Source organism: Chitinophaga sp. 22620 (assembly GCF_052044405.1).
Taxonomy (GTDB): domain Bacteria; phylum Bacteroidota; class Bacteroidia; order Chitinophagales; family Chitinophagaceae; genus Chitinophaga.
In genome coordinates, this window is record NZ_JBQEMV010000001.1 from 1 (window position 1) to 57,671 (window position 57,671).

36 protein-coding genes (1 of these 36 running past the window's edge) are annotated in these 57,671 nt (G+C 52.9%); 18 read left to right on the plus strand and 18 right to left on the minus strand.

What is annotated here, in order from left to right; genetic code table 11:
- The 9 genes from ACTJIK_RS00005 to ACTJIK_RS00045 form a co-directional block, all read right to left on the minus strand.
- Nucleotides 1–1,772, minus strand: a 1,772-nt coding sequence (locus tag ACTJIK_RS00005; RefSeq protein ID WP_440644178.1) for an OmpA family protein, incomplete at its 3' end; no start/stop codon positions are given.
- 19 nt (nt 1,773–1,791) lie between these two features.
- Nucleotides 1,792–2,793 carry a PorP/SprF family type IX secretion system membrane protein gene (locus ACTJIK_RS00010; protein ID WP_440644179.1) on the minus strand — a complete coding sequence of 334 codons (1,002 nt, stop codon included), beginning with the start codon at nt 2,791–2,793 and terminating at the stop codon, nt 1,792–1,794.
- A gap of 41 nt (nt 2,794–2,834) precedes the next feature.
- Nucleotides 2,835–15,461 carry a Calx-beta domain-containing protein gene (locus ACTJIK_RS00015; RefSeq protein ID WP_440644180.1) on the minus strand — a complete coding sequence of 4,209 codons (12,627 nt, stop codon included), beginning with the start codon at nt 15,459–15,461 and terminating at the stop codon, nt 2,835–2,837.
- A 440-nt stretch (nt 15,462–15,901) separates the two neighbouring features.
- A complete protein-coding gene (locus ACTJIK_RS00020; RefSeq protein WP_440644181.1) occupies nt 15,902–17,704 on the minus strand; it encodes a DUF5107 domain-containing protein in 1,803 nt (600 codons plus the stop codon).
- 73 nt (nt 17,705–17,777) lie between these two features.
- Nucleotides 17,778–19,589: a glycoside hydrolase domain-containing protein gene (locus ACTJIK_RS00025; RefSeq protein ID WP_440644182.1), complete on the minus strand. Its 1,812-nt coding sequence runs from the start codon at nt 19,587–19,589 to the stop codon at nt 17,778–17,780.
- A 24-nt stretch (nt 19,590–19,613) separates the two neighbouring features.
- Entirely contained in the window at nt 19,614–21,353 is a 1,740-nt protein-coding gene (locus ACTJIK_RS00030) for a family 43 glycosylhydrolase (RefSeq protein ID WP_440644183.1), read from the minus strand.
- Between the two features lie 186 nt (nt 21,354–21,539).
- On the minus strand, nt 21,540–22,298 hold the full coding sequence (locus tag ACTJIK_RS00035) for a phytanoyl-CoA dioxygenase family protein (protein WP_440644184.1): 759 nt from the start codon (nt 22,296–22,298) through the stop codon (nt 21,540–21,542).
- A 91-nt stretch (nt 22,299–22,389) separates the two neighbouring features.
- Entirely contained in the window at nt 22,390–23,226 is an 837-nt protein-coding gene (locus tag ACTJIK_RS00040; RefSeq protein ID WP_440644185.1) for a helix-turn-helix domain-containing protein, read from the minus strand.
- Nucleotides 23,227–23,228: 2 nt separating this feature from the next.
- Complete coding sequence (locus ACTJIK_RS00045; protein ID WP_440644186.1) at nt 23,229–25,289, minus strand: MGH1-like glycoside hydrolase domain-containing protein; 2,061 nt, start codon at nt 25,287–25,289, stop codon at nt 23,229–23,231.
- A 247-nt stretch (nt 25,290–25,536) separates the two neighbouring features.
- Between ACTJIK_RS00045 and ACTJIK_RS00050 the strand changes: the two genes are divergently transcribed.
- A complete protein-coding gene (locus ACTJIK_RS00050) occupies nt 25,537–26,625 on the plus strand; it encodes a glycoside hydrolase family 26 protein (protein ID WP_440644187.1) in 1,089 nt (362 codons plus the stop codon).
- A 51-nt stretch (nt 26,626–26,676) separates the two neighbouring features.
- Here ACTJIK_RS00050 and ACTJIK_RS00055 read toward each other — a convergent pair whose 3' ends face one another.
- Nucleotides 26,677–27,504 carry a sugar phosphate isomerase/epimerase family protein gene (locus ACTJIK_RS00055; RefSeq protein WP_440644189.1) on the minus strand — a complete coding sequence of 276 codons (828 nt, stop codon included), beginning with the start codon at nt 27,502–27,504 and terminating at the stop codon, nt 26,677–26,679.
- A gap of 508 nt (nt 27,505–28,012) precedes the next feature.
- Here ACTJIK_RS00055 and ACTJIK_RS00060 point away from each other — a divergent pair.
- The 10 genes from ACTJIK_RS00060 to ACTJIK_RS00105 all read left to right on the plus strand — a co-directional run bounded on the left by ACTJIK_RS00060 (nt 28,013) and on the right by ACTJIK_RS00105 (nt 42,716).
- Entirely contained in the window at nt 28,013–31,300 is a 3,288-nt protein-coding gene (locus ACTJIK_RS00060; protein WP_440644190.1) for a SusC/RagA family TonB-linked outer membrane protein, read from the plus strand.
- Between the two features lie 12 nt (nt 31,301–31,312).
- Nucleotides 31,313–33,106, plus strand: a complete 1,794-nt coding sequence (locus ACTJIK_RS00065; protein WP_440644191.1) for a RagB/SusD family nutrient uptake outer membrane protein — start codon at nt 31,313–31,315, stop codon at nt 33,104–33,106.
- Between the two features lie 26 nt (nt 33,107–33,132).
- The gene (locus ACTJIK_RS00070) at nt 33,133–34,593 is read left to right on the plus strand and encodes a glycoside hydrolase family 28 protein (protein WP_440644192.1); all 1,461 of its coding nucleotides are present in this window, start codon (nt 33,133–33,135) and stop codon (nt 34,591–34,593) included.
- 232 nt (nt 34,594–34,825) lie between these two features.
- Complete coding sequence (locus ACTJIK_RS00075; protein ID WP_440644194.1) at nt 34,826–36,850, plus strand: tetratricopeptide repeat-containing sensor histidine kinase; 2,025 nt, start codon at nt 34,826–34,828, stop codon at nt 36,848–36,850.
- Nucleotides 36,851–37,056: 206 nt separating this feature from the next.
- A complete protein-coding gene (locus tag ACTJIK_RS00080) occupies nt 37,057–37,455 on the plus strand; it encodes a hypothetical protein (RefSeq protein ID WP_440644195.1) in 399 nt (132 codons plus the stop codon).
- A gap of 2 nt (nt 37,456–37,457) precedes the next feature.
- Nucleotides 37,458–38,609, plus strand: coding sequence for a hypothetical protein (locus tag ACTJIK_RS00085; protein WP_440644196.1), 1,152 nt, complete (start codon nt 37,458–37,460; stop codon nt 38,607–38,609).
- A 401-nt stretch (nt 38,610–39,010) separates the two neighbouring features.
- Nucleotides 39,011–40,381, plus strand: coding sequence for a trigger factor (locus ACTJIK_RS00090; protein ID WP_440644197.1), 1,371 nt, complete (start codon nt 39,011–39,013; stop codon nt 40,379–40,381).
- Nucleotides 40,371–41,090, plus strand: coding sequence for an ATP-dependent Clp endopeptidase proteolytic subunit ClpP (gene clpP / locus ACTJIK_RS00095; protein ID WP_440644198.1), 720 nt, complete (start codon nt 40,371–40,373; stop codon nt 41,088–41,090). Before ACTJIK_RS00090 ends, clpP begins: the two co-directional genes overlap by 11 nt.
- A 176-nt stretch (nt 41,091–41,266) precedes the next feature.
- On the plus strand, nt 41,267–42,508 hold the full coding sequence (clpX, locus tag ACTJIK_RS00100) for an ATP-dependent Clp protease ATP-binding subunit ClpX (RefSeq protein WP_440644200.1): 1,242 nt from the start codon (nt 41,267–41,269) through the stop codon (nt 42,506–42,508).
- Nucleotides 42,509–42,518: 10 nt separating this feature from the next.
- Nucleotides 42,519–42,716 (plus strand): hypothetical protein, encoded by a 198-nt coding sequence (locus ACTJIK_RS00105; RefSeq protein WP_440644201.1) that lies wholly within the window; start codon nt 42,519–42,521, stop codon nt 42,714–42,716.
- 102 nt (nt 42,717–42,818) lie between these two features.
- Here ACTJIK_RS00105 and ACTJIK_RS00110 read toward each other — a convergent pair whose 3' ends face one another.
- Together ACTJIK_RS00110 and ACTJIK_RS00115 are read right to left on the minus strand one after the other, a co-directional pair.
- Nucleotides 42,819–43,394, minus strand: a complete 576-nt coding sequence (locus tag ACTJIK_RS00110; protein WP_440644202.1) for a cupin domain-containing protein — start codon at nt 43,392–43,394, stop codon at nt 42,819–42,821.
- 27 nt (nt 43,395–43,421) lie between these two features.
- Nucleotides 43,422–44,297, minus strand: coding sequence for a c-type cytochrome (locus tag ACTJIK_RS00115; RefSeq protein ID WP_440644204.1), 876 nt, complete (start codon nt 44,295–44,297; stop codon nt 43,422–43,424).
- A 98-nt stretch (nt 44,298–44,395) separates the two neighbouring features.
- Between ACTJIK_RS00115 and ACTJIK_RS00120 the strand changes: the two genes are divergently transcribed.
- Nucleotides 44,396–44,896 carry a helix-turn-helix domain-containing protein gene (locus ACTJIK_RS00120; protein ID WP_440644205.1) on the plus strand — a complete coding sequence of 167 codons (501 nt, stop codon included), beginning with the start codon at nt 44,396–44,398 and terminating at the stop codon, nt 44,894–44,896.
- A gap of 232 nt (nt 44,897–45,128) precedes the next feature.
- Here ACTJIK_RS00120 and ACTJIK_RS00125 read toward each other — a convergent pair whose 3' ends face one another.
- The 6 genes from ACTJIK_RS00125 to ACTJIK_RS00150 all read right to left on the minus strand — a co-directional run bounded on the left by ACTJIK_RS00125 (nt 45,129) and on the right by ACTJIK_RS00150 (nt 51,717).
- Nucleotides 45,129–46,757 carry an NADP-dependent glyceraldehyde-3-phosphate dehydrogenase gene (locus ACTJIK_RS00125; protein ID WP_440644206.1) on the minus strand — a complete coding sequence of 543 codons (1,629 nt, stop codon included), beginning with the start codon at nt 46,755–46,757 and terminating at the stop codon, nt 45,129–45,131.
- 269 nt (nt 46,758–47,026) lie between these two features.
- Nucleotides 47,027–48,169, minus strand: a complete 1,143-nt coding sequence (locus tag ACTJIK_RS00130) for an acyl-CoA dehydrogenase family protein (RefSeq protein ID WP_440644207.1) — start codon at nt 48,167–48,169, stop codon at nt 47,027–47,029.
- Nucleotides 48,170–48,185: 16 nt separating this feature from the next.
- Nucleotides 48,186–48,866, minus strand: a complete 681-nt coding sequence (locus ACTJIK_RS00135; protein WP_440644208.1) for a ComEA family DNA-binding protein — start codon at nt 48,864–48,866, stop codon at nt 48,186–48,188.
- A gap of 194 nt (nt 48,867–49,060) precedes the next feature.
- Nucleotides 49,061–49,822 (minus strand): MBL fold metallo-hydrolase, encoded by a 762-nt coding sequence (locus tag ACTJIK_RS00140; RefSeq protein WP_440644209.1) that lies wholly within the window; start codon nt 49,820–49,822, stop codon nt 49,061–49,063.
- Between the two features lie 6 nt (nt 49,823–49,828).
- Nucleotides 49,829–50,146, minus strand: a complete 318-nt coding sequence (locus tag ACTJIK_RS00145) for a hypothetical protein (RefSeq protein ID WP_440644210.1) — start codon at nt 50,144–50,146, stop codon at nt 49,829–49,831.
- A gap of 17 nt (nt 50,147–50,163) precedes the next feature.
- Nucleotides 50,164–51,717 carry a response regulator gene (locus ACTJIK_RS00150; protein ID WP_440644211.1) on the minus strand — a complete coding sequence of 518 codons (1,554 nt, stop codon included), beginning with the start codon at nt 51,715–51,717 and terminating at the stop codon, nt 50,164–50,166.
- 250 nt (nt 51,718–51,967) lie between these two features.
- Here ACTJIK_RS00150 and ACTJIK_RS00155 point away from each other — a divergent pair, with 250 nt between their 5' ends.
- From ACTJIK_RS00155 to ACTJIK_RS00180, 6 genes are all read left to right on the plus strand, one after another.
- The gene (locus ACTJIK_RS00155; protein ID WP_440644213.1) at nt 51,968–53,194 is read left to right on the plus strand and encodes an HD domain-containing protein; all 1,227 of its coding nucleotides are present in this window, start codon (nt 51,968–51,970) and stop codon (nt 53,192–53,194) included.
- A gap of 91 nt (nt 53,195–53,285) precedes the next feature.
- The gene (gene lpxD / locus ACTJIK_RS00160) at nt 53,286–54,341 is read left to right on the plus strand and encodes a UDP-3-O-(3-hydroxymyristoyl)glucosamine N-acyltransferase (protein ID WP_440644214.1); all 1,056 of its coding nucleotides are present in this window, start codon (nt 53,286–53,288) and stop codon (nt 54,339–54,341) included.
- Nucleotides 54,342–54,409: 68 nt separating this feature from the next.
- Nucleotides 54,410–55,828, plus strand: coding sequence for a bifunctional UDP-3-O-[3-hydroxymyristoyl] N-acetylglucosamine deacetylase/3-hydroxyacyl-ACP dehydratase (locus ACTJIK_RS00165; protein WP_440644215.1), 1,419 nt, complete (start codon nt 54,410–54,412; stop codon nt 55,826–55,828).
- 4 nt (nt 55,829–55,832) lie between these two features.
- Nucleotides 55,833–56,633, plus strand: coding sequence for an acyl-ACP--UDP-N-acetylglucosamine O-acyltransferase (gene lpxA / locus ACTJIK_RS00170; protein ID WP_440644216.1), 801 nt, complete (start codon nt 55,833–55,835; stop codon nt 56,631–56,633).
- Nucleotides 56,617–57,234, plus strand: coding sequence for an ABC transporter ATP-binding protein (locus ACTJIK_RS00175; protein WP_440644217.1), 618 nt, complete (start codon nt 56,617–56,619; stop codon nt 57,232–57,234). The genes lpxA and ACTJIK_RS00175 overlap by 17 nt, the downstream gene beginning before the upstream one ends.
- A gap of 37 nt (nt 57,235–57,271) precedes the next feature.
- Nucleotides 57,272–57,671, plus strand: the 5' end (the start) of a protein-coding gene (locus ACTJIK_RS00180; RefSeq protein WP_440644218.1) for an MFS transporter. Its footprint extends 929 nt past the window's final position; the window shows 400 of its 1,329 coding nt (coding positions 1–400); its start codon is at nt 57,272–57,274; the stop codon falls past the right edge of the window.

A 57,671-nucleotide genomic window follows, 5' to 3' on the forward strand; every position in this document is an offset into this window, starting at 1 on the left:
GGCACGCCGTCCTTACACCTGTTCACCGGTTCCAGCTCGCCTTTGTTCGCGTAATAGAGGCGTTTCGGGTCGATGCCTTTATTCACGAGATAATCGATCACGGAGAAGCAACGCAGGGCAGACAGATCGGTGTTATACTGATCCGCGCCGCGGTTGTCCGCAAACGAAGCGATCACGATCTTCCAGTCCGGCCTGCGTTTCAGCACGTCGGCCACCCTGTCCAGCACCTGCCGCGATTCGGTGAGCAGGCGGGCGCTGTTGTAGTCGTAGAGGAACTTCAGCTGCTCCAGCGTACGCCGGTCTTCTTCCTCTTCAGCGGTCAGCTGCCTGCGCACAGGCGGCTGGCCGGTGGTGCCCGTAGTGCCGGTCGTACCGGTGGAAGGCGTCACAGGCGGTTGTTTGCTGTGATCGATCACGCCTGGAGGAGCAATATGGTTCACCCGGTTGGTGTAATCCAGGTCCGCGAAATAATAAATATCATCACGGCCCATGCCGCCTGGTTTATTGGAGGACATATACCCTTCATAGCCATTGTGTTTGAGCACCAGGCCGATATCGTCCGCACCGGAGTTGAAAGGCGCTTTCATATTTTCCGGCGTTTCCCAGCTGGTTTTCCCGCCTTTCACGCGATAGATGTCATAACCGCCCAGCCCGGCGTAGCCTTTGCTGGAAAAGTAAAGGATGCCGTCTTCGTTCACGGTGGGGAATGTTTCCGCCGCGATGGTATTGATCTTATCCCCGCAGTTCACCGGCGAGCCCCAGTTGCCGTCAGCCTGTTTTTCAGCGTACCACAGGTCCGTTTGCCCGAAACCGCCGGGGCGGTCCGACACGAAATACAGGATGCTGCCGTCCGTATTGAGCACCGCATGGCTGGAGGAATGGCCCGCCACGTTAATGCCCGGCAGCAGCACCATCTCGCCCCATTTGCCGCCGGTTTTAACGGACTGGTAGATCTGCAGCTGGCGCACCCCGTTCACCGGGCCTTTGCCGGTAAAGGGCACTTTCTTTCCCTGTATGTTGATGGTAGCATAGAGCGTATCTTCCGTGCGGTTCATGTTGACCGGGCCGATGTGGTAATCATATTTACCGAGCAGCTTCGGCACCAGCTCTTCCAGGTACATCGTGGCATTGCCTTGTGTGTATTGCTGGTATACGTAGGCTTTGTAAAAAGGCTGCTTCGTGCGCAGGTCCGTTTGCGGGTTGGATTCCGCATTGCCGTTGAGCACCAGTTCGCGGTAGCCGTTAGACATCAGCAGCAGTCCCTGTTTGATCACGCCGCTCACCAGGTCGGAGCCGGGTGTGTTCAGTTCTTTGAGCGGTTGGAGCTGCACCGGCGCGGGTTTCCACACGGCGGCGCTGTCGCAGCCGCGCAGCGCTATTTCTTTCAGCTTTATACTGTCTGCATTCGCAGTGGTGAACAGGGCGTATTGCTGCCGGGCGGAATCGTATTGTTCCAGCTGCCGCAGCGCTTCGCCGTAAGCGAAATAAGCCGCCGCAGGGTGATCCGGCCGTGCGATGATCTGCTGGTAAAAGCCCGCCGCTTCTTTAAAGTAGCCGATCTCCTGGTAGCTGCGCGCCATTTTCATGAGCAGGGCCACCGGCGTTCTGTCGCCTTTGCTGCGGGCCTGCCGTTTGTACAGCGCCCCTGCCACCGCATACTCTTCGCGTGCATAGGCTTCTTCAGCCAGTTGCAGCACGCTTTTCTGCTCCTGTGCATACAGGCTGCCGGCAAGCGTCATGGTCAGGATAAAGGTTAAACTGCGTCGTATCATACGTCCTTAAGTAATGGGTTTAAAAATACCGGGGATTCTGTACCGTGAATTTTTTGGAAGGGAATAAAAAGCCGAGGGAGATCTCATGCGATCCGCCCTGGTATCCCGCCATTTTATTCACGTTCAGATCGTAGGAATAACCGATGCGCAGCTGCTGGGTGGCATAGAATTCCACCATGGCGCTGGCCGCGTTCGTCTCCTGGAGGTCGCGCTGAAGGGCCGTCTTTTTCCAGATGCTCACATTGGTGCGGTAAGATCCGCCCACCCATATCCGGTCCCCGATCAGCAGGAAGGCGTTCAGGTCCAGGCTGGTAGGCCCTTTGAAGTCTTCCTTCACCAGGAACGACGGCTTCAGCTGGAGCTTTTCCCCCAGCGGGAACACCGTACCCGCCGTTACATACAGGTGCTGCGTTTTGCGGATGGTGGAATAATTGTTGCCTTTCCAGTTATAGCGCGAAGCGTCGGAGTAAAGGGAAAAAAGATCCATGACAGACACACCGGCGTAGAACTTAGACGTGTAATAATACACGCCGAAACGCGCATCAGGTACCCAGGTGCTGGTTTTGCCGGTGGGAATGGCCACGTCGTCGTTGTCCACGTACTGCAGCGCCGCCCCGTCTATGGAATACTGGCTCACACCGCCGCCGATGCCGATGCACAGGCGTTTAGTGTTTTCCTCGTCCAGCGGGATGCGGTAGGAATAGGAACCGTAGAAAGACAATGCTTCCTGCGGCCCCAGCTGATCGAACAATACCTGTCCGCCCAGGCCCACCCTGCCTTCGCTGGCGGGCGTCACCCCGTCCAGGGATACGCCGCCGGTTCGCGGCGCTCCCGGGAAACCTGCCCACTGGTGGCGGTAGGTCGCATTCAGGTAGAGGTCTTCCTTATATCCGGCGTAGGCCGGGTTGATACTGAGCCCGTTGAAAACATACTGGCTGAACTGTATGTTCTGCTGCGCCACTGCGCAGGCTCCCGGGATGAGCAGCAAGACCATGATCCCTGCTCTGAGTATTGTTTGCATCTTTTTCTCTTTTAAGATCAGCAGATAAAAATGGTTTTCGCTTACCGCAGTATGGTCACCCATCCTTTATACTTTTTAATGCCGTCCGGTTTTTTCACTTCCAGGATATAGTAATAAGTGCCTTCGTTCAGGTTGGAACCATTCCAGTCGTTGCGGTAGTCGTTTGAACGGTATACCTGCCCGCCCCAGCGGTTGAATACCTGGAGCACTGATCCCGGATATTTTTCCAACCCGCCGATAATGAACCTTTCGTTCCTGCCGTCACCGTTCGGTGTAAACACGTTGGCGAATCCAAGGTCCTGGCCTTCTATCTGTAATCTCATTACAGCTTTATTGTTGGACATGTCAGGGTCTGTTGTGCCGCTGCCCACTTCAGCACCGGCTACAAGCCCGCCGCCTTCCGTGATCCTGCACCGCACTTCCATTTGTATGGATGCGCCAGGCATTACATCGCCAATGGTCCAGATCACCACACGGTTGGCCGCAGCAACGTTCACCTGGCCTCTTTCTGCATTGGTAGCCGCAGGCAGGCCCAGCTGCACCGGTAATGTATCCGTTACCACTACGCCTTCGGCAGAACCGTTGCCCACGTTCCTGACAGTGATCCGGTAGGTGATCTCCTGGCCAAGGCGGTAAGGCCCCATCGCCGGCTGAACGATCTCTTTTGTAATCGTGAGGTCGCCCCGCTCAATGTCTTCGCTGGTGATGGTCACTGTTGCCTGTGCCGGAACACCTGCTGTGTAAGTATACGTTGCAGACTGCCCGCCGCTGATCTGTAACATCACTGTTTCAGGATCTTCCACATCATTGTCGTCCATCACCTGTACGGGAACGGTAACAACTCCTTGTCCTGCGGGTATCGTAACGGTACCTGTAAGCGCATTGTAATCCGAGCCTGAAGTTGCGGAACCGCTGATGGTATACTGCACGGTAATCGCTTCCGCCGTGCGCTTGCCGTTTGCAAGACTGATCCTGAACTCGCCATGGGTAGCGGGTTCAGCAGCTGCGGGAACAGAGGCTGTTACCTGCAGGCTGAGACCGGTGTTATCGTTATCGGCAATATTTACGGTTGCGCTGTTGGCAGTGCCTATATTGATCGTGACGCCCGGAGAAGAAGCGCCGCCAAGGCCCATGATCACTGTTTCAACCGGTTCTATCAGATCGTCGTCCTGCACCGTAACCGGAACGGTCACGCTGCTGCTGCCTGCGGGGATCACCACGGTGCCGGTGAGGGCGGTATAATCTGCACCATCGGTTGCTGTGCCGCTGATGGTATAGGTAACGGTAATGTTTGCGGGCGCTACCTTGCCACCTGCTATGCTGACGGTGAATGCGCCGTTCGTTGCGTTTTCTGCCGCAGCGGGCGTGCTTGCGCTTACGATTACCTCCACATTGTCGTCATCATCATCCGCAATAACCACCGTAGCGCTGGTTCCCGCTGAGAAGCTGAGGCCGGAAGTGGAGCTGCCGCCGGTGATAGCCAGTATGGCAGTTTCATCGCCTTCTATCAGCTGGTCGTCTGTTACATCCACGGGAACGCTCACACTGTTTTGGCCGGCGGGTATGATCACGGAGCCGCTCAGGGCACTGTAGTCCGTACCTGCTGTAACAGTGCCGCCGACGGTGTAGTTCACGGTAATATCTTCAAACGAAGTGATATTATTAGCCAGCCTGATGATGAAGTTGCCATCGGTTCCGGGTTCTGCCGCGTCTGTTCCTTTGACGGCATCCAGTACCAGGTTGGCCGGTACCGCATCATCATCCGCAATGTTCACGGTTGCGTTGCCGGTGCCGGTAAATACAAGGCTGCCGGATGTACCGCCATTGAGGGTGAGTATCACCGTTTCAACCGGTTCGATCACCTGGTCGTTTATGGCGGCAACAGGAACGGATACATTGGTTTGCCCCGCAAGGATCACCGCTGTGCCGGTAAGGGCCGTGTAATCAGCACCTGCGCCGGCGCTTCCGCTGATGGTATAGTTCACGGTCACATCAGCAGATGAGAGGATGCCGCCCGGCAGGCTGACGATAAAGCTGCCGTCCGCACCGCCTTCCGTTGCATCGCCGCCTTTGCTGACTGTCAGCGCCAGGTTGGCGGGTACTGTCCTTTCATTGTCTGCAATATTCACGGTTGCGCTGCCTGTACCGGTGAATGTAAAGTTCTGGCTGGTACCGCCGGCAAGTGTAGCAATTACTGTTTCTGTTGCTTCTATAATATTATCGTCTGCCACGATTACCGGTATACTTATGCTGCTCTGACCGGCAGGAATGGTTACCGTGCCGTTGAGAGCTGTATAATCGGCGCTGCTGGCGGCCGTGCCTGCTACTGTATAAGTCACCTCGATGTCTTCCGCTACGGTCACACCTGTAGGAAGACTGATGATAAAGCTGCCGTTGGTAGCGGGTTCCAGGCCGTCTCCAACTTTTGTAATGGTCAGCGCGAAGTTGGCCGGCATTGTACGCTCATCATCGTTGATGTTGACGATTGCATTACCGGAACCAGTGAAAATAACGCCGCCGGCGCTGCCGCCCGTAAGAGTGGCGATCACCGTTTCCGTTGTTTCTATCACCCGGTCGTCCATCACGGCAACCGGTATGCTTACACCAGGTTGTCCCGCAGGAATCACCGCGGTGCCGCTGAGTGCGGTGTAATCAGTACGGCTGGTAGCCGTGCCGGCTACGGTATAGGTCACCGTCACATCTTCCGAAGAAGTAATACCCTGAGGCAGGCTGATCACGAAGCTGCCGCCAGTGGCAGGCTCTGATGCATCAGTGCCTTTGCTGATGGTCAATGCCAGGTTTGCAGGTACAGCGACGTCGTCATCCGCGATGTTCACCGTTGCATTGCCGGTGCCGGTAAAGACGAGGCTGCCGGACGTACCGCCATTGAGAGTGAGTATTACCGTTTCAACCGGTTCGATCACCTGGTCGTTTATGGAAGTAATTGGAACAGAGACATTGGTTTGTCCCGCAAGGATCACCGCCGTACCGCCAAGGGCTGTGTAATCAGCACCTGCGCCGGCGCTTCCGCTGATGGTATAGTTCACTGTCACATCAGTTGATGAGATAATGCCGCCCGGCAGGCTGATGATAAAGCTGCCGTCCGCACCGCCTTCCGTTGCATCGCTGCCTTTGCTGACTGTCAGCGCGAGGTTGGCGGGTACTGTGCTTTCGTCGTCTGCAATATTCACGATAGCATTGCCGGTGCCGGTAAATGTAAAGCTGGTGCTGGTAGCGCCCGCAAGCTCTACAACTACTGTTTCCGTTGCTTCCAGTATGTTATCGTTGATGACCGTAACAGGAACGGCTACGCTATTCTGGTCCGCAGGGATGGTAACTGTTCCGGAAAGAGCGGCATAGTCGGCATCCGCAGTGGCTGCGCCGGATACGGTGTAGTTCACGGTGATGTCTTCCGCAACGGTCACGCCAGCCGGGAGGCTGATCGTAAAGCTTCCGTGCGTGCCCGGTTCTGCCGCGTCAGCCGTTTTCACGATGCTGATGGTCAGGTTCCCGGGGGTATTGTCATCGTCTGTGATATCCATCGCGGCGCTGCCGGTGCCGCTGAAGGTAAAGCTGGTGCTGCTGCCGCCGGTTACTTCGAGGATGACCGTTTCTGTGCTTTCAATTAACTGATCGTCTGTTATTATCAGGGGCAGGTCTACACTGTTATCACCTGCGGGGATCACTACCGTACCGGAAAGCAGGCTGTAATCCTGGCCGCCGATCGCGGTTCCGGAGATGGAATAGTTGACCGTGATATCCTCGGTTGCCGTCAGGCCTTCCGGCAGTGCGATATTGAATGCGCCATTTGTAGCAGGTTCTGCCGCATCTGAAGTTTTCGTTACGGTCAATACCCGGTTTGCCGGTGCATTATCGTCGTCCGTAATATGCACCAATGTGCTGCCTGTACCGGTGAAAGTAAAGCTGGTGCTGGTGCCGCCGGCAAGTGCCGGGACGACGTATTCCGCACCTTCTATCAAGTCGTCATTTATAACAGCTACGGGTATGGTCACACTACCCCGCCCTGCCGGGATCACTGCCGTACCTGTGAATGCCACGTAATCTGCACCCGCTGTGGCCGGGCCGGCCACGGTGAAGTTCACGGTGATGTCTTCGGATACCCTGATACCTGTGGGCAGGCTGATGGTAAAGCTGCCATCGGTACCAGGTTCTGAGGCATCGCCGCTATTACCGATCGTCAGCGCCAGATTGGCGGGCACAGTGCTTTCATCGTCCCCGATGTTGACTATCGCATTGCCAGTACCAGTAAAGGTAAAGCTGGCGCTGTTGCCACCTGCGAGCGTCATGATCACGGTCTCTGCCGGTTCGATCACCGGATCGTCCGCTATAGTAACGGAAACGGATACGCTGTTTTGTCCGGCCGGGATCATCACAGCCCCGGTGATGGCGGTGTAGTCATCACCAGGAGTGGCGGTGCCGCTGATCGTATAATTGACCGTTACATCTTCTGTAGATGATACGCCTGCGGGCAGACTGATGATAAAGTTGCCGTTGGTACCCGGTTCCGCACCATCTGCTCCTTTGCTGATAGTGAGGGCCAGGCTGCCTGTGCTTTCGTCGTCAGCGATATTTACCGTCGCATTGCCTGTGCCGGTGAAGGCAAAGCTTGTGCTGCTGCCCCCGGTGAGTGTAGCAATTACGGTTTCGGCCTGTTCAATGAGCTGGTCGTCTGTGATCGTTACCGGTATGCTCACGCCGGGCTGGCCTGCGGGGATCACCGCTGTGCCGGAAAGGGCTGTGTAGTCCGCACCCGCTGTAGCTGAGCCGGATACGGAATAGCTCACCGTCACGTCTTCAGATATGGTAATGCCGGCAGGCAGGCTGATGCTGAAGCCGCCGTTGGTGAGCGGTTCAGCGCCATCGGATGTTTTGCTGATGCTCAGCGCCAGGTTCACCGGTACGCTGCTTTCATCGTCTGCGATATCCACGGTTGCGTTGCCCGCGCCGGTGAAAGTAAAGCTGGTGCTGGTGCCGCCGGCAAGTGTGACGATCACCGTTTCGACCGGTTCCACTACCTGGTCGTCCGCCACGGCCACGGGAATATTCACGCTGCCCTGGCCCGCGGGGATCACCACAGCGCCGGTAAGGGCCGTGTAATCCGCGCCAGGCGAGGCAGTGCCGGCAACAGTATAGTTCACGGTCACGTCTTCAGCCACCGTGATGCCTGCGGGCAGGGAAACGCGGAACATGCCGCCGGTACCTGGCTCGGTTGCGTCGCTGATTTTGGTGACCGCCAGGCTAAGGTTAGCCGGCGTATTATCGTTATCGACGATATTGGAGGTAGCCTCGTCAGCTACAGGATCGACCGTCCAGGTGAAACCGTTGGAAGTGGCGCCGGTAATGGTCAGCACTACTGTTTCAGTGTTTTCGATCACCTGGTCGTCCACTGCCGGTGTGCTCACCACAACGCCGGGCTGCCCTGCGGGGATCACGGCGGTGCCGCTTAAAGCAGTGTAATCCGTTCCACTCAGCGCGGTGCCGCTCACGGTGTATGCAACGGTGATGTCTTCTGGGCTGAGAATCCCGGACGGCAGGCTGATGGTGAAGCTGGAGACATTCGCTGTTCCTTCGGCGGCATCAGTTCCCGGGGCAATGCTGATCACTGTATTAGCTGCGGTATTCTCATCATCGGCAATATTTACAATGGCATTACCGCTGCCGCTTGCAGGCGTAAAGTTCACGCTACCTGCTGTGCCGCCGTTGACCGTCAGGGTAACGGTCTCAACATTCTCTACCAGCTGATCGTCATTTACAACCACCGGTACAGTGATGCTGTTCTGCCCCGCGGGGATCGTCAGCGTGGAAGGCAGGGCGCCGTAATCGTTGCCGCTGCCGGCAACCGCGGTACCGCCTACCGTGAAGTCCAGGGTAATGTCAGTGGCTGATGTTACACCGGCTGGCAGGCTGATCGTAAATTCCCCGTTTGTGTTGGGTTCAGCCGCATTTCCACTGTTAGTAACATACAGGAGCATTTTGGCAGGGTCAAGATCATCGTCTGTGATATCCATTGCTACTGCATTGGCGGAGGGGTTGGGTGTATAGCTGAAACTGTTGTCATCCGTACCGGATACCATGGTCAGCACCAGTGTTTCGGTGCCTTCGATGATCTGGTCGTCCTGCACAATTACCGGGAGCGTTATGCTGTTCTGGTAAGCAGGCAATGTGATGGTGGAAATAGTATAATCCGCATTCTGGGCTGCGGCGCCGCTCATCGTGTACTGGAGGGTGATATCAGTGGATGAGCTGTACCCTGCCGGCAGGCTTACGGTGTAAACGCCGTTGGTAGACGGCTCTGCGGCATCCGTGGTTTTCGTTACGGACAATATGCGGTTGGCTGATGGAGCTGCGTCATTGTCCGCAATGTTTACCGTTATATTGCTATAAGCCGGATCGGGCGGGAATATGTAGGCGTTGCCTCCCCCGTCTGTCGCGCTGCCGGAAAGAAGGGTTATGGTCATTGTTTCAAGAGGTTCAATGATCTGGTCGTCCAGCACATTGAGGTTGACCGTAATGGCGGTGGTATTGGGCGGGATCACGATATTGCCCAGGGCCTGGTAGTCGAGGCCGGAGACGGCAGTGCCTGATATCTGGTATCCAACTGTTACCGGCCATGCGGAGACCGTACTTAAGCCAGCCAGTTTCACGGTGAAAGTGCCGTGAGCAGCAGGCTCTGAAGCATTGGTGCCGGTGAGCACCTGCAATTGTGAGCTGCTGGCAGCATTCGCGTCTACAATGTTTATCGTACCGCCCTTATTGGCAGGGTCGATAATGAAAGGGAAACTGGCAGAAGCTGCACCGTCAAGCGTCAGCACCACACTCTCAGGTCCTTCAATACTACCGTCGTTCCCCGCGTCAATATCGATGATCACTTCATTGGCGCCCGCGGGGATCACGATATTCCCGCCGCTCAGTCCCAGTATGGTATAGTCTATGTTCCTCCCCGCCGAGCCGCCGACAGTAAAGTTCACTACCACGTCTTCCGAGCTGGTAACGCCAGGCTGAAGAGAAACGCGGAATTGCCCGTTCGTGCCGCCTTCTATCGCGTCGGATACTTTTGTGAGCAATACAATGTTGCTGTTGGCCGCCAGATCATTATCGCTGATATCGGCTGTTGCGCTGCCGCTCGTGGAGCTGATGGTGTAAGTAAGATTAGCGGCCGTTGCGGTAGTTAAGGTAACTGTAACCGCTTCAGTGCTTTCTATTATTGTGTTGTCAATAACGTTAACTGGCAGGTCTGTGCCGTCTGTTCCAGCGGCTATAATGATCGAGCCGGACAGGGCGGTGTAGTCCGTACCTGGGGTAGCCGTACCGGTTACATTATAGGTTACCGTAATATTCTCGGAAGCGATCACACCTGCCGGCAGGCCAACGCGGAAGGTCCCGGATGTGCCGGGCTCCGCGGCATCCGCCGTTTTGGAGATGCTTACCTCACGGTTGGCGGTGGTGTTATCATTGTCTGTAATATTCACCGTTCCACTGCCGGCGGTAGTGCTGGCTGCGAACGAGAATGAGGTGGAAATGCCGCTGTTTACCGTCAGGATCACGGTTTCATCCGCTTCCACCAGGCCATCGTCCGTAACGGTGACGGGTACAACCACGGTGCTCTGGCCCGCGGGTATCACAACGCTGTTGGTAATGGTGGCATAATCGGTCCCGTTTATCGCGGTGCCGCTTATCGTATAATTTACAGTTACCGGCTCTGTAACCGTGATGGTTGCCGGAAGGCTGATCGTGAACGAACTGTGGGTAGCCGGCTCAGCGGCGTTGCCGTTGGCGGTAACGCTCAGTGTCCGGTTAGCGACTGTGTTGTCATTATCATTAAGAGGCATGGTTGCGCTGCCCTGCGTGGCGCTCGGTGCAAAATTGCCCAGCGTGGCTGTGGTGCCGCCCGTCAGCGTTACGATAATACTTTCAGTACCTTCTATGATCTTGTCGTCTATCGTGTTCACAAAGAAATCAACGTAATCCATGCCTGCCGGCATAACAACGCTGCTGCTTAGCGTATTGTAGTCAGTGCCGTTGAGCGCTGTACCGCTCAGCGTATAGCTAATGGTTATGTCTTCGGAGGTTTTTACGCCATTCGGCAGCCTGAACCGGATCAGGCCCGGGAAGGGGCCTTCGGTAACGGCACTTGAGGTTGATACTGTCAACTCCCTGTTCGCAGTACTGTTATCGTCGTCCGCAATATTTACCGTGGCATTGCCATTGGCCGTACTGAGGGTATAAGTATAGTTAGTGCCTGTTGCACCGCCGAGCGTTACCAGTACGGTTTCCGTATTTTCCATGAAGGCATCGCCAATAACGTTTACGGGCAATGAAACACCGTTTTGGCCTGCGGAAATGGCAGCGGTGCCGGTGAACGGCGCAGCGTCATAGTCCGCTGTGCCGGCTGAACCGCCAACGGTATAGGTTACGGTGATATTTTCTTCCGCCAGTACGCCCGTTGGCAGGCTGATGGTAAAGCCGCCGTTAATGTTGGGTTCCTGTGCATCCGCTGTTTTGGTAACGGACAGGATACGTTTGGCGGGTGTGAATCCATCCACTGTAACGGTTACAGTCCTCGCAGAATCGCAACCCTGCGGGCTGGTAACAGTGTAGGTGATATTAGCAGTGCCGGGCAATACGCCTGATACCACACCCGTGTTGCTCACGGTAGCGACAGCCGTGTTGCTGCTGCTCCATACGCCGCCTGGCGTGGTGTTGCCCAGGGAAGTGGTGCTGCCCTGGAATACGGTAAGGTTGCCGGTGATGTCGTTTACCGCCGGTATTGCGTTCACGGCCACTGTGGCGGTCTGGCTGGCGCTGCAACTGTTGCTGTTGGTAACGGTATAGGTCATAGTTGCGGTGCCGGGAGCAATGCCCGTCACTACGCCGCCTGCGTTAACGGTGGCAATGGCCGCATCACTGGTGCTCCAGGTGCCGCCTGCCGTGGCGCTGCTCAGGGTGGTGGTTTCGCCATCGCACACCGCAGTGGTACCGGTGATCGGGGCTACGGTCACTGTGCTCTTCGTGATCGTGATGGTATCGGCTATCGTACAACCGTCGGGGTATTGTACGGCTACCCTGTAGGCGCCGCCGTCGGTAATGGACAATGTTTTCCCGGTACTGCCGCCAGTCCATAAGTAGGTGGCGGAAGGGCCGGCAAAGAAACCGTCTGTGTTCAGCACAATGGGGAACGCTTCGGCGCAGACGGTGCGGTTCGGGCCTAAGCCGGTAATGGTGGCGGAGTTGTCGTAAGGTGATATGTCCCAGTTCACATTGCCGCCAAGATCCACGGAATGTTCCCTTGCCTTGAAGGGGGTGGCACCTGCGGCAGTAATACGGTTAAGACGGATATAATCAAAATCAACCGTGCCGCTCGTTTTTGTAATGGTGGCATTCGTTGTGGATGAACTGACGATCTGCGTGGGATTGCAGGGAGAGCCGCTGCCATACCACGCATCGTTGATAGTGGTATTGGTACCGCTATAGAAAGTGTAGGTCTTGCCAGGTGCGAATATCAGCGTATCGATGACGTTGCCGGTTCCTGTGATGGTTCCCTTTCCTTTAAACTCCAGGCGGTCGATGGTATTGCTGGCTCCGATATACACCTTTGAACTGACATGGGAATTGCTGAACAGGAGATCTTTGATAGTAGTGTTATAAATAGTTACAGCGTTATCATCAGTGGTGGTTACTTCCACTATATTATATACGCCTGCATTAGACCTGAAGAGATTCCCCGTTATCCGGGAGCCGGCAGCCTGCACGGTTTTGTTGGCTCCATAGGCGTGCCAGCCGCCATTGATGGTGGCGTTGGTGATATTCATACTAACAGGACTTGCCGTAGAGTTGTCACTGATATATTCCACTGTTACCGTCCGGTTGCTGAGGTCGAGGTTACCGCTAAGCAGAAGCACAATGGTATTTGCGCGATTGAAATTATCCGTGAATGTAAGCTTACCGCCATTCACCTTCCTGATTACAAAGTCGAAATCGCCCAGTCCTGCGCCATTGGAAGTGATCGTACTATTGGCCGGTCCGGTGAAAGTCACGGGGGTTCCGGAATAGGGCGCAGTCATCTGCACAGCAGGGTTCATCACCAGGTTGCCCCAGATCTCCAGGTTAAAGGCCCCATTTTTATTAAAGACTGGCGAGAAACCGGCGCCTGTCCAGTCCATGTTACGGCAATAGGCATGGCCCTGGGCGATCGTTACAGTGCTGCTGCCGCTGCTGAAGCTGTTTGCATTGAAGTACACATCATTAGCTACTGTGGGTACACATGCGCCACCCGGGCCCCCGGATGTGGTCGACCAGTGTGTGTTATCGTTCCAGTCGCCGCTGCCCCCCACCCAATAACGTGCGCCGCTGGCAGATGAGGTGATGGTCCAGCCGGAATTGCCGCCTGCGTCTGCCCCGGCAACGGCAACCGGAATACCTGTTCCTGTTGCGGCCATATTTTCCAACAACACATTGCGGATGTCTTTGGTGGATGAAGGCCCGAAGGTGATCGTAGCTACTCCTCCCAACCCTCTCATCTCACCCAGCCCGGAACAGTCGGGATTGTTATAGCGTAAAAGGCCGTTGATGGTCTGTGTATTCCGGAAATTGTAATTGCGGGAAGGGGCCAGCAGCAGGTTATTAATGGTATTGTTACCCCGGATTTCCGCAGCGCCATGAAATTCCAGCGTACCGATAACATTGCCGCCGCTAAGCGCAATGGTATTGGGAATGGGGTCTGTGGAGGTGAACGTCAGTTCTGTAAAGTTGGTGCCGGAGATAGCGACATTGTTTCCGGAAACACCGCAATGCACTTTGGGAAATGTGAGGCCGTTGCTAACGAAACCGGCATTCGCAGTGACAAAGGAACCGGCTGCATTATTTACCCAGGTTACGCCTGTAGCTCCCAGCCGCCAGTTATCCACCGTAATCGTGGAATTGGAGATGTCGATCGTACGCCCGAGGCCGCTCGCGGTTATAAAAGCCTGCATTTTGACGGTACGGTTAGCCATAGACAATACTCCCCTTGTATGGGTAAATATCAGCGTGGAAAAATTGACATTATCCATGAAGGTGAGTCCCCCGGCAAGATCCGCTTTATAGACCTGGAGACTCAGGGTGCCACTGTTGCATCCATTGAATGTGATTGTGTTCAATTCTGTTCCAGCCGCCATCAAGTTGACGTTCATGGTGACGGTAGGGTCCAGTACAATATTGCCCCAGGCTTCCAGCCAGATCGATGCTGACTGATTGAGAACCGGCGCTGCCGCTACGTTTGTCCAGGTCATGTTATGGCACCAGGCCGGGCCGGTAACGGATACGGTATTATTTCCCGCGGCAAACCCGCTATTCGCGTCGAATATTACATCGTCGCCCGTAAACGGAACACAGGCCCCCCCAGTCCCGCCGCTGGAGGCAGCCCAATGGCTTTTGTCATTCCAGTCTCCCGCACCGCCTACCCAATACAGCGTGGTACCGGTCGCGCGGGGTTGAAAGTTCCAGTTGGTATTGCCGCCTCCGTCCGCTCCGGTTACAGCGATAGGAAGCGTAACGCTTCCGGCTGCAGCCAGGTTGGACATATATACATTCCGCACATCCACTACCGCACCGGGTCCGAATGTGATGGTCGCGCCGGTGCCGGATCCGCTTATCTGCGACAGGGCGTCGCAATCCGGCGTGTTGGCATGCAGCGAACCCGTGATCGTATTATTACCTACGAATGCGAATCCAGGGTTGCTGGGCGCAATGTAAAGGTCTTTGATCACGTTTCCCCCGCCAACGATCGCCCCGCCGCTTTTAAACTCCAGGCGGTCTATGGTATTATTGGCGCCGATCCGCAGCTGGTTGGCGAGTCCTGTTGTACTGGTAAACGTGAGTTCGCCAAAGGTGGTATTACTGATAGCTATAGCTGTACCGGTGGGCGCCGTAACATCCACCTTTGGAAAGCTGAAGCGGTCGGAATGGAAGACCAGCGCACTGATGTAAGAATTCGTGGTATTAATGGTATTGTTGGTGCCCCTGTAGTCCCAGGTACCGGAAAGCGTGAACGAGGCATTACTGATGTCCACACTCCGGGTGTTGTTATTGTTACCGCTGAAATTCTGAAAACTATGCGTAAAATCAGACATATCCAGGTGGCCGGTTGTCAGGGTAACTGTGGTTACAACCAATGCTCCCGGAACTCCATCCAGCAATGTAAGGCTCCCGCCCGGTTTGTTAACAGTAATAGGGTTGTACCACCCCGTCGCCGGATACCTGCCGGCGCCGTTAAATTTGAGGGTTGCATTACCGCCCCCGACAAAGTTGATGCCCTGGGTTCCATATCGAACAGAAGCGGCCAGCTCGAGGTTGCCATAAACGTACAAAGGCTGACCACGATAAATAAAATTTGCGGCGGCAGTTACGCCGTTCCATCTCATGTTCCGGCAATAGGCAGGGCTGGCGGTAGGCAGATCTATAACAGAGCCGTTCACCAGTCCGCTGTTGGCATCAAAATACACATCGTCATTGAGATTGGGAATGATCGAATGATCCGCAGGGCCGCCAGAAGTTTTGGACCAGTGGCTCAGTTCGTTCCACGAACCCGCGCCACCTACCCAATAAAAATCAGCTGCATACAAACGGGATACGAATAAAGCGAAGATGCTCAGCAGTACAAATTTTTTCATTTTTCAGGATATGATAGGGAACAAAAAAGTACTACCCGCCTTATGAAAGAAGGTGGGCAAAACGTGTTATGCTATTAAAGGTTTTGTGGGATGTATATGTCATTACATAGGAATGGTATTACATGGCTCATGATCACAACAAGATCTCCCGGAACGAAAGCTAATTCATGTTAAAAAAAAACTTTATAGTAATTATTCGAAGCGCTTGTAGGAATTGTACTACATTTTACTTTTATACGAAATCAAAAGAATAAATCCTCCTCCCTGGGAAATTAATGGTTCTGCGAAGGCCGGTATAGGTATTGAGCCTGGAGAAATTATAATATCTATGTTGTGCAAAAACGGCAACTGGTTGCAACACCAAAACTATCCAGATAAGAAAACGCATTATAACGTGTTTTACCCGGGAAGGACGTTGCGTTGTTTAGCGCGGCAGCCGCTTATTCATATTCCCGGTAAGCCCCGAACCTCGCCAGCTGGTCCTCTCCCAGCTGCGGAGGTACCGGCAATGCGGGAATTCCCAATTGCTCGCATATCTGCATCCATAAACCGGTACGGGTATAGGTTTGATGTACTTTTTGAAACCGGGTGCTCAGCAACAGGTCTTTCGCTTGCTGCACCTGTTTTTTGTCGATCAGCAGCTGCACTCTTCTTTCAATGATCCACTCGTCCGCCAGCGCATCCACGGCCGACAGCCAGCGCTCGCGCTCAGCAGTCATCTGCGGCCCCATGGCGCGGAGCAGCTTGTCTCTTTCCACTACCACCTGCGGATGCAGCAGTACCCACTTCTCGTTGACGGCTTCCATCGCTTTCCAGGCGCCGGTGAGGTCGCCGTTGAGTTTCAGCAGCCTGGCCAGCAACGCTTTTGCAAGTCCCATCCTGTTAGCAGAAAGGGTTTGCATGGCTTCTTTGCTTCTTCCGCGACCGGCCTGCCAGGCAGCGTAATAATACTCCCACAGCTCCCTGGTTTCCCCGTTTGTTCTGCTGATGGCATATTGAAAAGGTGCATCCATATTCTCCATACCCGAAGGCGCCCAGATGTATTGATCAACAGGCGGAGGCAACGGCAATGCTGCTTTAGCCGCAAAGGCGCTCACCAGCTTGTTCCAAACCTGCACCTCCTTTTCCCTGGCCCAGCTAAATAAGGGGATATCTTTTACCGGCCTTAATTTGACGACAGGCGTTTCCAGGGAACGGATATCCAGTTCGCGGTCTGCCTGTATCCAATATTCCACATGCCAGCGTGTTTCTTGGGGCCGCAGTTCCAGCTTGATGGATTGATCTCCAATTGGGCCTCCCTGCAACTCAATATACGGCGCGATCCGTGCGGTGCTCAGCATCGCCCAGGCACTGTCCGCTCCCCTGCCGTAGCTCCACAATTTAATGCCCGGCGCGATCCGGTTATCGGCTATATGATATAATCCTGTGCCCAGCGACGGGGTATAGGCACCGAAGGCGTTCACATCTTTTGTTTTCCAGAAATAACCCGTCATTTCCTTTATGTCTGCTTCGGTACGCGGCCCGCGGCTGGCCCAGTCGAAAGTATCGATGCGGGAAGCATGCGACAGTACCTGCCCTTCAGGAAAATTATATTTCGTGTCGGCTGCGGAAGGCAGCGCCGCGTTGGACCAACTCATCCACGGGTAAGCGCTGGCACCGGGGTTATAAAATTTAACCCGCTCTGTCAGAAAATTATCCGCCACCCCCAGGGAATATTCAACGGACCATTGCATGCCAAAGCGCAGCTCCTTTTCCCCGCAGGTGACGTAGGTTCTCCCCTGCGTGCGGTCTATCCTGTACAGCACGGCCTCATTCTGCGAAGGCGAATGGGAGATCGGGAAGCTCACTTCAATGCCGCCGGCCACAAAATAAAAGCGTGGCAATATCCTTGTTTGCCGGATCACATCCGGTACGTACAACACCTCCTTTCCCGATCTTTTATGGATCATGGAGAACACTTTACCTCCCAGGTCGGGACATACCGTAACTTTCAGCGAGTCATTTTCCAGGGTTACAAAACGGTATTTTTTCAGCACAGGCCTGTTGGAAGTTTCCGCGTAGCTCATGTAAGGGTATACGCCGTTCGGGTCAAACACTGTGGGAATGGGACCGGCAGGCGTAAGCGTATGGGTGAGCAGGTAGTCTACGTATTCCGAGCAAGTCACTTTACCTGTCGTATGCTGACCTGTACATCTGCCGGCAATACTACCTGCAAGCAGCAGTAACATTATCCTGATATTCATTAGCCGGAGTTTTTTGTTGAATAAAATGGGAAAGCCCGTCATTGCTGGTCAACATTGACTTATCTATAACATTTTACCTGCCCAGCTTATCACTCAACGCATCTACCAGGCTTCGTCCATTGCTGATATCCCCGATGATCTTGTCTTCATCGAAATCCTTCTCGGCGGCAAAGCGTTCCAGGTATTGTTCAAATGTCCGCCACATAGCTTTTACAGCCTGGTCCTTCGATGCGGCTGCCTGTGCTTTTAAAATGCGGATCTTCTCAAAATCAACGATCCCTTCCCTCAGTTTCTCGAAACGCACAGAACTGTTGCCTCCCGGGTAAACGAGGAAACAATCACCCGCAGGCCATGAGCCGAAACGGGCATCCCTCACCGGGTCTTCCGTCCATGCATCGTATGCCCATCTTAAAAAACCATCATAGCCAACAGCGGCGGCATACCAGCTGATCCATCTTCCTTCCGAAGGGGGCGAGAAAACAAAATTGTTGGGCTTGGCGGGATTGCAGCAAACATAGAAGGTAGAGGAAGCGCCTCTCGCGGCGCGCTGTTTTATGTCGGCGGCGGTGGGTTCGTTGCCGTACAGGAAGGAATAATCGTCCAGCAGGGTATCCAGCTCCTTGTGCCAGTTGCCCGCATAGGTGATGCGCCATTTAGCCGGATGTTCTTTGATCACCTTAATGGCGGCCAGCGTCTGTTTCATTTCGTTCTCGTTGATCCCAAGGTATGTTTTGCCGAACCATCCTTTTTGCCGGAGATGTTTTTGCAAGTCGTTGAGAAAAATATGCCAGTGCGTTTTATATGCCGCCGATTCCGGCGCCCAGTAAACATACTGGTAATTGCCGGTGGTCTCATCCATATAACGGAAGCGGTTGGCCCAGGGGATAGCGGTGTAGAGAGTGATCGCTTTGTCGATGCCCAGCTCCATGCACATTGCTACATATTCATCAAATATCCGGTAGTCGAATTTCCAGCTGCCGTTCTTTTGTTTTATCCATTCTATCATGGCCCCTTCTATCATGTACGAATTATCGGCCCATGGGGAATGCACGCCATAGGTGGTGATATATTTGCCTCCCGCATCGGCATATAATTGAAGGTGTTTTTTCAACAGCGCTTTATGTTCCGCGGACCAGGGCCGCAGCTGGTTGTGCCAGGCAACCGCCCATGGATTCTGCCACAGGTCAAGCCGGTACGACCACTCACGCGGCGGCGGCAATAACTGCGGCTGCACCCGGATGGTGACCTGTAACGTTTTGCTGTATTTATCCGTGTTTACTTTCACCGTTCCCAGGTAGGTGCCGGGCGGCGTATTGGCGGGAACGTCCAGCGACAGCCATACGGGCCTTACCGTTCCGCCGGGAACATCAAACCGTTCGAACGGTTCGAACCGGTCCGGCATCAGGTAACCGTTCTTGTACGGCGATTCGCCACATACTGCGTCTTTGGCGCCATAGGGATAATTGGACAATACATAGCGCTCCATGTTCAGGCTGATATGTTCCCTGCTGATCTTATTACCCCCCGGCCCGGTAAGATCGCTTAATACAAAGCGCACCTGGTTCAGGGTATCAGGCGACCACACCAGCAATTGTACATTCAATCTTTCCGCCTTCCAGCCGGTGGTGTTCCAGGTTGTTGCCGGCTCCTGCACCGGCACTTCCGTCCGGAAATACAGCTTGTCTGTAGTGGCGAAGGAAACATGCAGGCCCTGAGCCATGGCGGCCCACGCCTGCTTATCGGTTGTTTTGTCAAAGGTATATTCCGGCTGGTAGTGATTACTTAAAGCGGGTAAATAGCTGCGGTCAATTTCTCCTTTGTTCTGTGAAAAAGCCGGTGATGAAAAATAACAGGCAAGGATAAAAATCAACGGGAATTTTTTCATGTGTTCATTTGTTACATGTAATTGTTATTCTGATCTTATCACCTTTGTTCTGGCAGATACGCCGTTCTCATTGACGGCTTCTATACAAAAGTAATAGGCGCGGTCCTTATCCATTCCTTTGAAGTAGTAGTCGTTGTTGTTGTGCACCATAATGCAGTTGTACAGTTTATCCGGGGAGGTGCCGAAATAAATATTATAAGCATACGCATTATCCACCGGCGACCACTTGATCCATGCACTTCGTTTATCTTTCTCGGTGCGGAGCACCAGCAACTCTTTCACCGTATCCGGCACGGCACCGTTACCATGCCCAAATACCCTCAGCCCGCTCAATGCGAACTTTCCGCCGGGCATATGGATATTTTCCATTTTGATGTAACGCGCCTGCACCGGCTCCGTTAATTCAATGTAATCGTGCGGCACGTCTTTCCGGTTTTTACTTTTATCCGCCAGCATCTTCCAGCGCTTTCCGTCTTCCGAGAACCAGAGTATATATTGGTGGTAAATATCCGTTTGTTTACCTAAAAAAGGAGCGTCCTGGTCTGCATAATTTACCTGTACAGCGTTTACGCGGCTTACTTTCCCCAGGTCTGTCTGTATCCATTCGCCTTTATTGCCGGTGGCTGCGCTCCAATAGGTTTTTATACTTTCATCCACCGCGTTGTTGGGTAAATACCCGCCATGTAATGAAGAAACGGCGACCGGCTTGTTGTAGTTCAGCAGCATCCAGCCGGTGAACCCGGCGTTATCAAAACCGGCGGTATCATTGCCGCGGGAGATGTAGTGCGGATAGTCGCCGAAGGACGTATTGCAGAACATCACATCTTCCTTGTCGAAGCCGGCAGGCCAGAAGCCAATACGGCGTTCGAAGCTGTTCTTAACAGAAATGACTACGCTGGATACATGCCACCAGGAACCTTTAATGTCCTGGAAGGTGGCGCCGTGGCCTGCGCCGCGGGCATACCCGCCCGGCTTATACGAAATTGGGTCCGGCTGCGGCGTAAAAGGCCCCAGCGGGTGATCTCCCACCACTACCCCATCCGCATAGCCGCTGAACTCCGTTCCCGGCGCGGCGTATTGCAGGTAATATTTGCCGTGATGTTTGGTCATCCAGGCGCCTTCCATGAAAGGGTCCAGGAAAGTGTTGTCAAGGTTCTCACCAAAGCGCTGCCAGCCGTAACGGTCCGGCTCCAGCAGGTACATTTCCTTCCGTGTGCCCTTTGGTTGCAGGGTTTTACGGTCCATTTCCACGCCATATAAAGGATAGCGGTTGCTGCTGCCGTTATACATATACAAACGGCCGTCATTGTCCGCAAAAAAAGCAGGGTCCCAACCGCCGATCTCCAGCGAATCGATGGCCTCTTTCCATTCATTCCCTTTGGGATTGGTGCTCATCCAGATGGGAAAATCGCTGGTATAGGTAGAGCCGAATACCAGCAGGGTATCGCCCATTACCCAAACGGCGGGGGCGCATAGTTCGTCGTATACCTTATGATACGGCTTCAGGAACTTCCGCGCCACAAAATGCCAGGTCAGCAGATCGGGGCTCCACCAATAGCCCCATTGATTGGTGGAAAACAGGTAATAATCGCCTTTATAATTTACGATCACCGGATCGGCCGTGGTGCGGTGCTTGCCCCAGGTGGTAAAGTGGGGGATCGGACAATATCCGTAGTCGATATTTACCGGGTTACAGTAAGTTGTCTGCGCCTTCGCATCTGTGCTTAATAACAAGATCGTCAGCGCATATATCCATCTTTTCATCGTAACTGTTTTTCCGTGGCCATTTTATATAAATCTAAAGATTATCCGCTTGTTTATGGCATACAGGCAAAAAAATCAGTCATTGCGTGGAGCAGCGTGGAAACAACAATGCAAAAAGCCCCTTACAGGAGCCTTTTGCATTTCACCAAAATTGCAACTATACAGAAGATGGCCTGCCGCAGTACCTTACAGGAAGATCAGCGGGTTACTTCCCCGGTTCTCTCCCCGGCAGTGATATACTTTATGATTAATATTATCAGGATGCTGCTGGTTCATAACGAGGTCCGTATTAAAATACCGCATGGTATAACCGGTCCTTCTTTTATCGCTGGTATTGGGATCGGCGCCATGGATAATGCGGGAATCGTGCAGGGAATAATGGTTCTGTTCCAGCTCAAACCATACCACCTTGCTTTCATCGACCGCGGACTTTTTTATCTCGATGTTAAAAATGCTGTGATCCGTATCCATTTTTTCATATTCTGAAAACCCGTTGTGGTGCGAGCCGGGGATCACCCCCATGCAGCCGTTCTCTTTCACAGATTCGTCGATGGCCAGCCAAAGGGTAACAATGCTGTCAAAGCGGTCGAAGCGGCCATTCCAGTAAGCGCTGTCCTCGTGCCAGGGCGTCTTTTTCCCGGTTCTGGGTTCTTTGCAGATGAAGTGGCTGCTCCACAAACCTATATCAGGGCCTATGAGACCTTCTACAATATCCAGTATCTCGGGAGCCATTAAAAATTCGAACAGGCGTGCATCTTTCATATGCGGCACATCCAGTTCATCCGGTTTGAGGTTACCCCGGTTATTCAGATGCTCTTCAAAAATGGCGAACAACCTGCTGAATTTCTCCGCGCTGAATAACGGCCTGCCGGTAAGCAGATATCCATTGTCTTTGTAAAAGGAAATTTCTTCCAGGGAGAGCTTTGTTTTTTCTGCTGTTCTCATACCTGATTTTTAATGTAAATCTAGCGCGTACGGGCATTGGAATGTGGCCTATCTTTTATTCCCGGACCCGTGTTTTTTACGCTACAACGACCTACACGATCGTCTGGCTGCTCTTCCGGTATGCTGAAGGGGTTTGCTGGTACACCTGCTTGAAGGTCTTGTAAAAATGCCCCAGGTTGGTGAACCCGCAATCGTTGCAGATCGTTTTGATGGGCGTGTTGGTGATGGAAAGCTGTTTGGAGGCAAAGTTCATACGCAGCTCGGTCACCAGGTCGGTTAACGTTTTATGCAGGGTGCGTTGCACGGTCCTGTTCACATGGTCTATATTCCTTTCCGCCAGGCCCGCAAAGCCGCGTACGCCTTCCTTGAACAACGATGGCGTGGAAAAGCCCCTGATGGCCTGGTTCAGCCAGGCCGGTATTTTCTGGTCGGCGGACAGGTTATCGTTATCCAGCAGCAGGCGGAAAATGAACAGCAGCAAATGATCCAGGTGAAACGCCGTTTTGCGGTTCTGTAGCACCTCTTCGGCCCTTTGCGAGATCCTGCGGACGGACGAGACCGCCAGCAGCGTCTGGTAAGGAACAATATCGCGGGTCCAGAAAAACGATTCGGCGCCGGCAAAATAACGGCTTCTCAAATGCTGCAAAGTATCCAGCGAAAAGGCAAGGTTCATGAGCGTAACGCCTCCTCTCGCAGCGGTGAAAGTATGCTGGTCGTCCGGGCGGATCATGACCAGGTGGCCGGGTTCCAGCATAATTTTGCAGCCATTCACCAAATGAGTGCCGCTGCCGCTTTCCACCCAGAATATCTCGGCAAAATCATGCCTGTGCAGCGACAGGTCGTGCCGGGAGTGAATGGTGACCCTTGCCAGGTGAAAAGCTTCATCGCCCCTGATAAAATTTTTCAGCAGGAATTTTTTGACGCCCATGATCAGAATATCTTTATGGTTCCGGGTTTCCCCTGGTATTTAGTCTTTCCGTCCAGGATGATCTTACAATAAGAGGCCGAGAACTCCACATCTACCACATGCCCCCGGTGAACAAAGCCTTTTATTGCAACTTTATCTTTTATGGTGGAACGGGGATGCATCCAGAGACTGCCGTCCAAACGGGGTTCCAGGCCTGCCATGCCGTACAGCACAGCGGCCGCGCCCATTAAGCCGGCAACCACATTGGACCTTTTGAAAGAAGGAGAACCTGGGCGGTCGCAATAATGCTCCTGCGGAAAATAAGGAAGCTGTGCGCCCATCCAGAACTGGCGTTGCAATACATCCCAGGCTTTTGCGGGAAGGTTCTCATGATAAAGGTCCAGGGCCAGCTGCGGCAGATCGCCTGAATACGCGCCTCCCCCTCCCCAGTCGGTATCTGTCACTTCGTAATGAATGGAATCCGCTTTGGATACGCTGCTAACACCGTAAGGAAAAAGGAATTTACCTTCTTCCAGCTGTTCCAGCATTCTTTTTTTCATGGCAGGGGTGCATACGCCCGTTCTCAGCATGTCGAACACCTGGATGGAATACACGGTTTCCCTGTGCCCGTCCGGGTATTTACAGCTGAACCATCCTGTGGTTTCATCCCAGAGCTCTTTCCTGATGTTCGCGGCAATCGTATCCGCTTTTTTCCGCCATTGCAGGACGGTTGCTTTATCGTAACCGATCTTTTCACCCATCTCCGCCAGTTTCCTGAAACACCATGCCCGTTCGGCATTCGGGCTTGGCACCATATGTTCCCAGCCCATGCCGCGCATCTCGAGTAAATTATGCTGGCCGCCGTAATCGATCACGCCATTTACCATGGGTCTTTTTTCATCGCTGAGCACCAGGTTCTTTACCTGCTCGAACAGGTCGGGATAAACGCTGTCCTGGCAGGCCACGGCGTACACCAGCGAGGTAAATGCCGCGGTGCTGTAGGCATATCTTACGCCCAGCCCGGTGCCGTCCTGCGCAAAAGCATAATATTTCTCCAGGTCAATGGCGGTCATGGTACGCGCAATGTCCAGCAGCTTATCTCCCATCATCATGGAAACAAGGCCCGGCGCATACCCGGCCACATCCCAGAGATAGGTGTTCATGCCGCCGCCGTCCAGCCCGCTGGTAACGAGGGCCGGCCGCAGCTTGAATTCCGGTTTCTCCCAGATGCAGACCAATCCTGAGGCAACGGACCTTTTATAATAATTCTCCAATGCCGTATTGTTTGTTGTCAGAACAGGAATATTTTTCAACGCCCAGCCGAGGCGGGTTTCCCATATAGCGGCTGTTTGTTTTTCCCAGGCCTGCAAGCCGTCAGGGGCCGATACGGCATCCGCATCCCTGGCGAACACCACGGCAACATAACCGGTGCGGCTTTGCTGCGGAGCAATGTTCATACGTTGCCCTTCCTGCAATACATTTGCTTTTACCGCTTCACCGCCCGGCAGCCCGGCCGGCGGCATGAAGCCCCACTCCTTCAGCGGGTAGGCCGCAGGTTTCCCCGGCGTGACCAGCGGGATCATAGCCAGGTCCAAAGCGGCAGCGCTCCTGTTCTTTACCTCGTAACGTATCAAAAAGCCCGGCTTGTCTGCGAGCGGTACCAGCCGGGAATTGATCTCAAAGGAGATCAATCCACCTTCGTGCATCCTGTGATAAGTGCCTCTTCTTAAAACCCTGTCCGGCTGCCATTGCCCGCCGGTATAAAGTATATTCCTGACCTTGCCACCCCACACGAAATGATCCCGGATAGTATCGCCATTCGCTATAAACCGGGCTTCGAACCTGAACCCATGGCCGGACACAGGCGGAGACATCACATCGCCCACGCCCAATACCGAATTCAAAACCGGGTTTACGCTGGTATAACCGCTTCCCACCCACAGGTGGCCGGGCGGCGTCACCAGCCGGTTCAGGTCAACCGAAAAATCTTCCAGCTTCCATTTGGGCTGGGCAACCAGCCGGGAGCAACAGCAGGTGACCAGGAGTATGAGCAGGCCGGCTGCTGCAAAACGTATTTTCATCATTCTTGATAGTTGTCTTTTTTACCAATAATTTCTTCCTGATTTTGGCGCGGCAACTCAGTCCTCCATTCCGCCATCGCCGTAAAAATAGCGCCTCATTTCAACGGGCGGCCTGCCTTCTTTTATCTTAAAATAACTGTTTGCTACGCTACAACGACTTCAACACTGAACAAGCCTTCGGATGTGCTTACCTTAGAAATGCAAGGCAACGCTTGTGGATATGCTTTTGTCAACCTAAAAATGAAACGTTATGAAAATCACTATCCTGAAACTATTTGCGGCAATGCAGGTGCTGCTCAGCACCGGCTGCGCCAAACAGGAAAACAAGATCCCGGACCCGCTGGTTGGCGTTCCCCGCGGCAACATGCTCATGGGCGCCAATCCCGCACTGGACCCCAGGACCGACGCGCTGCTGAGATTCATCCAGAACCTGAAGAACCAGCCTGGCAAGCGGATAATGGCCGGGCAAAACAGCAACATCTCCCATAAAACACAGTACAAGCTGGGAGATAACCAGATCATTCATCCTTTTGCGCAGGCCACCGGGAAATACCCCGCTATCGTGGGTTCCGACTTTAATGATGTGGACAACTGGAATCATCATTCGCCTTTCCTGAAAGACCTGAACAAGCAGCATGGATGCGTTATCGAGATCTGCGGCGGGCTCAAGAACCCAGGTGTTACCAGCGGCAGCGACCTCAGCGCATTGCTGCCGGGCGGATCGCTGCGGGCGCAGTGGGTGACCCATATGGATTCTATGGCCGCCAAGCTCGCGTACTTCCAGACAAACGGCGTAAGCATATTATACCGGCCTTTCCATGAAATGAACGGCAGCTGGTGCTGGTACTATACCACCAACTACGCAAACTTCAGGGCGCTGTGGGCAGACCTCTTCAACTATTTCACCAGCACCAAAAAACTAAATAATCTCATCTGGATATATGCGCCCAACAACAACGTGGTCGGCGACGGCGCCTATACCAATTATTATCCCGGCACCAACTACGTGGATATCGTGGGAGCCGATGTGTACGCCGATAATATGGTCATCAACGATTACAGCGTGATAAGAACGCTGGCCAAACCTGTTTTCCTGACAGAATTCGGCACCGGCCACGGCGTACGCGGCAACAGCGACCCGAACCTGAACGGTACTTTTGATTATAACCTGCTGGCCGAAAAGATCAGGACCACCTATCCCAATGTGGTGGGCTGGTTGTGCTGGCACGACTGGAACACCACGCAGCTGGGATGGATCTACAAATCCATGTATAAAAATAATTACAGCAACCTCATCAATCACAGCTGGATGGCATGGGCCAGCGACCTTAATTATTAACCGGAAAATCCTCCACAGGCGTTGCTTTCATCCATGCCCCTTTCCTGTAGCCTATCGAATATACCGTTCCCGCAACAGTTGCAGCATGTATACATTGATGGCCCATTGATCCGATAAAGGATCGCGCGAGTAAGGAAGCGTAGGCATATAATCCGGCGGGCCGAATTCGGTCAATATCGTAAGGCGCTTGCCTGCTTTCCTTTTTGCTTCCACTATTTTATCCCACCAGTCCAAATGCGCTTTCACTGCCGGTTCCCATTCGGGCGCCCTGGGATCGCTCACCTGCGGCCCTTCCGGGTGGCCAATGCGCGCATGGATATGATCTGTCCGCGACAAAGCAAGATCAAGCGTTTCCTGCTGATCTTCCAACAGGCTTTCGCTCACATTGCACCAGTGCGACACGTCGAAGGTGATGCGCAGCTCCGGGATGGTATGCAGGTAATGCCTGGCGGCGGGCGCCGAGTACAGTATCCTTGCCCGGTGCGTTTCGTGGCAGATTGTGATGCCGGTTACCCTGGATAACCGGGTGGTATGATCAATGAAAGCCTTGTTCTGTTCATAGCTGAAATGATCCCTCCCGGAATGACAATTGATAAAAAGCGGCCGCCGGATGGTTTGGGTGGCGGCTTCATTCGTCGCAGCAATGAACTCTTCAAGATGCTTTTGATAATCGCTGTCGAAGCCCGCGCACAGCAAGCCGAGTTCCAGCTCATATTTCTCCAGCGCGGCAAACAGCTCTTCCTGCGCTTTTTTCTCCGCCGGCCACAGCACCTCTATTCCATCATATCCTTCTTTTTTAATCCTGCCGCAAAGCTCATCGATAGTACCGGTAAAGCCCCAGCCGGTGCCCAGGATCTTAAGTTCAAATTCGTTAGTCATGATAAATTCGGGTTTAAGAAATAGCGCGAAACGCAGTCTATAAAATGCAACCGGTCCCGGACGGACATGTTGCCTTGCTGTTGTAAGATAAGCACATGCCCGGGCTTATACTAGTGAAAAGTCGTTTTACCGTAAAAAACAGCTATTTTAAGATAAAAGAAGCCGCGCCCCTCCTTAAAAGGAGTCGCTATTTTTACAGGGGCGGTTAAATACAGGGAGTGCACGTTGTGAAAATATAAATACTCTCTTATACATTAGTTCGGGTCTGGCTTTCCACGTATTCCTGATTTTTAAAATGCATGCATTTACATGAAAGCAATTGTACTGTTACAGATCATGCTTTATGCTGTTGTGCACACTACGCGGGCACAAACAGGCGGCAGGTAAAATGTCGTTCTTCCCTGCATGCCGGGAACAATCATGGCGGCAGGTTATATCACTCGGCGAAAAAAGGAATGGGTTTATGTTCTATAAAATATCTCTTTATCACACTAAATAGATTTCCGTTATGCTAAGATCGTTACGCATGACCTGCAGGGTAGTGCTTGTTTCCGCAGGAATATTGTATCTCTTTACCGCTGCATCGGCGCAGCAGCCAACCAGCCCGCCGCCCGCCAACACCGTTACGGGGCATATCACCAACGAAAAAGGCGAGCCCATGGCGGGGATCACCGTTACAGAAAAAGGCACGCAAAACTTCGCGCAGGCAGACGCTCGCGGCGATTTCCGCATCCAGATCCGGGGCGCACAGGCCACCCTCGTGTTTTCGGCTATCAACGTTACCACGAAAGAAGTGCCGGTAACTGCCGGCCAGAACGTAAACATCACCCTGGCGGAAAAAACGACGGAGCTGAACGATGTGGTGGTCATTGGCTACGCCACCCAGCGGCGCCGCGACCTTACAGGCGCGGTATCATCCGTCAACGCGGGACAAATAAAGGACATCCCCCTCAGCTCAGCGATGCAGGCATTGCAGGGCAGGCTGGCAGGCGTCAATATCTCCACGACGGAAGGAGGCCCTGGTGCGGCCGTCACCATCAAGGTGCGGGGCGGCGGTTCCATTACCCAGGATAATACGCCCCTGTACGTGGTGGATGGCATCCAGGTGGAAGACGCGTTGTCAAAAATAGCGCCACAGGATATTGAGTCGGTAGACGTATTGAAAGATGCCGCGGCCACTTCTATCTACGGGGCCAGGGGCGCCAATGGCGTAGTTATCATTACCACCAAAGGCGGTAAACCCATGAAAACAGTGGTAGCCTACAATTATTTTTACGGCGTCAACAAGCTGGCCAAAAAATTCGATGTAATGAACCCGCGGGAATTTATCGAATACAACTGGGAGAAAACAAGGAACACTTTGTCCGACAGCTCCGCGTTCACTTCTCAGTATGGCAATACCTGGGTGGGGCTGGATTCGATCAGGAACGCGGCTGCCATAGACTGGCAGGACCTTACGTTCGGCAGAACTGCACCCACCCAGACCCACAACGTCAGCATTACCGGGGGAGATAAGAAAACCACTTTCAACATCAGCTATACCAACAACAACGAGAAAAGCGTAATGATCAATTCCAGCTACTTGAGGAATCTCCTGAATGTACGGCTGGACCATACTGTTTCGGATCAATTTAAAGTGGGGCTGAACGTCGTTTACAATGACCAGGAGATCAACGGTCCCGGTACAAGCGCATCGGGCAATGTGACCAATAACCGCCTGCGCAATTCCGTTAAATACCGGCCCTTCCTGCTCAATTCAGACGATCCCAACAGTTCCAACGACGCGGCTTATTTTGCGCAGACCAATGCTACGGGATATTATCTCATCAATCCCATTGAATTTGCGAATGCCTCTTACCGGCGCAACCGTGCTGTCAATACCACGATCAGCTCCTACCTGCAATATGCGTTCACCAAATACCTCTCGCTGCGCGTAACCGGCGGTATCAACAAAACCACGGGAAAGTTGAACTCGTTCGACGACTATATCACCTGGAACGCTATTACCAACAGTGGAGGGAAGCCTATCATCAGCATCGTGAACAGCGAAATGACCTCAGTGAATGAAAATGCAGTGTTGACTTTTAATAACAGCTCCTTCAAGTCCGGTTTTCATAAGAACAACTCTATCAATGCGCTGCTGGGCCAGGAGATATACCAGGTGTCTTCCAATTCACAGACCGACCAGGTAAGAGAGTTCCCGATAGGCATCACTCCTGAAAAAGCATTTTCACAGTTGAGCCTGGGCAAATCCATGCCCCTGTACCCCACTTCCACCGACGCCAAAAGCAGGATCGTTTCTTTTTTTACCAGGATCGGTTATACCTATAAAAATAAATACCTGGCCACCTTCAACCTGCGGGCCGACGGATCTTCGAAGTTCGCTCCCGGCCGCCAGTGGGGCTATTTCCCATCCGCATCAGTGGCCTGGCGCATTTCCAGCGAGGAATTTTTCAAACCCAACGGCTTTGCCTCCGACCTCAAGCTCCGCCTGAGCTACGGGCTGGCTGGCAATAACAGGATCGGCGATTTCCTGTACACTCCCCTTTACAGGTCCAACGCCTCTCCCTACAGCCTGAACAACGTCGTTCTTCCCGGTTATGCCATTGGCAACCTGGCCAACCCGGAATTGAAATGGGAATCCACCCTGTCGCGCAACGTGGGCCTGGACGTAAGCCTCTTTAACAACGCTCTCCAGGTAAGCCTGGACGCCTACCTGAACGACACCCGCGACCTGCTCATCAACGTGCCCATCGCCGCCAATTCCGGATTCAGCACACAGTTGCAGAATGTAGGCAGCGTGAGGAACCGCGGGCTGGAATTACAGCTGAGCACAACGGCTATTTCGAAAAAAGACTTCAAATGGAATATCAACTTCAACATAGCCACCAACCGCAACGAGATCATCAAGCTGTCGCATGTGGCAGACCGTTATTTCGCCAGCTCCGGCTGGGGGCCGGGCAATGAATACCTCGTGCAGGTAGGGCAGCCTGTAGGCGCCATCTGGGGATATGAGGCAGACGGCATGTATACCCCCGATGATTTCGACTACAATCCCGCTAACAGCGCATATGTGCTGAAGAGAGGAGTGGCGGACAATACGCCCTCCGTAGGCATTCCCGCCCCGGGAACCAAGAAATTAAAGGACCTGACCGGCGACGGCATTGTGAACGCCGACGACCGTACGATACTGGGCACCGCCCAGCCGAAATTTACCGGCGGGCTTAACAACCAGCTCACCTACAAAAGATTTGACCTTAGCGTGTTCGTGAATTTCGTGTATGGCAATAAGATCCTGAACGGCGACAAGGTTGAATTCAGCAATGCCTATGCAGGCAGCTTCTCCAACCTTACCGGCATCATGAACGACCGCTGGCGCACCATAGACGCTAATGGAAATGCCGTGCAATGGGCTGTTTCCGCCAACGGCAAAACGCTGCCCGCGGGCGCTCCCCCGGAAGTATTGGCTGAGATCAACAAGGACGCAAAGATCTGGCAGCCTATCAAAGGAGGCAATTACCTCCTGCTCGATTCCTGGGCTGTTGAAGACGGTTCGTTCCTGCGCTTCAGCAATATAACACTTGGATACAGCCTGCCGGTGGAAACGCTGTCGAGGAATAAGATCAGCAACCTGCGCATCTATTGCACGGTGAACAATGCCGGCATTATCACAAAATATACCGGCCTCGATCCAGAGGTGAGCACCAAGAATTCCAATTATGTAACGCCCGGCGTCGATTCTTCTCCTTACCCACGCAGCAGAACATTCATCGCCGGTATTAATGTCAAATTTTAGATCATTCAGCATATGAACATCACTCATTTAAAGAGACTTGCCATTCTCACCGGGATCTTTTTCCTGGCCGTCTCATTCAATTCCTGCAAGAAATTCTTAACGCTGAGCCCTAATTCGGCTTTCGATGAAGCCTATGTGTTCGGCAGCGTCAACGACGCTTACAGCGCCGTATTAGGCACCTACGCCACGCTCGCCGGCGACAGGGGATATGGCGGACGCATCCAGTATTACTTTTCCAACGACTGCGACGAATCGTACTGCAACGCCAGCAATACCGTAGGCATTGGCGGCGATAACGGCCCCAAAGCCCTTTGCCGGTATAATGCCGTGGCCACCAATACCGAGCTGGATGCGGAATGGAATATCTACTACGCAGGGATCGACCGGGCGAATCAATGCATCAAGAACATCCCGCAGATGCATTTATACAACAACGGGTCCGACAACGACAAAGCAAGCCTGAGAAGGTTGCATGGCGAGGCGCTGGCGCTGAGGGCGCAGTTCTTCTTCGACATCATTAAATTCTGGGGAGATGTGCCGGCCCCGTACATCCCGTCTATAGACCAGCCCGATCTCAACCTGCCAGCCACGAACAGGGATTCCATCTACGACCATATCCTGAACGACCTGGCGATGGCCGCAACCCTTTTGCCCTGGCGGGGAGATCCCGGCGTTGCGGTAGACGAGCGGATCACCAAAGGAGGCGCAAAGGCGCTGAGAGCAAGGATCGCCCTGTTCAGGGGCGGTTATTCGCTGAGAGCCGCTTCCAAACAAATGGAACGGCCCGCGGACTATCTCAAATATTACCAGATCGCCAGGGATGAATGCAACGATATCATCAATTCCGGTAAACATAAGCTGAACCCCAGCTTCCTGGCTGTGTTCAAGGATAATTTCGACGCGCACAAGATCGAACCCAACGGCGAAGTTCTGTTCCAGGTAGGGCTTTCCGGCGGAAACGGCGTTTCGGACGGCCGTGTCGGCTTTATCGACGGCATCCGCACCAACGGCAACGGTATGGGCTCCGACTGGGCGCTCCCTACCTACTTTTATAAGTTCGACAGCATGGATGCAAGAAGGGATGTCACCATCGCCAGCTATGCGATAAACGGGTCAGGCCACTATATCGGCAGCGCATCCGTTTACGGGCCGTTCCTGATGGGGAAGTTCAGGAGGGACTGGCATTCCAATCCCGCCACCCCGTTTAACAGCAACTTTGCTTACACGGGCATCAGCTGGCCGATGATCCGTTACCCGGACGTGCTGCTGATGCTGGCGGAAGCGGAGAATGAGATCAACCAGGGGCCAACCGCCGCGGCCACCGATGCATTCAGGCAGGTGCGGGTAAGAGGGTTCAATGGCGATGAAAGTAAAATAGGCACTATTCCTTCCGACTACGCCGGCTTTTTCAAAGCCATTGCCGATGAGAGGATGTTTGAATTCGGCGGCGAAGGATTGAGGAAATGGGACCTGATCCGCTGGAACCTGATCAGCACCGTATTTGCCGAAACCCGCTCCAACCTGGACAAATTCAGGCAACGGCAGGCTCCTTACGAGAATGTGCCTGCTACCATGTATTATCTCAACAATTCCACCACGGGTATCGCCTATTATTCCAGCTATTACCAGCCTTCGCCATCCACTGCACCCGCGGGGTATACCAGCGTGAAGTGGGCTTCCGCCTATTTAAACACTTTCGCCAATGACTGGGCGGGAAGCTTTGTGCCTAATCAAAGAGAAATTTTGCCTTACGGCCCACAGACACTCAGCAGCAATCCCAGTCTCCGCCAGGGTTATGACTATTAGATTTGAATGAAATTAAATACAGACGAATGAAACGTAAGAATGTGTTTTTGTTGCTGACCATTGTCTTGTTTGCATTCCATGCAAAAGGAAATAATGTTAACATACTCGATTTCGGTGCAACCAGGGATACCGCCAAACTGAGCACGGCAGCCATTAACAAAGCGGTGGAAACCTGCTTCAAGGCCGGGGGCGGAAGAGTGATCATCCCGGCCGGCAATTTTAAAAGCGGCACTATTACTTTACTGAACAATGTAGAGCTCTTCCTGGAACGGGGCGCGGTGTTGTACGCCAGCACCAGTCACGAAGATTTTCCCCGCCAGCAGCAGCCCGCATACCGCTCTCAAAAAGACCCGGGTGGCTGGTATGCGCTGATCTATGCGGAAGGCGCCAGCAACATCGGCATCAGCGGGTTTGGAACGATAGACGGTCAGGGCGCCAGGCAGGCGCCGCGCCCCGGGCCGAAAGGAGCCGTACATGAAGACCGGGATGGAAGACCAAGGAATATCCTGTTCATCTCCTGCCGGAAGATCTCGGTGCAGGACGTCACCATGCAGAACTCCGGTATCTGGAACCAGCATTACCTGGATTGTGAAAACCTCATCGTCAACAACATCCGCGTGTATAACCACAGCAACAGGAACAACGATGCGATCGATATAGACGGATGCAGGCAGGTGGTAATATCCAACTGCATCATGGATACGGACGACGACGGCATTACCCTCAAAAGCACAGGCGCCGCTCCCTGTGAAGATGTTACCATCACCAATTGCATCGTGAGCAGCTTTTGCGCCGCCATCAAATGCGGCACGGAATCGACCGGGGGTTTTAAAAATATCCTGATCAGCAATTGCATCGTAAAACCTTCTGCATGCCCAACGGAACCGATATTCAGAACACCGCGCATCGGGCAGGTGGGCATTGCGCTTGAAATTGTAGACGGCGGGGTCATGGATGGCGTAACCGTGAGCAATATTGTGATACAGGGCACGGAATGCCCGATATACGTGAGGCTGGGCAACAGGGCCCGCAAACATACCGATGCGGCGCCGGAGCCGCCCCGCGGAAAGATGCGCAATATTTCCCTGTCGGATATCAATGTATATGATGCTGGCAATTATTCCTCTTCCATTACCGGCATCCCCGGCTCCGCGATAGAGAATATCACGCTGAACAATATCCGTATTGTGAACCGCGGCGGCCTTAAACAGGGAGAATACACCGGCGATCCCCTAAAAGTGCCCGAGCTGGAAAAGGAATACCCGGCGCCGGACAGGTGGAAAAATCTGCCCAGCTCCGGCTTCTTCATCCGGCATGTGAACGACATCGCGTTGCGCGACGTTACGCTTCGTTCGCTTGCTACAGATCCCCGCATGCCTGTGATCGCCGATGATGTGGAGCAGCTGCATATCTCCGGTCTGCGTACAGACCGGCCGGATGCCAAAGCTGTGCAGCTGCTGAATGTGCGGAGTTTTAAACGAAAGTGATAGGAGATATTTTTTTGAACAGGTGAGAAAAGGTCCGCGATGCGGACCTTTTCTATTTTAGAATGGATGCAAAATTCATGAAAAAGGGTGAATATAACCCTGTAAATCATAATCTTACCGGATGGAAAGAAATGCTTATATTAGTTGAACAACGTCCATATCCCGGAGAAATATGCATGAATCTTCCTTGTTTAAGTCCCGAACGGCAAGCAGGCAAATTCTTCTGTTTATAATGATAGCTGTAATTGCCTGTACACCCGCCACGCAAAAAACGTACGAACACCCCGCCTACTTCGATACGGTTTTCGCCAGGGCCTATACTATCGAGGAATCAAGCGTGGCCGCGTCCCATGCTTACCTGGAAGATGCATATGCCAGATTCCCCGAAGCAGGGAAGGCTGACCTCTTCCGGAAATACGCCTTCATGCACCTTTACAGTATGAGGATCTTTAATTACCAAAAAGCCATGTTGTATGCGGACAGCATGCTCACCTTGTTCAACGACAAATCCCTGCAGCAACGCTACCCCCTGAACTACGCTCAGGCGCTCCTTTCACGGGGAGACGTATTGCGGGATCAGAAAAAGTATAACGAAGCCTACCTGTATTTTTACCGGGGCCGCGAAGTATTACAGAAAACGAATGATACCTGCCTCTACCACGAATATGCCAGCAGGCTGGCGCTCGTCTATTACAGGCAGGAAAAATATCCGGAAGCGGCGCGTTATTTTTCGGAAACCTTCCAATGGCTGTCCCGTTGCGACACTTCCTCTTTCAACACCTTTTATGTCCTGCAGGGCATGCTGGACAATACGGCTCTCAGCTACGACAAAGCGGGCAACGACCGGCGGGCGCTTGCGTTGTACGACAGCACCCTGGATTTCATCCGAAAGCGCGGCGCAAAGTTCCTGCATATCCCGGATCAGGCCAGGGGCATAAAAGCGGCCACAGCCGTCGTGTATGGCAACAAGGGCAGTCTCCTGCTCCGCATGGGAGATACGCTGGCAGCAGAGTCCCTGTTCCGGCAAAGCATTGCCATCAATCTCCATGGCAGGGACGAAAAGAAAGACGCCCAGATGACGATGGCGAAACTCGCGGCGTTGTACCTGTCCCGCAATTTTTACGACAGCGCCCGGGCAGTATTACGGGAAATGAAATCGTCGCTGGACATGTTGCCCGACGCCGAGATCCGGCAACGCTGGCTTTCCCTTCAATGGCAATATTATGAGAAGACGGATCAGCAAAACGCGGGATATGCCGCCCTGAAGGACTATGTAACGCTGAAGGACTCCCTGGCGGCCGCCGCTCCCAAACCGGTGGTGGCGGATATCAACAAAGAATTTGAGCGCATGGCCGGCGAGCACCGGCTGGAGATACTGCAAAAAAACAACGAGCTGAAAACGGCCTACCTCTTCATCCTGGTCTTCCTGTGCCTCAGCGTGATCCTGATCGCGGTGATGATCTGGCAGAACTGGCGGAAGTCACGCCGGCATGTGGCCGCGCTCCAGCTTTTGAACCAGGAGGTCACCACGCAGCACGAACACATACAAAAAAGCCTGGCGGCACTGGAACAGAGCCAGCAGAACCATTACCGGATGATGAAGATAGTGGCGCATGACCTCCGCAATCCCGTGGGCGCCATCAATACAATCGCCAGTTTATTGTTAATGGCCAACCAGCCTGAAAGAAAAGAGCAGGACAAAGAAATGATCGAGCTGATCAGCACCTCCAGCGTAAGCGCCCTGAACCTCATTTCCGACCTGCTGGAGCTGGATACTTCCCTCACCAACATGGAAATGGAAATACTGGAAATAGACGTTGCGCTGAAATATTGTGTGGACCTGTTGCAGACGAAAGCCATGGAAAAAAATCAAAGCATCCGGCTCCACGCGGAGCCTGTGCAGGTGATGGCCTGCCCGGAGAAAATATGGCGCGTGTTCAGCAATCTTATCAATAATGCCATTAAGTTCAGCCCCGACGGCGCTCATATTGAGGTGGAACTGAAACGGCAGAACGGTAACGTAAGGGTTGCCGTGAAGGACCAGGGCATCGGTATCCCGCCGTCGATGCAGGGCAAAATATTCAGCCAGACCACCGAGGTGAAAAGGAAGGGAACCCGTGGCGAAGCATCTTTCGGTTTCGGCCTGAGTATTTCCAAACAGATCATTGAAGCGCACGACGGGATAATATGGTTTGAAACCGAGGAAGGCAAGGGCACCACTTTTTATATCGAAATGAAAGCCGCCTCCCGGAAATAAAGCGCCTGCTCTTCCTTGATTAAAATACTTAATTTTAGGTATTCCGCTTTCACCAGGCATTTCAGACCTTTAGACCTCAAAAGAACCTTATTTTTTAATGCCTGGGAAACCGGCCCCGCAGAGAAACTATCAAATATAAACCCGAAACCTTCCAGGTATCAACGCTATGTTCCATCAACTCAACTAACATTCTTAAACCTTACACAATGGACTCTTACAAAGTTGGCTCCGGCGGGCAACAGATCAGGCTTGCCATAGACATTACCAGCAATGGTATTGCCACCACCAGGGGCTTCCTCATCACCCCCACCGACCGGTCGCCCATACCCGGCTGCGCTTCGAAAGACGCGACAGGCGATATTATCCAGATGCCCATCGGCACGGCATCAGGCCTCAAAGGCAACAAGCTGCTCATCGTGACCAATATCCTGCTGTTCTGGCCGGACCCCGAAACGCGGAAGATCGAATTCGAAAAGATCACCGCGCGTTATGTGATGGACGATGGGAAAGACGGCCATAAAGAATTTCCCGAAGCGGACGTGAAAGTGGATGCGCTGGACGATTTCACGGACATCTGGCTGCACAAGACCATTAAACTGAGCTAAGCATGAAAAAAATCTTTACCCTGTTCCTGGTAGTTTGCAGCAACGCCGTTTTCGCACAATCGGAAAAAGAACCCGATCATAAATCCGTTCCGCAATCCAGCGCATTCAAGCTGGTGGATATTTCCCCTACGCTGATAGAAACGCCGGTTACGCCGAAAGCTTTCGGGCTGGGCGTTTTGCAGAGCTTCGAAAGCGGCGGGAGCTGGCCGCAGAATTACTCCGCGGAATTTACGCCTTACTGGTGGGCGCTGCCGAAGAACCGCGATGCGTATAAGTTCCTGGGCATCCGCCGGCACGACCACCCCGTTACCAAAGCGCCGGTATATCGCTCCAGCCCTTTCTCCGCGTTGAAAATGACGAATGTGTCCATCGCGTTTTTGCAGAAAGACCTGGTGCCCGATTCAGCGGAAGCTTCGCAGAAGGTATTTTCCGCCGGTTTCAGGACCACCGTTATCCGCATATATTCTTCCGCGCATGCCAATAAGCTGAACGACATCATCAACGGCGTGCGCAGCATACAGGCCGAACGGATCGCGGGACTGGTGAATTATCCCGATTTTATTGCCGCCGGCGCTGACCCTGTCAAACAGGCCGAAGCCACTAAAAAATTCGCGCGGCTGGGTACGGCGGTAGATTCGCTGAAGAAGGTGATCGAAAACCAGATGGCGCAGAAACCCGCCTTCCAGTGGGACCTTGCGGGCGCTTATGCTACTTACGGCATTGCGGATACAGCCTGGAGAACAGGCCGCGTGGGCCTCTGGACCACCGCCTCCGTGAACCTGTTGCTGAATGCGAACGGCGAAAGGACGAAACAGAACTATCTGACCATTTCCGCGTATGCGCGGTATATGTACGACAACTTCGCCAGCGAAAAGAACTTTGTGACCTGCTCCAACAGCTTCGACGTCGGTGGCCGGCTGTCGTTCGAGTTCGATCCGCTGAGCCTGGGTTTTGAGGCTATCCACCGGAATTACACCGTGGAAGGCGAGTTGCGCTCGCAGCGAATGATCGGTTTTTTGAATTACCGCGTGGGGAAAGACCTGTACCTGAACGGCGCGTTCGGCAGCGATTTCGGGATGGATAAATCCAGGATACTGGCGCTTTTTGGCCTCAACTGGGGCTTCGGCAACGAGAAGCTGACCTTCAACGATTAACCGCTTTGGATAATGAAAGCCGCCGGGGATCATGGTTCCCGGCGGCTTTGTTTTTTTGCGGGGGGCCGCCCGGCTCGTATTTCATTCCCTTTTTATATGACGCCGATCCCCTCCAAATCTCACATAAACGCACTATCTTCGCGCTTCGCCGGTGGTGGCATTTTTCGCAAACTGCTGATAATTACCACTTTACAAGAACCGGCGAAGCTGAGGGACCGGGGTTCCGCGGGGCATAAGAAATGATGCGGAAATGATAAATTGTCTGCCCCCTTCCGGTTGTTTTCTGCTAAAAAGGCAGTAAATCCTGCTTCCGGCCCCGTGGCACAATCTTCGCAGACTAGTGCTTCACAGCCATAAACAAGCTTATTTATTCTGTGTTTTAATATATTAACAAAAAACAAATGGCAACCGTAACCAGAGAGAACATTGGTTTATTAAATGATAAGATCACTGTGAAAGTGAGCCAGGAAGATTACCTTCCCAATTTCGAGAAAGCTGTGAAGCATTTTTCTAAAAATGCAAGCATTCCGGGGTTCCGGAAAGGCCAGGTTCCTGCCGGCATGATCAAAAAAATGAGCGGTCAGGCTCTCTTCCAGGATGAGGTGCTGAAAACCGTAGAAAAGGAACTGATGGGTTACCTTCAGCAGGAAAAGCTGGAGATCTTCGCCCAGCCCCTGTCTCTGGACACAGAAGCCAAATCACTCGATTACGCGCAACCTTCCGAATATAATTTCGAGTTCGAAGTGGGCCTGAAACCTTCTTTCGATGTAGACGGCCTGCTCGCCAAAACCACGCTCACCCGCTATAACGTGAAGGTTACGGATGAAGTGGTGAACCAGGAGCTGGAGCGCCTTCAGCTGAAAGGCGGTAAAATGTCCGAGCCCGAAACCATCACTTCGGACAATAACGTGCTCAGCCTGGAATTCCTCGAAACAGACGCAAAAGGCAATGTAGCCGAAGGCGCTGAAAAGAAAGAGAATTCCCTGCTGGTAAAATCCTTCTCCGAAGCCACGCAGAAAGAACTGCAGGGCAAAAAAGCCGGCGACGCCCTGGTGATCCAGCTGTCCAAGGCATTCGACAAAACCCAGGCTGAAGCCATCGTGAAAGACCTGGGCCTTGCCAACGACAAAGATTCCCTGAAAAAATACTTCCAGCTCACGATCACCAAAGTAGGCCTGATCGAAAAAAGAGAGCTGAACGAAGAATTCTTCAACGAAGTGTATCCCGGCCAGGAGATCAAAACAGAAGAGGCATTCAGGGAAAAACTGAGAGAAGAGATCGGCAAGTACTGGAAGCAGGAAGCGACCAACCACATGCACAACGATCTGTTCGAAACCCTGGTGCACGAAACACCGATCGAGCTTCCCAAAGATTTCCTCAAACGCTGGCTGCAAAAAGGCGGTGAAAACCCGAAAACAGCCGAGGAAGCCGATAAAGAATACCCGAGCTTCGACCATCAGCTGCGCTGGACCCTGATCAGCGACAAACTGATCCGTGATAATTCACTGGAAGTTTCCTTCGAGGAACTGAAAGAAAGCGCCCGTGCAAAGATCATGGGATACTACGGCCTTGGCGGCGAACAGGCAGAGTGGCTGGACAGCTACCTGGAACGCCTGCTGCAGGACGAGAAGTATGTGGATCAGACCTACCGCGAAATGATCACCCAAAAGCTGTTTGACTGGGCCGAAACGAAGGTGAACGTAAAAGAAGAGGAAATTTCTGCAGAAGATTTCGTTAAATTACCTCATAAACATCACCATCATGAACATTAATAACAACGAATTCAGGAAATATGCCATCCAGCACAGAGGAATCAGCAGCCTGGTAGTAGATAGTTACGCACGTGCCCACCAACACCAGATCAATTCCCTGACGCCGTATATTATCGAGGAACGCCAGCTGAACGTTACCCAGATGGACGTGTTCTCCCGCCTCATGGCAGACAGGATCATCTTCCTGGGCGACCCTATCAACGATTACGTGGCCAACGTGATCACCGCCCAGCTGCTGTTCCTGGAATCAGCCGACCGTAACCGCGATATCCAGATGTATATCAACAGCCCCGGCGGCTCTGTATACGCAGGCCTCGGCATTTATGATACCATGCAGATCATCAGCCCGGAAGTAGCCACCATCTGCACCGGCATGGCCGCCTCCTTCGGCGCCGTGCTGCTCGTAGCCGGCACCAAAGGCAAACGCACCGCGCTGAAACACGCCCGCGTAATGATCCACCAGCCGCATGGCGGCGCTGAAGGCCAGACCTCCGATATCGAGATCACCGCCCGCGAATTCGTAAAGCTGAAAAAAGAGCTGAACGAGATCATCGCCTCCCACAGCGGCCAGTCCGTGAAACGTGTGGAAAAGGACGGCGACCGTGACTACTGGATGACCGCAGACGAAGCCAAAGAATACGGCATTATCGACGACGTTCTGGAAAAGAACCCGAAGAAAAAAGCCGTAGAAAATAACAATCCTCAGTAATGCTGAAACGTCCCGCCCCGGCGGGACGTTTTCTTTTTCAACCCCTCCGGGAACAGGGGTTTCCCCTTTTTTTATCCATCCCCGGAATGAGACTTTCTTTTTCACCCTCCCCGGGAAAAAATGCTTAATTTTGTTGTCCCTTCAAGGGACACAGCCTTCATATTAAAATTATTTAGATGAAAGAATCCAAGATTCGCTGTTCTTTCTGCAACCGTAACAAAGACGAAGTAAGGATACTGATCGCCGGAGCGGAAGGGCATATCTGTGAGAACTGCGTGGCTAACGCCCAGGAGATCATAGAACAGGAATTGAACCCGGGCGGGGAAGCCAGAAAGGCCGCTCCTTCCCATTTTGTTCCCAAAGTTGCCAAACCGGTAGAGATCAAGCATTTCCTGGACGAATATGTGATCGGGCAGGACGACGCCAAGAAAATACTGGCCGTAGCGGTGTACAACCACTACAAACGCCTTAACCAGCAGGTTATGGAAGACGAAGTGGAGATCGAAAAAAGCAACCTGATCATGGTGGGCGAAACCGGCACCGGTAAAACCCTCCTGGCCAAATCCATCGCCAAGCTGCTGAACGTGCCCTTCACCATCGTGGACGCCACCGTGTTCACCGAAGCAGGTTACGTGGGCGAAGACGTTGAAAGCATTCTCACCCGCCTCCTCCAGGTGTGCAACTACGACGTGGAAGCCGCCGAGAGAGGCATCGTGTATATCGATGAGATCGACAAGATCGCGCGCAAGAGCGATAACCCTTCCATCACCCGCGACGTGAGCGGCGAGGGCGTGCAGCAGGGCCTGCTCAAGCTGCTGGAAGGCACCGAAGTGCTCGTTCCCCCGCAGGGTGGCCGCAAACACCCCGAGCAAAAGCTCATCAAGGTGAATACGCAGAACATCCTCTTTATCTGCGGCGGCGCGTTCGACGGTGTGGACCGCATCATTTCCCGCAGGATACAGACGCATTCCATCGGTTTCACCGTGAACAAGGAAAGGGAAGAAGACGCCCGCAAGCACATCCTCCGTTACGTGAATTCGCAGGACCTGAAACAATTCGGCCTCATCCCCGAACTGCTGGGCCGCCTGCCGATCGTAACCTATCTGAATACGCTGGACAAGGAAGCGCTGGCAGCCATCCTCACCGAGCCGCGCAATGCGCTCGTGAAACAGTACAAAAAACTGTTCAGGGTAGAAGGCATCGAGCTGTCCTTTACGCCCGACGCGGTGGATTATATCGTGGACAAAGCGCTGGAATACAAGCTGGGCGCCCGCGGCCTCCGTTCCATCTGCGAGGTGGTACTGTCAGACGCGATGTTCAACCTGCCTTCCGCGAACGAAAAAACATTCGTGCTCACCCGCGAATATTGCGCCGAGAAGCTGGATAAGAGCACACTGGTAACCTTAAGAGTAGCCTAAAACAAACCTCATGCAGGAACTGATCCAACAACTGAAAGACAAGGCCGGTATCTCCGACGAGCAGGCCGTTAAAGCGATAGAAGCCGTGAAGGATTTTGTGAAGAGCAAATTGCCGCCGGTGATAGCGGGCAACGTGGATGCGTGGTTCGAAGGAATGGCCGGCAGCGCTGCTTCAAAGCAAGACGCTGCGGACGACTTCCTGGATTAAACAGCCTTGACGATAGAGCGGTAAGCATCGTAACAGAAGCACAGCGCAAGGTCTCCCAGGTTCCTTACCGTAGAAATGATCAATAAAAGCATATGATGATATTTAAGCAGAGACGCCTTCGGGCGTCTCTTGTTGTTTATAATACAGTTCCAGTTCTTTAGCAGCCCCGTTCCTTTTCGCCCTTTTGGCCAGGAAGCTGTACAGCCATACCTGGAGTTTGTGCGGCAGGAAAGTTAGATAACTTTCACCCAATTCCAGCAAAACCGCCAGGTGACCGAGCTTTTTGGGTATCCCCTTTTTATTCACCTTCCCATCCATCGCAAGCCCGTAGGCCACCCGCAGGCAGGTTTCGAACTGCCTCGCCGGTTTCACCGTCACTTTAAACACCACCGGGTGTTTTTTGCTGGGATTAAAAAAGAGATGCTGCATATGAGACGGCACAGATGCCGTTCCACCCCTACTCAGGAAAAGAAATTCTTTTCCCGCGCGCAGGCCCAGTTCCCCTTCCACTACTTCGAAATGTTCCGTAAAGGTGGTGTGGTAGTGCAACCCGTTCCTGCCGCCCGGCGCCAGTTCCACCAGTACAGTTACGTGCGAGCCGCCGGTTTCCGCGGTTGTTTCCAGGAATGTGACCGTATCGCCAACGTAAGGATTCGAGATCGTACGCGGTAAAGCCATGTTTAAACGTTTTAATGCTGCAGGAGGTTACAGCGTTTTGAGATAGAGATAGATCGCCTGTATTTCTTCATCCGTATATTTCTCCGTCATCTTCCAGGGCATGTCGCTGTTCTGCAGCTGGCGCCCGTCGGGCGTTTTGCCGGTACGCAGCACTTTGCTGAACTCGCCCAGCGACCATTTGCCGGTGTTGCCGGAAGCGGTGATGTCGCGCGCGGGTATGCCGCCCGGCACCGGGCTGGGGCCGCCTTTCAGGTTGGGTTTGTGGCAGCCGGTGCAGGACATGGAGAGGTATTCCCCGTATTCCGCCGTGGCGCCGCGTTTCACGGCAACGCCGGGTTTGTGGTGATGATCGATTTGCTCAGCAGGTATCAGCGGAAGTTTATCCAGACCCGACAATACAGTGCCCAGCGGGCCCAGCTTATGTTCCGGGAGCTCATGATCCACCGGAGGAACAGATTTGACGTAAGCAATAAGATTTCCCAGATCATGATCGGTCATTTTATAATATTCGTAAGAAGGCATTATCAGCAAAGGTTTGCCGTTGGAACGCAGCCCGTGGCGCATGGCCAGCAGCCAGTCACGGTCTGAATAACCCGCCGGCCGGCCGCCCTTGCCCGAGGTGAGGTTGGCGGCGATGATCCTGCCCAGCGCTCCGTCGTCGATAAAGATTTTTCCTGAAAGATCTTCGCCGTGGCAGTCCCCACAGCCTTTTGTAGCGTATATATGCGCTCCGTCCGCCACAGATGCCGAATCCGTGGGAATATCGATCATCCGTACATCTACGTGGTAAGTTTTGCTCTTCTTATTATTCACGATGATATACATGGTGAAATAAAAAATAAGTACGACAGCCACCAATACGCCAATGATGCCGCCCGTCCATTTCAGTATTTTCCGCAACATGTTTGTGATTATTTTTGTTGCATCAAAATTATACCGCGTAACCCCCGCGGATAGTACGAGAAACGGATAAACATATACGTAAAACGGATTTTAGAGTTATGACCCCAAAAACAAACGGCGAGGCGTTGAATGCCATCGCGAACCACGCGTTCTTTAGAGACCATGCCACATTTCTCCCCAAAGAACAATCAGCAGAAGACGAGCTGTGGGACCCCCTGCAGGCATTAATGCACTTCCAGGTTACGGCCGGCGTGCAACGCATTTCCCTGGCAGACGCTGAGCGGCTGCAGGCAGTGAAGGATTACCTGCGCACGGAGTACCTGTGCCCGGAACTTAGCCTTGACCTGCTTTGCAGGCGGTTCGGACTGAATGAGTTCAAGCTGAAGAGAGGCTTCAAGCAGCTTTTCGGGAGCACGGTATTTGGTTTTGTACAGGAACTGAAAATGAAAACCGCGCGGCAGATGCTGGTGGAAAAACGAATGAATGTGAATGAGGTGGCGGATCACCTGGGCTATAGTTCGCCCAATCATTTCTCCGCTGCTTTTAAGAAGATGTACGGCTACCCGCCTGCAAAACTGAAAGCATTTATCGTATTCTGACAGCCCCAATAGAAAACCGCCTCGGTTGAGGCGGTTTCACATTTGGAGTAGAAATTTTCTCGATCTTTCTTGTTTTGTGTTTAGGTTGATAAATTGGTAAGGAAAGTAATTAACCCAAATTTAACTTTCTGTTTACACATTTCCATCACACTAAGGTGTAAATATTAAAAAAAATGTAAAAAAGCAAGTGCCGGCCTGCTAAATCTTAACAGACCAGCACTTTTACAAGTTATCAAAATATATACTTTGTTGAAAGAAAGTTCGAGGACTGATCGCTGACGATCTTATTGATCAGCGCTTTATTCTCTTCTGTTTGTTTGGTAGCCACCAGCGAGCGGATACTGAACGCCCTCAGCGCGTCAAAAACAGAAAGTGTCGCTTCGGCGGAATCTTTCCTGCCCGTGAAGGGGAAAATGTCCGGCCCGCGCTGGCACTGGCAGTTGATGTTCACGCGGCTCACCTGGTTCACCAGCGGGTCTATCAGCGACGCCAGCTCTTCCGCATCGTTGGAGAACAAGGCCACCTGCTGGCCGTGATCCGCTTCGATGAGGTAATTGATCGGCGTTTCGATGCTGTCGAACGGGATAACCGGTATCACGGGGCCGAATTGTTCCTCGCGGTAGAGTTTCATTTGTTCATTCACAGGATACACAATGGCAGGATACACAAAAGAGGCATTTGCAGCCCCGCCATGCGTGTTGATCACCTTTGCCCCATGTGCTACCGCATCGGCCACGCAACTCTGTAAATAACCCGGTTTCTGCGGTTCTGGCAGGGGTGTGAGGAACACGTCCTTCTCCCAGGGCATGCCGAATTTCAGCTTGCCCACAGCGGCGCTCATTTTTTCAAGGAAGGCGTCCGCCACTGAGCTATGCACGAAAATTATCTTGATGGCGGTGCAGCGCTGCCCGTTGAATGAAAGCGAGCCGAGCACACATTCTTTCACCGCAAGGTCGATGTCTGCCTTGTCGGTGATGATGGCTGCATTTTTTGCATCCAATCCGAGAATGGCGCGGAGGCGGTTCACCTTCGGGTGCATTTTCTTCAGCTGGTTGGCCACCTTGCTGGACCCGATGAGCGTGAGCACGTTGATCTTGCCGCTTTCCATCAGCGGCGCGATGATCACGTTGCCGCGGCCGTAAATGGTATTTACCACGCCTTTCGGGAAACAATCGCGGAAAGCTTCCAGCAGCGGGTAATGCAATAAGGTGCCGTGTTTCGGAGGTTTGAACAGCAGCGTATTGCCCATGATGAGCGCGGGAATAAGCGTTGTAAAGGTTTCATTCAACGGGTAGTTGAACGGCCCCATGCACAGCACCACGCCGAGCGGGCTGCGCCTGATCTGGCCGATGATGCCCTGTTCTATGGCAAAGCCGGACGATTTGCGGTCCAGGTCCTTCAAAGCATCGATGGTCGCGTTGATGTATTCCACCGTGCGGTCGAATTCCTTGATGGAATCTGCATAAGACTTCCCGATCTCCCACATGATAAGCTGCACCACTTCCTGTTTTTTGGCGATCATTTTGCCGGTGAACTTCTCCACGCAGGCAATGCGTTCGGCAACAGACATGGTAGGCCATTCCCCGCGCCCGTCGCGGTACGCGCGGATGGCGTCGTTGAGGGAGGCCATGGCTTCTTCTTCGCCGCAGAGCGGGTACGAGCCGATCACTTTGCGTTCGAGGCCATTGGGCGTTTTGATGCAGATGGGAGATAATACGGTGTGCACATCGCCGGTCCAGGGTTTCATTTCCCCGTCCGAGAGGTATTCGCGCTGGTGGATTTCGGCCGGCAGTTTAAATTCCTCCGGGATGGCGTCTTCTGTTAGGAAAAGATGGTCTAATTGTTCTTCAAAAGTGGTCATAACTCAGGGTAATTAAATAAAAAATCAGGATAATGTATTGTTGCTCATGCTATAACAGGTGTAAAGTACGAATGTCCAATAATAATTTTGCAACAGCACATGATAAATTAATATTGCTCCGGATGCACTTCCTTCGGCAATGCAACCGATTGCAAAATTAAGACGTTTGGGGTTGGGAATTGTCATGCAGGGTTAAAAACTTCATAACTAAAGAGGGTGTACCAATACCGGCACACCCTCTCCTTATGTTTGACCACTTGTTTGATGTTTTATTGTTTCAATGCTTCCCTCGCGATAACGATCTTTTGTATTTCCGAGGTGCCCTCGCCGATGGTGCAGAGCTTGGCGTCGCGGTAGAATTTTTCTACCGGGAAATCTTTGGTGTAACCATAGCCGCCGAAGATCTGCACAGCTTCGTTGGAGGCGGACACAGCAATTTCCGAAGCGTAGTATTTGGCCATGGCGGCTTGTTGGGTCATGGGCAGATGCCTGTTCTTCATATCCGCGGCCTGCATGGTAAGCAGTTCGGCGGCCGTGATCTGGGTAGCCATGTCTGCCAGCTTGAAGGCGATGCCCTGGAAATTGGCGATCGGCTGGTCGAACTGGTGGCGTTCTTTAGAGTATTTCACCGCAGCATCGTATGCGCCTTTTGCAATGCCGAGGGAAAGCGCGGCAATGGAAATACGCCCGCCATCCAGCACTTTCATGGATTGGATAAATCCTTCCCCTTCGTTGCCGATCAGGTTTCCGGCGGGTATGCGGCAATTATCGAAGATCATTTCCGCGGTTTCGGATGCGCGCATGCCGAGCTTGTTCTCTTTTTTACCGCCGCTGAAACCCGGCGTTCCGCGCTCTACGATGAACGCGCTCATGCCCCGGCTGTCCCTCACTTCGCCGGTGCGGGCGATCACCACGGCCACGTCGCCGCTTTTACCGTGGGTGATCCAGCATTTGGTGCCGTCGATCACCCATTCATCGCCTTCTTTTTTTGCCACGCATTTCATGTTCATCGCGTCGGAACCGGTGTTGGGCTCTGTAAGGCCCCAGGCGCCGATCCACTCCGCGGTGGCAAGTTTGGGCAGGTATTTCTGTTTTTGTTCTTCGTTGCCGAATTGCAGGATATGACCGGTGCAAAGCGAATTGTGCGCCGCTACGCTGAGGCCGATGGCGCCGCAGATGCGGGAGATCTCGCTGATGACCGTTACATACTCAAGGTATCCCAGGCCGGAGCCGCCGTATTGTTCAGGCACCAGCACGCCCATAAGGCCCAGTCCGCCCATCTTTTTGAAAAGTTCTGTCGGAAAAACCTGCGATTCATCCCACTCCAGCACGTGGGGCTGGATATGTGTCTTACCGAAATCCCGGATCACCTGGGCTATCTGTTGTTGCATGTCCGTTGGCTGAAAATTCATAACCTGAAAATTGGGTTTAATTGATCGCTAAGTATTTTTCAATTTTACGATAAATGGAGTCATCTACCAAAGCGAGGGCACGGAGTGCCTCTACCTCCCTGAAAGGCCCGTGGGCACTGCGATATCGTACAATCACACGGGCCAGTTTCGTGTTGATGTATGGATGTAGGGCCAAAGATTTATCATCTGTATCGTTCAGGCTGATCTTTCTTAGAGAAACATCACCCAGCCGGAGGAACGGTTGAATTTTATTAAATACAGAATCCGCCAATCCATATACTTCCCCTACCTGCCGGGTATCATAAAAGCCTCCGAGCCGCTCCCGGAAGCCCACAATCCTCTTTGCGAGAGTTGGCCCGATGCCCGGCAAACGTTCCCATTGCGCGGAATCCGCGGCGTTGATATCTATAACTGGAACGGGCATACGTCTTCCGCTGAACGGGCTGCGGCTTCCATAATAGGCATGCCTGCCGCTGTCGTGGTGGAAATTACGCCAGCCCTGCCTGCCGCTGTCCCGGTAAAAATTGCGCCAGTGGTGTTTTCCGTCATCATATTTTCCGCCGTAACGCCTTTCATTTTTCCAGCGCCCGCTGTCACGCCAGCGGGAACGGTATTGCTGCGAAGCGGCTTCCCGCTCTGCCTCCATCAAAGCGGCAATTTCACCGGCAACGGCATGTAATCCTGAAGTATCCGCCACAGGCGGCTGATGAAAAAAATGATCCCACGCGGAAGGCAGGCATTGCAGGAGCAGGATAAGGCTTAACAAACAGGCAATCCCCCGCCGCTCCTTGCGGGAGAATTCAAAAAACTGGTTCGGCACAAACAATGGTTATTGATCTTCGCCGAATGTCTGATTAATTTTTGAATGGAAAAAATTTTCAATGAAGGGCATCACAATTCCACTTCCAGTCCATCATATGCAAGGTGCATCCCTTCGGGCAACGTGGGTTCCACCTCGGCATGCAATCCAAGCTGGTGGCTGATATGCGTGAAGTATACCTTCGGCACTTCCAGTTCCCGGCCTAAGGCGATGGCTTCTTCCAATGTAAAATGCGAGATATGTTTTTCGCGGCGCAGCGCGTTCAGCACGAGCACTTTTGAGCCGCGGATCTTTTCCTTCTCTTCGGGTGAAATATAATTGGCGTCGGTAATGTAGGTGAAATCGCCGAAGCGGAAGCCCAGCACGGGCATTTTATGGTGCAGCACGTTAACGGGAATAAAGGTCAGCCCGTTGATGGTAAAAGGATCATCGAGGATGGTACGCAGGTTCAGCTCGGGAATGCCGGGATATTTAAAGTCCGCAAAAGCATACGAGAACTCGCGGATGATCACGTTCTGCGAATAGTCGGACGCGTAAATATCGATCGGCTGCTGCTGGAAAAAATTGAACGCGCGGATATCGTCCATGCCCGCGATGTGATCTTTATGGGAATGCGTGATCACGACGGCCTCCAGGCGTTTCACCTGTGCGCGGAGCATCTGGTAGCGGAAATCGGGCGTGGTATCTATCACGATATTGCCCCCTTCGGACTGGATGAGGATGCTGCTGCGCAGGCGCTTGTCCCGCGCGTCTGCGGAGGCGCACACGCTGCATGGGCAGGCTATTACCGGCACGCCCTGCGAGGTTCCCGTTCCAAGGAAAATAACTTTCACGGCTGCTTATTCTGTTTCGGATTCGGAGGGAGGAGTTTCTTCGCCGGCGGCTTCAGCATCTTTGCTGTCCATCACCTGGCGGTACAGTTTCTGGCTTTCCGGCGTCAGGAAGCCTTCTTCCAGGTTAATGGAAGGCAGGATGTCCATCAGCGTGTTGATGCGGCCTTCCACGTTCAGGAATTTGTTGATCACCACCACTTTTTTGTGCTCCAGTACGCAATAACCGGAATTGAAGGTGCCTTTCTCATACCGCAAAATATACTTTGCCTCCTCAAATATCTTTTCCAGCTTCGCCAGGTTGTTGGGGGTACTCTTCAGATTCATATTGTCTCCTTTTTATGCTATTTGCTTACCATCCTCGCCACGGGCACGATCATCTCCTCGAGTGAAATGCCGCCGTGCTGGAAGGTGTTGCGGTAATAGTTCACGAAATAATTATAGTTGTTGGGATAGCAAAGATACCCGTCTTCGCGGGCAAAGATATAAGAAGAATTGACATTCGGCTTGGGCAGCCCTGCATCGCGGGGGTCGCGGAAGGCGAGCACTTCCTTCGGATCGTAGTTCAGGTTGCGCCCGTGCTTGTAACGCAGGTTGGTGGTGGTCTGTTTGTCGCCGATCACTTTCACCGGCGTTTTTACGCGCACGCTGCCATGGTCTGTAGCCACAATAAGATTGATCTTCTTATCGGCCAGCCGCTTCAGCGCCTGGTACAATGGCGAATGTTCGAACCAGCTGGCCGTGATGGAACGGTACGATATCTCGTCGCCCGCCAGCTCTTTCAGCACTTCCATTTCGGTGCGGGCATGGCTGAGCATGTCCACGAAATTATATACGATCACGTTCAGCGGGTAATTGAGCAGGTTGTGCATATTGTTCACCATATGCTGCCCGTCTGCGTGATTGGTCACTTTGGTGTAGGAAAAGCGCGGGTCCATTTTGAGGCGGGCCAGCTGCGCGGCGAAGAAAGCTTCCTCGTACAGGTTCTTCCCGCCTTCTTCGTCGTCGTTCTTCCACTCCTGCGGGAACTTCGCTTCGATGTCTACCGGCAGCATACCGGCAAATATGGCATTGCGGCTGTATTGGGTGGAAGTGGGGAGGATGCTGTAAAAGGTATCTTCCTCCACCATGCGGAACGATTCGCCGAAAATGGGCTGAATGGTTTTCCACTGGTCGTACCGCAGGTTATCTATAAGTATAAAGAAGTTGGGCACGGTGGGATCCAGCAGGGGAACGACCTTCTGGCTGAACAGGGTATGGCTCATCACCGGCACGTCCTGCGTTTTGGGCTGCATCCAGCTGCTGTAGTGGCGGCTGATGAACTTGGCGAATTCGGTATTGGCCTCGGCCTTCTGGGAATGCAGCACTTCCAGCATTTCGGGCGCATCGCTCTTGCTCATTTCCATTTCCCAGTACACGAGCTTTTTATAGATCTCCGCCCATTCCGTATGGTTCGGGTTATCGTTCAGCGCCATGAACAGCGTGCGGAACTGCTGCTGGTAGGCCGTGGTGGTCTTTTCAGCCACCAGGCGCTTGTTGTCTATGATCTTTTTAAGGCTCAGCAGCACCTGGTTGGGGTTCACCGGTTTAATGAGGTAATCGGTGATCTGCGAGCCGATAGCTTCGTCCATCACGTTCTCCGCCTCGTTCTTGGTGATCATCACGACAGGTATCTGCTGGTCCATTTCCTTGATCTTGCCGAGGGTTTCGAGACCGGTGATGCCGGGCATGGACTCGTCCAGCAGCACCACGTCCACGATATTGTCCTTCAGGAATTCCAGCGCGTCGTAACCATTGGTAAGGGCGGAAACATTGTAACCTTTGCTTTCGAGGAAGATAATCTGTGATTTGAGCGACTCTATTTCATCATCTACCCAGAGTATGTTGATTTGATTCATGTTGTTCCTTTAGGATATTGACAGGATCCGGTTGTCAATTACGAATTACGAATATATTTATGATTTATTGCTATTTATTTGGAATAGGTCAAAAATCATACCCGCCACCCGGGTTTGGGCAAGGACTTCGCTCCCGGAGGAGGGTACTGTATTAAAAATTTTGTTAAATTATCGGCTGCCGCTTAATACCTTGTGGCCGGAAAAGTTACCTTCAATGGTGTAGATTTGTACCGATTGATCATAAAAACAGATGACTGACCGCAAACGAAAGATCGTAAATGACCCGGTATACGGGTTCATCACCATCGATCATCCATTGATTTTCAGCCTTATATCGCATCCATATTACCAGCGCCTCCGGCGTATCCACCAGATGGCCCTTGCGCACCTGGTATACCCGGGAGCCATGCATACGCGTTTTCATCACAGCATGGGCGCGTATCACCTGATGAGCTGTGCGCTGAGTGAACTGAGGGGAAAGGGCGTTGTTATTACGGAGGAAGAGGAAGTGGCCGCGAAAATGGCTATATTATTGCACGACATCGGGCATGGGCCTTATTCCCACGCCCTGGAACATACCCTGGTGGAGGATGTGTCGCACGAGGAGATCTCCCAGTTGCTGATGCAGACGCTGAACCGGGAAATGAACGGGGCGCTGGACCTTACCCTGGCGGTCTTTAACAACCGGTACCCTAAAAAATTCCTGCACCAGCTGGTTTCCAGCCAGTTGGATGTAGACCGGATGGATTACCTGAGCAGGGACAGCTTTTATACCGGGGTATCCGAAGGAGTGATCAGTTATGACCGCATCATCAAAATGCTCACCGTTCACGACGGGGAGCTGATGGTGGAGGAAAAAGGGATCTATTCCATTGAAAAGTTCATTGTAGCGCGCCGGCTGATGTACTGGCAGGTGTACCTTCATAAAACCGTGCTGAGCGCGGAAAGTATGCTGGTAAAGGTGCTCCGCCGGGCCAAAATGCTGGCCGGGAGGGGCGTAGAGCTGTTTGCCTCCCCTGCCCTCAGGTATTTCCTGTACAACCGCATCGGGCGGGAGGAATTTGAGCGGGACCAGGAATGCCTGCGACAATTTTGTTTATTAGATGACTATGATATCATGGGCGCCATTAAAGTATGGACCCAACACCCGGACAAAACGCTCAGCCTCATTTGCGGCTGGCTGGTGAACCGGGAACTTTTTAAGGTCCAACTCAGCGACAAGCCGTTCGAACCTGGGCTGGTGGGGGATTTTAAGAAAAAAGTTCGTGAGCGCTGGGGGTTAACGGAAGAGGAAGCGGATTATCTCGTATTTACAGATACCGCCAGCCTCAAAGCCTATGATGCAGACGACGAGGAGATCAACATTTTATTTAAGGATGGCCAGGTGAGAGACATTTCTTCTATCGATAATGCCCTTGTATCGCATACTTTGGCAAGACCGATAAAAAAATTCTACATTTGTCATCCAAAATTCTAGGCTAACAACGTTTTATACGAACTCAACATGTTAGGGAATACATTCATATTATCCGGAGACGGCCTGGAAGGTAACATTTCAACTTATAATTATGCAATTTAGCGCATTACAGCTGGCTACCATACTGAACGGGAAGCTGGAAGGAGACCCGGAAGTGAAAGTGCACAATATCGCCAAGATAGAGGAGGCAGGAGATGGTATGCTGAGCTTCATCGCCAATCCCAAATACGAGGAGTTCATTTATACCACGCAGGCTTCTATCCTGATCGTAAACGATACGCTTGAGATAGAGCGGGCGATCAAACCTACGCTGATCCGTGTAAAGGACGCGTACAGCTCCTTTGCCCTTCTCCTGGAAAAATACCAGCAAATGGTCGGCGCAGGAGCCAAAACGGGCATCCAGCAGCCATCCCATGTGCCTTCTTCGGTTAAAATAGGCCAGAACGTGTTTATCGGCGCCTTCGCCTACCTGGGTGAGAACGTGGTGCTGGGCGACAATGTGAAGATCTATCCCGGCGTATACCTCGGCGATAATGTGAAGATCGGCAATGGCTCCGTGCTGTACCCCGGCGTGAAAGTGTACGACAACTGCGTGGCGGGCAACCGCGTGATCCTTCATGCCGGCTGCGTGATCGGCGGGGACGGCTTCGGGTTTGCCCCGCAGTCTGACGGTACCTATAAAAAAGTGCCCCAGGTGGGCAACGTCATCATCCACGACGATGTGGAGATCGGCGCCAATACGACCATAGACAGGGCTACGATGGGCTCCACCGTGATCCACTCCGGCGTGAAGCTGGACAACCTGATCCAGATAGCCCATAACGTGGAGATCGGCAACAGCACCGTGATTGCGGCGCAAACCGGGGTTTCCGGCAGCACCAAGATCGGGAAGAACTGCGTGATAGGCGGCCAGGTGGGCATTGTTGGCCACATCCAGATAGCCGATGGCACGAAGATCAACGCCCAGAGCGGACTTTCAAAATCCATAACCGCTCCCAACACGTCTTTAACGGGTTCCCCGGCATACGATTATAAAAGTTCACTGAAAAGTCAGGCAATTTTTAGAAATTTGCCGGACCTTGAAAAGCGGGTAAAGGAGCTGGAAGACATGGTGAAGCAGCTGCTGGCCGAAAAAGCCGGTGTGTAAGGGAAACCTTCCCGCCGGGATCACTTCACGTTTGGCAAGGAGTTTAACGCATTGAATACGAAGATATAATGATGGATAATCAGCAACAGAACCAACAAACCCTGCAAGGCCCTGTGACTATATCGGGCGTTGGTTTGCACACAGGCGCTCATGTGAATATGACGCTCAAGCCGGCCATGCCTGGCTTCGGGATCAAGTTCCAACGCATAGACCTCCCCGATCAGCCCATCGTAAAAGCTGATGTGGACTACGTGGTGGATACCGCCCGCGGCACCACCCTTGAGCATAACGGCGCCCGTGTAAGCACTGTGGAGCATATCCTCGCCGCACTCGTGGGCAAAGGAGTGGATAATGTGCTGATTGAGCTCAACGGCCCTGAGATCCCCATTATGGACGGCAGTTCCATGCCCTTCATCGAAGTGATCGAAGAAGTGGGCATACAGGAGCAGGACGCCAAAAAGATCTGGTATTCCATAGACACCAATATCAATTACTACGACGAGGTAAAGAAAGTGGAAATGGTGGCGCTGCCGGCGGTAGACTACCGCATCACCGCCATGATCGACTTCAACTCGCAGGTGCTGGGCACACAACACGCCAACCTGAAGAGCCTCAGCGATTTCAAAAAAGAGATCGCGCCCTGCCGTACGTTCGTATTCCTGCATGAGCTGGAATACCTGCTGGCCAACAATCTCATCAAAGGCGGCGACATCAACAACGCCATCGTGGTGGTAGACAGGGCGGTGTCGGAAGACGAGCTGAAGCGCCTGGCCAAAGCCTTCGACCGTGAAGAGATCGCCGTGCAGCAGCGCGAAGGCATCCTCAACAACGCAGAACTGCATTTCCCCAACGAACCGGCGCGCCACAAGCTGCTGGACATCGTGGGAGACCTTGCCCTGATAGGCTATCCCATCAAGGCGCATATCATCGCCAACCGTCCCGGTCACGCTTCCAACGTGGAGTTTGCCCGTAAGATCAAGGCGTATATCAAAAAGAACAAACACAACCGGGACGTACCTATTTACGATCCCAACCAGCCGCCGATCTATGATATCAACCGGATCGTGCGCACCATGCCGCACCGTTACCCGATGCTGCTGGTAGACAAGATCATCGAACTGAGCGATACCCGTGTAGTGGGCGTAAAGAACGTAACTTTCAATGAACAGATATTCCAGGGCCACTTCCCCGGGAACCCGGTAATGCCGGGCGTGCTGATCTGCGAAGCGCTCGCACAGGTAGGCGGAATCCTCGCGCTGAACCCTATGCCGGACCCCGAGAACTATGATACCTATTTCCTGAAGATCGATAACTGCAAATTCAAACAGAAAGTATTGCCCGGCGATACCATGGTATTGAAAATGGAGCTGCTCAGCCCCATCCGCAGAGGTCTGGTGGAAATGAGAGGAACGGCATTCGTAGGCAACAAGGTATGCACAGAAGCTGACATGGTTGCTCAAATTGTTAAACGCGAAGGAACAAAATAACAGCATGATTCACCCGCTCACATACATCCACCCGGACGCCAAAGTAGCGCCCAATGTAAAAATTGATCCGTTTACTGTTATTCATAAAAATGTTGAGATCGGGGAAGGCACCTGGATCGGTTCCAATGTGACCGTGATGGAAGGCGCCCGGATCGGCAAGAACTGCCGCATCTTCCCCGGAGCGGTGATAGCAGCCATTCCGCAGGACCTCAAATTCGAAGGCGAGGATACCCTGGTGGAAATCGGCAACAACACCACCATCCGTGAATACGTGACCGTTAACAGGGGTACCAAAGACCGCTGGAAGACCTCCATCGGCAACAACTGCCTGATCATGGCCTATAGCCATATCGCGCACGACTGTACGGTTGGCGATTACTGCGTTTTTTCCAACAACACCACCCTGGCCGGCCACATCACCGTGGGCGATCATGTAGTGCTGGCGGGAATGGTAGCCGTTCAGCAGTTCTGCAAGATCGGCGACCACGCTTTCGTAACCGGCGGCTCGCTGGTGCGGAAAGACGTTCCCCCCTACGTGAAAGCGGCAAGGGAGCCCCTCTCCTACGTGGGCGTAAACTCCATCGGCCTCAAACGCCGCGGCTTTTCGCTGGACAAGATCAACCACATCCTGGACATTTACCGGATACTCTTCGTAAAAGGCAACAATATTTCCAAAGCCATCCGCATCATTGAAGCCGAGTTCCCGGCCACGGACGAAAGAGATGAGATACTCTCCTTCATCCGCGATTCCGGCCGCGGCATCATGAGAGGGTACAGCACCAGGGCGAATGACGATCTCGCTTAACCAGGTAGGCAAGCGGTTCAACTACGACTGGATATTCCGTCGTTTCACCTATACATTCTCCGGTACAGGCCATTACGCCATCCTGGGGCCAAACGGGTCCGGCAAATCCACTTTGCTGCAGATCGTTAGCGGCCACCATCATCATAGCGAAGGCGAGGTACAATATCTTTTCAACGAACAGGTGCTCCCGCAGGACCAGTTCTTCCGCCATTGCGCCATCGTAGCGCCCTACCTGGAGCTGGTGGAAGAATTTACGCTGGAGGAATGTTTCGATTTCCATCTTCACTTCAAATCTTTCCTTCCCGGCTTCAAAGCCCGGGAAATTGCAGGCATCGTTGGACTGGAAAAAGCCTGGCACAAACAGGTGCGTTATTTCTCCTCCGGGATGAAACAGCGCGCCCGCCTTGCTTTGGCGATCTTTTCAGACGTGCAGGTGCTGCTGCTTGACGAGCCCTGCACTAATCTCGATGCGCCGGGCATCGCCCTGTACCAGCAGCTGGTAAGGGAATACTGCGGCAACCGGCTCGTGATCGTAAGCTCCAACGACGAGGCGGAATACGGATTTTGCAAAGAACGTATACAGATCAGCGATTATAAGTAGTACTTTTAATTATTCATGTGAATATTAAAAATTCCCTATGAGCATTCCAAACAAGAAAGTAGTGAATGGCTGGGCCATGTATGACTGGGCCAATTCAGTGTATAACCTTGTTATTACCACCACGTTCTTCCCCATCTATTACCTGGGCGTAACCCGCTCCAAATTCGGCGGCGACGATGTGGTGTTCTTTGGTAAAACGCTGAAGAACTCGGTATTGTACGACTACGTGCTGTCCGCCGCTTATCTTATTATCGCTCTCAGTCTTCCTATCCTTTCCTCTATCGCGGATACAAGAGGGAATAAAAAGAATTTCCTTCGTTTTTTCTGTTACCTGGGCTCCTTTGCCTGTGCGTCGCTGTTCTTTTTTACAGACAACAGGCCGCTGGAACCGGGTATGCTCTCCGTTATGCTGGCCGCTATCGGCTTCTGGGGCGGGC

What these genes read in the sequence shown, in the direction of transcription:
- ACTJIK_RS00030 (WP_440644183.1), bottom strand. Translation starts at nt 21,353, where the DNA reads ATGAAAAGATGGATATATGCGCTGACGATCTTGTTATTAAGCACAGAT.
- ACTJIK_RS00175 (WP_440644217.1), top strand. Translation starts at nt 56,617, where the DNA reads ATGACGATCTCGCTTAACCAGGTAGGCAAGCGGTTCAACTACGACTGG.
- ACTJIK_RS00085 (WP_440644196.1), top strand. Translation starts at nt 37,458, where the DNA reads ATGAAAAAAATCTTTACCCTGTTCCTGGTAGTTTGCAGCAACGCCGTT.
- ACTJIK_RS00060 (WP_440644190.1), top strand. Translation starts at nt 28,013, where the DNA reads ATGCTAAGATCGTTACGCATGACCTGCAGGGTAGTGCTTGTTTCCGCA.
- ACTJIK_RS00025 (WP_440644182.1), bottom strand. Translation starts at nt 19,589, where the DNA reads ATGAAAAAATTCCCGTTGATTTTTATCCTTGCCTGTTATTTTTCATCA.
- ACTJIK_RS00130 (WP_440644207.1), bottom strand. Translation starts at nt 48,169, where the DNA reads ATGAATTTTCAGCCAACGGACATGCAACAACAGATAGCCCAGGTGATC.
- clpX (WP_440644200.1), top strand. Translation starts at nt 41,267, where the DNA reads ATGAAAGAATCCAAGATTCGCTGTTCTTTCTGCAACCGTAACAAAGAC.
- ACTJIK_RS00115 (WP_440644204.1), bottom strand. Translation starts at nt 44,297, where the DNA reads ATGTTGCGGAAAATACTGAAATGGACGGGCGGCATCATTGGCGTATTG.
- ACTJIK_RS00045 (WP_440644186.1), bottom strand. Translation starts at nt 25,289, where the DNA reads ATGATGAAAATACGTTTTGCAGCAGCCGGCCTGCTCATACTCCTGGTC.
- ACTJIK_RS00080 (WP_440644195.1), top strand. Translation starts at nt 37,057, where the DNA reads ATGGACTCTTACAAAGTTGGCTCCGGCGGGCAACAGATCAGGCTTGCC.
- clpP (WP_440644198.1), top strand. Translation starts at nt 40,371, where the DNA reads ATGAACATTAATAACAACGAATTCAGGAAATATGCCATCCAGCACAGA.
- ACTJIK_RS00040 (WP_440644185.1), bottom strand. Translation starts at nt 23,226, where the DNA reads ATGGGCGTCAAAAAATTCCTGCTGAAAAATTTTATCAGGGGCGATGAA.
- ACTJIK_RS00035 (WP_440644184.1), bottom strand. Translation starts at nt 22,298, where the DNA reads ATGAGAACAGCAGAAAAAACAAAGCTCTCCCTGGAAGAAATTTCCTTT.
- ACTJIK_RS00020 (WP_440644181.1), bottom strand. Translation starts at nt 17,704, where the DNA reads ATGAATATCAGGATAATGTTACTGCTGCTTGCAGGTAGTATTGCCGGC.
- ACTJIK_RS00055 (WP_440644189.1), bottom strand. Translation starts at nt 27,504, where the DNA reads ATGACTAACGAATTTGAACTTAAGATCCTGGGCACCGGCTGGGGCTTT.
- ACTJIK_RS00125 (WP_440644206.1), bottom strand. Translation starts at nt 46,757, where the DNA reads ATGACCACTTTTGAAGAACAATTAGACCATCTTTTCCTAACAGAAGAC.
- ACTJIK_RS00165 (WP_440644215.1), top strand. Translation starts at nt 54,410, where the DNA reads ATGATGGATAATCAGCAACAGAACCAACAAACCCTGCAAGGCCCTGTG.
- ACTJIK_RS00120 (WP_440644205.1), top strand. Translation starts at nt 44,396, where the DNA reads ATGACCCCAAAAACAAACGGCGAGGCGTTGAATGCCATCGCGAACCAC.
- ACTJIK_RS00065 (WP_440644191.1), top strand. Translation starts at nt 31,313, where the DNA reads ATGAACATCACTCATTTAAAGAGACTTGCCATTCTCACCGGGATCTTT.
- ACTJIK_RS00015 (WP_440644180.1), bottom strand. Translation starts at nt 15,461, where the DNA reads ATGAAAAAATTTGTACTGCTGAGCATCTTCGCTTTATTCGTATCCCGT.
- ACTJIK_RS00110 (WP_440644202.1), bottom strand. Translation starts at nt 43,394, where the DNA reads ATGGCTTTACCGCGTACGATCTCGAATCCTTACGTTGGCGATACGGTC.
- ACTJIK_RS00155 (WP_440644213.1), top strand. Translation starts at nt 51,968, where the DNA reads ATGACTGACCGCAAACGAAAGATCGTAAATGACCCGGTATACGGGTTC.
- ACTJIK_RS00105 (WP_440644201.1), top strand. Translation starts at nt 42,519, where the DNA reads ATGCAGGAACTGATCCAACAACTGAAAGACAAGGCCGGTATCTCCGAC.
- ACTJIK_RS00090 (WP_440644197.1), top strand. Translation starts at nt 39,011, where the DNA reads ATGGCAACCGTAACCAGAGAGAACATTGGTTTATTAAATGATAAGATC.
- ACTJIK_RS00010 (WP_440644179.1), bottom strand. Translation starts at nt 2,793, where the DNA reads ATGCAAACAATACTCAGAGCAGGGATCATGGTCTTGCTGCTCATCCCG.
- ACTJIK_RS00050 (WP_440644187.1), top strand. Translation starts at nt 25,537, where the DNA reads ATGAAAATCACTATCCTGAAACTATTTGCGGCAATGCAGGTGCTGCTC.
- ACTJIK_RS00150 (WP_440644211.1), bottom strand. Translation starts at nt 51,717, where the DNA reads ATGAATCAAATCAACATACTCTGGGTAGATGATGAAATAGAGTCGCTC.
- lpxD (WP_440644214.1), top strand. Translation starts at nt 53,286, where the DNA reads ATGCAATTTAGCGCATTACAGCTGGCTACCATACTGAACGGGAAGCTG.
- ACTJIK_RS00070 (WP_440644192.1), top strand. Translation starts at nt 33,133, where the DNA reads ATGAAACGTAAGAATGTGTTTTTGTTGCTGACCATTGTCTTGTTTGCA.
- ACTJIK_RS00145 (WP_440644210.1), bottom strand. Translation starts at nt 50,146, where the DNA reads ATGAATCTGAAGAGTACCCCCAACAACCTGGCGAAGCTGGAAAAGATA.
- ACTJIK_RS00075 (WP_440644194.1), top strand. Translation starts at nt 34,826, where the DNA reads ATGATAGCTGTAATTGCCTGTACACCCGCCACGCAAAAAACGTACGAA.
- lpxA (WP_440644216.1), top strand. Translation starts at nt 55,833, where the DNA reads ATGATTCACCCGCTCACATACATCCACCCGGACGCCAAAGTAGCGCCC.